43 protein-coding genes are annotated in these 45,616 nt (G+C 68.7%); 34 read left to right on the top strand and 9 right to left on the bottom strand.

Translation table 11 applies throughout. The features are described from left to right. The coding region (locus DZG09_RS16785) for an LPXTG cell wall anchor domain-containing protein (RefSeq protein WP_205529176.1) at positions 1–512 on the top strand (512 nt) is incomplete at its 5' end. Between the two features lie 286 nt (positions 513–798). On the opposite strand, the gene DZG09_RS13660 is transcribed toward DZG09_RS16785, so the two are convergent. Next, positions 799–1,830: a LacI family DNA-binding transcriptional regulator gene (locus DZG09_RS13660; protein ID WP_119698290.1), complete on the bottom strand. Its 1,032-nt coding sequence runs from the start codon at positions 1,828–1,830 to the stop codon at positions 799–801. Positions 1,831–2,008: 178 nt separating this feature from the next. Between DZG09_RS13660 and DZG09_RS13655 the strand changes: the two genes are divergently transcribed. The 9 genes from DZG09_RS13655 (at position 2,009) to DZG09_RS13615 (ending at position 11,456) form a co-directional block, all read left to right on the top strand. Continuing rightward, positions 2,009–3,337: an extracellular solute-binding protein gene (locus tag DZG09_RS13655; protein ID WP_119698289.1), complete on the top strand. Its 1,329-nt coding sequence runs from the start codon at positions 2,009–2,011 to the stop codon at positions 3,335–3,337. Positions 3,338–3,350: 13 nt separating this feature from the next. Further along, entirely contained in the window at positions 3,351–4,277 is a 927-nt protein-coding gene (locus DZG09_RS13650) for a carbohydrate ABC transporter permease (protein WP_420845908.1), read from the top strand. Further along, entirely contained in the window at positions 4,274–5,116 is an 843-nt protein-coding gene (locus DZG09_RS13645) for a carbohydrate ABC transporter permease (RefSeq protein WP_162893320.1), read from the top strand. The genes DZG09_RS13650 and DZG09_RS13645 overlap by 4 nt, the downstream gene beginning before the upstream one ends. Positions 5,117–5,143: 27 nt before the next feature. Next, the gene (locus tag DZG09_RS13640; protein ID WP_119698287.1) at positions 5,144–7,489 is read left to right on the top strand and encodes a glycoside hydrolase family 3 N-terminal domain-containing protein; all 2,346 of its coding nucleotides are present in this window, start codon (positions 5,144–5,146) and stop codon (positions 7,487–7,489) included. Between the two features lie 98 nt (positions 7,490–7,587). Next, a complete protein-coding gene (locus DZG09_RS13635; protein ID WP_119698286.1) occupies positions 7,588–7,977 on the top strand; it encodes a DUF1304 domain-containing protein in 390 nt (129 codons plus the stop codon). A gap of 593 nt (positions 7,978–8,570) precedes the next feature. Then, positions 8,571–10,163 carry an HNH endonuclease signature motif containing protein gene (locus DZG09_RS13630; protein WP_162893319.1) on the top strand — a complete coding sequence of 531 codons (1,593 nt, stop codon included), beginning with the start codon at positions 8,571–8,573 and terminating at the stop codon, positions 10,161–10,163. A gap of 115 nt (positions 10,164–10,278) precedes the next feature. Next, a complete protein-coding gene (locus tag DZG09_RS13625; RefSeq protein ID WP_119698284.1) occupies positions 10,279–10,596 on the top strand; it encodes an ArsR/SmtB family transcription factor in 318 nt (105 codons plus the stop codon). Further along, the gene (locus tag DZG09_RS13620; RefSeq protein WP_119698283.1) at positions 10,593–10,982 is read left to right on the top strand and encodes a VOC family protein; all 390 of its coding nucleotides are present in this window, start codon (positions 10,593–10,595) and stop codon (positions 10,980–10,982) included. Before DZG09_RS13625 ends, DZG09_RS13620 begins: the two co-directional genes overlap by 4 nt. 6 nt (positions 10,983–10,988) lie before the next feature. Further along, positions 10,989–11,456, top strand: a complete 468-nt coding sequence (locus DZG09_RS13615) for a GNAT family N-acetyltransferase (protein ID WP_119698282.1) — start codon at positions 10,989–10,991, stop codon at positions 11,454–11,456. Between the two features lie 29 nt (positions 11,457–11,485). Here DZG09_RS13615 and DZG09_RS13610 read toward each other — a convergent pair whose 3' ends face one another. Beyond that, positions 11,486–11,959, bottom strand: coding sequence for a tRNA (cytidine(34)-2'-O)-methyltransferase (locus DZG09_RS13610; RefSeq protein ID WP_119698323.1), 474 nt, complete (start codon positions 11,957–11,959; stop codon positions 11,486–11,488). Positions 11,960–12,078: 119 nt separating this feature from the next. Between DZG09_RS13610 and DZG09_RS13605 the strand changes: the two genes are divergently transcribed. The 5 genes from DZG09_RS13605 to DZG09_RS13585 all read left to right on the top strand — a co-directional run bounded on the left by DZG09_RS13605 (position 12,079) and on the right by DZG09_RS13585 (position 17,684). Next, positions 12,079–13,083, top strand: a complete 1,005-nt coding sequence (locus tag DZG09_RS13605; protein ID WP_119698281.1) for an ABC transporter substrate-binding protein — start codon at positions 12,079–12,081, stop codon at positions 13,081–13,083. Between the two features lie 6 nt (positions 13,084–13,089). Further along, entirely contained in the window at positions 13,090–14,025 is a 936-nt protein-coding gene (locus DZG09_RS13600) for an ABC transporter permease (RefSeq protein ID WP_119698280.1), read from the top strand. Position 14,026: 1 nt separating this feature from the next. After that, positions 14,027–14,818 (top strand): ABC transporter ATP-binding protein, encoded by a 792-nt coding sequence (locus DZG09_RS13595; protein WP_119698279.1) that lies wholly within the window; start codon positions 14,027–14,029, stop codon positions 14,816–14,818. Positions 14,819–14,956: 138 nt separating this feature from the next. Then, positions 14,957–16,381, top strand: a complete 1,425-nt coding sequence (gene thrC, locus DZG09_RS13590) for a threonine synthase (protein ID WP_119698278.1) — start codon at positions 14,957–14,959, stop codon at positions 16,379–16,381. Positions 16,382–16,520: 139 nt separating this feature from the next. Further along, positions 16,521–17,684: a hypothetical protein gene (locus DZG09_RS13585; protein WP_119698277.1), complete on the top strand. Its 1,164-nt coding sequence runs from the start codon at positions 16,521–16,523 to the stop codon at positions 17,682–17,684. 22 nt (positions 17,685–17,706) lie between these two features. Here DZG09_RS13585 and rsgA read toward each other — a convergent pair whose 3' ends face one another. Together rsgA and aroA are read right to left on the bottom strand one after the other, a co-directional pair. Beyond that, positions 17,707–18,753 carry a ribosome small subunit-dependent GTPase A gene (gene rsgA, locus DZG09_RS13580; protein ID WP_119698276.1) on the bottom strand — a complete coding sequence of 349 codons (1,047 nt, stop codon included), beginning with the start codon at positions 18,751–18,753 and terminating at the stop codon, positions 17,707–17,709. Between the two features lie 16 nt (positions 18,754–18,769). Further along, a complete protein-coding gene (aroA, locus tag DZG09_RS13575; RefSeq protein WP_119698275.1) occupies positions 18,770–20,095 on the bottom strand; it encodes a 3-phosphoshikimate 1-carboxyvinyltransferase in 1,326 nt (441 codons plus the stop codon). A gap of 133 nt (positions 20,096–20,228) precedes the next feature. Between aroA and DZG09_RS13570 the strand changes: the two genes are divergently transcribed. From DZG09_RS13570 to DZG09_RS13540, 7 genes are read left to right on the top strand one after another with little or no spacing between them, the layout of a single operon-like run. Next, positions 20,229–20,852 (top strand): sigma-70 family RNA polymerase sigma factor, encoded by a 624-nt coding sequence (locus DZG09_RS13570; RefSeq protein WP_240424041.1) that lies wholly within the window; start codon positions 20,229–20,231, stop codon positions 20,850–20,852. After that, on the top strand, positions 20,849–21,100 hold the full coding sequence (locus DZG09_RS13565) for a zf-HC2 domain-containing protein (protein ID WP_119698274.1): 252 nt from the start codon (positions 20,849–20,851) through the stop codon (positions 21,098–21,100). The genes DZG09_RS13570 and DZG09_RS13565 overlap by 4 nt, the downstream gene beginning before the upstream one ends. 26 nt (positions 21,101–21,126) lie before the next feature. After that, entirely contained in the window at positions 21,127–21,477 is a 351-nt protein-coding gene (locus tag DZG09_RS13560; protein ID WP_119698273.1) for a TIGR04076 family protein, read from the top strand. Continuing rightward, positions 21,474–22,487, top strand: coding sequence for an LLM class flavin-dependent oxidoreductase (locus DZG09_RS13555; RefSeq protein ID WP_240424040.1), 1,014 nt, complete (start codon positions 21,474–21,476; stop codon positions 22,485–22,487). The genes DZG09_RS13560 and DZG09_RS13555 overlap by 4 nt, the downstream gene beginning before the upstream one ends. A 13-nt stretch (positions 22,488–22,500) precedes the next feature. Next, positions 22,501–23,937, top strand: coding sequence for a Na+/H+ antiporter NhaC family protein (locus tag DZG09_RS13550; protein ID WP_119698272.1), 1,437 nt, complete (start codon positions 22,501–22,503; stop codon positions 23,935–23,937). A 51-nt stretch (positions 23,938–23,988) separates the two neighbouring features. Beyond that, positions 23,989–25,302: a GNAT family N-acetyltransferase gene (locus DZG09_RS13545; RefSeq protein WP_119698271.1), complete on the top strand. Its 1,314-nt coding sequence runs from the start codon at positions 23,989–23,991 to the stop codon at positions 25,300–25,302. Between the two features lie 17 nt (positions 25,303–25,319). Next, positions 25,320–25,748 carry a hypothetical protein gene (locus DZG09_RS13540; protein WP_119698270.1) on the top strand — a complete coding sequence of 143 codons (429 nt, stop codon included), beginning with the start codon at positions 25,320–25,322 and terminating at the stop codon, positions 25,746–25,748. Positions 25,749–25,817: 69 nt separating this feature from the next. Here the strand turns inward: DZG09_RS13540 and DZG09_RS13535 are convergent, their stop codons facing one another. Further along, positions 25,818–29,528 (bottom strand): multifunctional oxoglutarate decarboxylase/oxoglutarate dehydrogenase thiamine pyrophosphate-binding subunit/dihydrolipoyllysine-residue succinyltransferase subunit, encoded by a 3,711-nt coding sequence (locus tag DZG09_RS13535; RefSeq protein ID WP_119698269.1) that lies wholly within the window; start codon positions 29,526–29,528, stop codon positions 25,818–25,820. Between the two features lie 191 nt (positions 29,529–29,719). Between DZG09_RS13535 and DZG09_RS13530 the strand changes: the two genes are divergently transcribed. Further along, on the top strand, positions 29,720–31,045 hold the full coding sequence (locus DZG09_RS13530; protein WP_162893318.1) for a hemolysin family protein: 1,326 nt from the start codon (positions 29,720–29,722) through the stop codon (positions 31,043–31,045). After that, positions 31,042–32,094 (top strand): hemolysin family protein, encoded by a 1,053-nt coding sequence (locus DZG09_RS13525; RefSeq protein WP_119698268.1) that lies wholly within the window; start codon positions 31,042–31,044, stop codon positions 32,092–32,094. The genes DZG09_RS13530 and DZG09_RS13525 overlap by 4 nt, the downstream gene beginning before the upstream one ends. Positions 32,095–32,231: 137 nt before the next feature. Here the strand turns inward: DZG09_RS13525 and DZG09_RS13520 are convergent, their stop codons facing one another. Further along, on the bottom strand, positions 32,232–33,320 hold the full coding sequence (locus tag DZG09_RS13520; protein WP_119698267.1) for an NADH:flavin oxidoreductase/NADH oxidase: 1,089 nt from the start codon (positions 33,318–33,320) through the stop codon (positions 32,232–32,234). Positions 33,321–33,384: 64 nt separating this feature from the next. On the opposite strand from DZG09_RS13520, the gene DZG09_RS13515 reads away from it, so the two are divergent. From DZG09_RS13515 to DZG09_RS13505, 3 genes are all read left to right on the top strand, one after another. Continuing rightward, positions 33,385–34,401 carry an ADP-dependent NAD(P)H-hydrate dehydratase gene (locus DZG09_RS13515; protein ID WP_119698266.1) on the top strand — a complete coding sequence of 339 codons (1,017 nt, stop codon included), beginning with the start codon at positions 33,385–33,387 and terminating at the stop codon, positions 34,399–34,401. Between the two features lie 203 nt (positions 34,402–34,604). Beyond that, complete coding sequence (locus tag DZG09_RS13510) at positions 34,605–35,876, top strand: ATP-binding protein (RefSeq protein WP_119698265.1); 1,272 nt, start codon at positions 34,605–34,607, stop codon at positions 35,874–35,876. Between the two features lie 13 nt (positions 35,877–35,889). After that, positions 35,890–36,195 carry a thiamine-binding protein gene (locus DZG09_RS13505; protein ID WP_119698264.1) on the top strand — a complete coding sequence of 102 codons (306 nt, stop codon included), beginning with the start codon at positions 35,890–35,892 and terminating at the stop codon, positions 36,193–36,195. Between the two features lie 3 nt (positions 36,196–36,198). On the opposite strand, the gene DZG09_RS13500 is transcribed toward DZG09_RS13505, so the two are convergent. Beyond that, entirely contained in the window at positions 36,199–37,059 is an 861-nt protein-coding gene (locus tag DZG09_RS13500) for an Fpg/Nei family DNA glycosylase (protein WP_119698263.1), read from the bottom strand. A gap of 47 nt (positions 37,060–37,106) precedes the next feature. Further along, positions 37,107–38,312 (bottom strand): homoserine O-acetyltransferase MetX, encoded by a 1,206-nt coding sequence (gene metX, locus DZG09_RS13495; RefSeq protein ID WP_119698262.1) that lies wholly within the window; start codon positions 38,310–38,312, stop codon positions 37,107–37,109. Positions 38,313–38,406: 94 nt separating this feature from the next. Here metX and DZG09_RS13490 point away from each other — a divergent pair, with 94 nt between their 5' ends. The 7 genes from DZG09_RS13490 to DZG09_RS13460 all read left to right on the top strand — a co-directional run bounded on the left by DZG09_RS13490 (position 38,407) and on the right by DZG09_RS13460 (position 44,147). Then, positions 38,407–38,991 carry an amino acid deaminase gene (locus DZG09_RS13490; RefSeq protein WP_119698261.1) on the top strand — a complete coding sequence of 195 codons (585 nt, stop codon included), beginning with the start codon at positions 38,407–38,409 and terminating at the stop codon, positions 38,989–38,991. Positions 38,992–39,126: 135 nt separating this feature from the next. Then, positions 39,127–39,822, top strand: coding sequence for an HAD family hydrolase (locus tag DZG09_RS13485; protein WP_119698260.1), 696 nt, complete (start codon positions 39,127–39,129; stop codon positions 39,820–39,822). Between the two features lie 17 nt (positions 39,823–39,839). Continuing rightward, a complete protein-coding gene (gene phnD, locus DZG09_RS13480) occupies positions 39,840–40,835 on the top strand; it encodes a phosphate/phosphite/phosphonate ABC transporter substrate-binding protein (protein ID WP_119698259.1) in 996 nt (331 codons plus the stop codon). A gap of 7 nt (positions 40,836–40,842) precedes the next feature. Continuing rightward, a complete protein-coding gene (gene phnC / locus DZG09_RS13475) occupies positions 40,843–41,670 on the top strand; it encodes a phosphonate ABC transporter ATP-binding protein (RefSeq protein WP_119698258.1) in 828 nt (275 codons plus the stop codon). Continuing rightward, on the top strand, positions 41,667–42,473 hold the full coding sequence (phnE, locus tag DZG09_RS13470) for a phosphonate ABC transporter, permease protein PhnE (RefSeq protein ID WP_119698257.1): 807 nt from the start codon (positions 41,667–41,669) through the stop codon (positions 42,471–42,473). Before phnC ends, phnE (DZG09_RS13470) begins: the two co-directional genes overlap by 4 nt. Next, positions 42,470–43,306, top strand: a complete 837-nt coding sequence (phnE, locus tag DZG09_RS13465) for a phosphonate ABC transporter, permease protein PhnE (protein ID WP_119698256.1) — start codon at positions 42,470–42,472, stop codon at positions 43,304–43,306. The genes phnE (DZG09_RS13470) and phnE (DZG09_RS13465) overlap by 4 nt, the downstream gene beginning before the upstream one ends. Then, a complete protein-coding gene (locus DZG09_RS13460) occupies positions 43,284–44,147 on the top strand; it encodes a MurR/RpiR family transcriptional regulator (protein ID WP_119698255.1) in 864 nt (287 codons plus the stop codon). Before phnE (DZG09_RS13465) ends, DZG09_RS13460 begins: the two co-directional genes overlap by 23 nt. A 65-nt stretch (positions 44,148–44,212) precedes the next feature. Here the strand turns inward: DZG09_RS13460 and DZG09_RS13455 are convergent, their stop codons facing one another. Continuing rightward, positions 44,213–45,568, bottom strand: coding sequence for a bifunctional o-acetylhomoserine/o-acetylserine sulfhydrylase (locus tag DZG09_RS13455; protein ID WP_276116270.1), 1,356 nt, complete (start codon positions 45,566–45,568; stop codon positions 44,213–44,215). Positions 45,569–45,616 lie beyond the last annotated feature (48 nt).

Raw genomic sequence — 45,616 nt, 5'->3', positions numbered from 1 at the left:
GAGCCGATGGGACCGACACGACAGACGGTGTGGATGCGGCCGATGGGATCGACGCCACGGATGGAGCCGATGGGACCGATGGGACCGACGCGACCGACAGCACGGATGCGGTCGACGGTGCGGATGCCACGGATGTCACGGACGGAGCCGATGGGGCCGACGCGACAGACGGTGTGGATGCGGCCGATGGGATCGACGCCACGGATGGAGCCGATGGGACCGATGGGACCGACGCGACCGACAGCACGGATACGACCGACGGCGCGGACGGCACGGATGCGACCAGTGCGACGGACGCATCTGATGCGGCTGCTGACATGACCGATGGCGTCGGTGCCGCCGACGTGACGGGGGCTGGTGGCTCTGCCAATACTGACAGCGTCACCACCAGCGCGGATGATGAGCTCCCGCGCACCGGTGGGGCGGTGCCGTGGGTGCTCGTCGGCGCAGCAGCTCTGCTTCTCGCGGGCGGCGGGATTCTGCTGACGCCGCGCCGACGTCTGCGCGCGTAAGCCGACCGTCGGTCTGCTGCCGGCATCCTGCGGAGCGGGGCTGAGTTCGGATGTGGTCCGGACTCAGCCCCGCTTCTGCGTTCTGTGACCGTCGCGGGACCGAATCGTGTCAGCATCTTCTGTCAAGGGAACACGCTGCGGTCGCCGCCGACCTCATCGCGTACGGCAACAAGGCGTACGCCGAGATGGGGCGGCTGCTGAAGGATCTCGGCTCTGCGCCATCGGCATCACGGATTTCGCCCGAGCTGGATCGTCTACGCGTGCATGAGCTGACCAGTGCGCCAGCTCAAACGGCGGGCGCACTGGTCGACCGGCGCACGACGAGACGCGTCTCGAGCTGGAACGGGTGTGCGAAGCGCTCCGGGTCGTCGGCGAGGGCGAGCACCCGCTCGACGGCCACCTGCCCGATGGAGGCGAGGGGCTGCCGCACGGTCGTGAGGGCGGGCGACGTCCACGAGGCGGCGGCGGTGTCGTCGAACCCCACGACGGACAGGTCGTGGGGGATGGAGAGGCCCAGCCTCTCCGCGGCGCGGAAGACGCCGAGAGCGACGTCGTCCGAGGCCGCGAACACCGCGGTGGGTCGATCGTCGCGATCGAGGATCTCGTGCGCGGCGGCACGCCCTGATTCCGGAGTGAAGCCGGTGCCGGCGAGCAGCGTCTCGTCGATCGACACGTCGGCGGCATGCATGGCGGATCGGAAACCCTGCAGCCGTTCACCTGCTGGCAGCGAGTCCACGGGACCGCGGACGAAGCCGATCCGCCGATGCCCCAGGCCGAGGAGGTGCTCTGCCGCCTGCCAGCCGCCCGTCCAGTTCGTGGACCCGATGGTCACCACGTGCTCGCTGTTCGCGGACGCTGGGTCGATCAGGATCAGGGGAAGCCTGTTCTTCCTGCACCAGCGCACCTGCGCATCGGTGACGGCTCCTGTGACGACGATCAGCCCGCGGTTCCCGCGATTCGCGAGGTCCTGCAGCCAGGCCGTGGCCAGGGGGCGGTCGGAGGGACGCTGCCCGTCGAGGGTCGTGGTGACGAGTTCGGCGCCGGCGCGATTCGCGGCGTGAGCGGCGCCGCTGAGGATGCCGATCGTGTACGGCCCGGTATGCGGGCCGCTGAAGTGGTTGAAGAGGATCGTCACCTTGGGGGTTGCGTGAGAGAGCGCGGCTCGCGGTTTATGGCGGTACGCGAGTTCCTCGACGGCACGAGAAACTTTCGCGCGAGCTTCTTCGCTGATCCCCTGACGTCCGTTGATCGCTTTGGACGCCGTGGAGAGGGAGACACCTGCGGCTGCGGCAACGTCATTCAGCTTCGAAACGGACATGTCGACCTTTCAGACGGGGCCTCGAGAATCCCTGCGCAACACCCCTTGACGTGATGTGCGGTGACATCTAGCGTATACGCACCGTAAGAAAGTATCAGAAACTTTCGTGCTTCGCTGACGCAGTGGAAGCTGAGGCCGGAGCTGCTCGGATCACGCAGCACAGAGGGAGAAGTCATCAATGAAGATCTCACAGACCCAGACCACGCGCGCACGTGTCGTGCGCCGCTCCGCTCTCGGTGCCACGGCGCTCGCCGCCGCACTGAGCCTCGCCGCGTGCGGCGGCGCACAGCCGGGCAGCGGCTCGTCGTCAGGTGATCTGAGCGCCTGGACTCTGACCGGATCCCAGCAGGCCGTGTTCGAGAGCTCGTTCGCCGAATGGAACGAGGCGCACCCCGACACCCCGCTCACGAGCGAGTTCTTCGCCAACGACGCCTACAAGGAGAAGATCCGCACGGCTGTCGGATCCGGCAATGCGCCGACACTGATCTACAACTGGACGGGAGGGACGCTCGCCGACTATGTCGACAACGGCGACGTCGTCGACCTGAGCGGTCAGGTCGACGAGCTCTCCGAGCGTGTCATCCCGTCCATCCTTCAGGCAGGACAGGTCGACGGCGCGCAGTACGCCGTGCCGAACAACAGCACCCAGCCGGTCATCCTCTACTTCAACAAGAAGATCTTCGACGAGGTCGGCGTCGAGCCGCCGACGACATGGGAGGAGACCCTCGACGTCGTCGGCGCCTTCCAGGACGAGGGCATCACACCCTTCGCCGTCGCCGGGCAGAGCCAGTGGCCCTATCTCATGTGGGTGGCCTACCTCACCGACCGCATCGGCGGGCCCGAGGTGTTCCAGGCGATTCAGAGCAACGAGCCCGACGCATGGAGCCACCCCGCCGTGACCGAGGCGCTCGAGAAGATCCAGGAGCTCGTCGACGCCGGTGCCTTCGGGGACTCCTACGGATCAGTCGTCGCCGACGCCAACGCCGACCTGGCGCTGGTGCACACCGATCAGGCCGCCATGATCCTGCAGGGCAGCTGGGTGTACGCCAGCTTCAAGGCCGACGCCCCCGACTGGTTCGCTGAGGGCAACCTCGGCTACACACCGTTCCCGTCCGTCGCCGGAGGAGAAGGCGACCCCGCGAACATCGTGGGCAACCCGGCTAACTTCTGGTCGGTCTCATCGCACGCCTCCGAGGAGGCACAGCAGGCGGCCATCGAATACCTCAACGAGGTGAACCTCAACGAGGCGACTGTCGACAACCTCCTGGACGAGGGCCTGGTCCCGTCCACGACGGGAACCGACGAGAAGATCGCGGCGCATGACGAGTCCGAGTACATGACATACGCGAGCGAGATGGTCCGGGAAGCTCCGAGCTTCCAGCTCTCCTGGGATCAGGCCATCGCCCCCGCCCAGGCGCAGGAGCTCCTGACCCAGCTGTCGCAGATCTTCCAGGGAACCTCGACGCCCGAGCAGTTCGTCGAGGCCATGAACGCGACCATCGAATGATGTTCGCGAGTCGATGATGTCCGCCACCGCACTCATCACCACGCCCGGCGTGCGGCGCCGGGCGTGGAAACTCGCGAACGGCCCCAGCACATGGATGCTCGCCCCGGCGCTCGTCTTCTTCGGGGCCTTCGCGATCGTTCCGCTTCTGGGTGTCGCCGTGCTGTCGCTCACGGAGTGGGACGGCCTCGGGGCGCCGTCGTTCACTGGTTTCGCGAACTGGGCGCATGTCTTCAGTGATCCCGTGACGCTGAACGCCATGTGGCTCACGTTCGCCATGACGGCACTCACCTATCTTCTGCAGGCTCCTGTCTCGATCCTCCTCGGCGTGTTCATGGCCGGGAACGAGAGGTATCGAGCGGTGTTCTCCGTGCTGTACTTCCTTCCGCTGCTGTTCTCCGCCGCAGCGATCGGCATCGCCTTCAAAGCGCTGCTGGATCCGAACTTCGGTCTCTCGAAGGCGTTCGACGCGGCCTGGCTGACCCAGGATTGGCTGGGCGACCCGAACCTCGCCTTCTACGTCGTCATCTTCGTCATCACATGGTCGTTCGTCCCGTTCCACTCGCTGCTGTATCAGGCGGGAGTCCGTCAGATCCCGATGTCGATGTACGAGGCCGCGAAGCTCGACGGGGCGGGGCGCATCCAGACGTTCTTCTCCGTGACGCTGCCGCAGATCAAGTACACAGTCGTCACGAGCTCGACGCTGATGATCGTCGGATCCCTGACCTACTTCGACCTCGTCTTCGTCCTCACGGCGGGCGGCCCGGGCAACGCGACCAGAATCCTCCCGCTCGACATGTATCTGACCGGCTTCCGCAGCTACCAGATGGGCCCCGCCAGCGCGATCGCCCTCATTCTCGTCGTCGTGGGCCTTGTCATCTCCTTGGCGCTGAACAAGTTCAGCGGTGCGGACAAGATGGAAAGCCAGACGGAGGGCGGATGATGTCGAGGTTCGCGCTCAAGAGCGGTGACCGCCCCAACGTGCTCGGCGGCCTCGCCGGGACATTCTGGCTGCTCGTCACGATCGTCCCGATCTACTACATCGTCGTCACCAGCCTGCGCCCGCGCGAGGACTACTACAGCGGGAATCCGCTCTCGATCCCGCTGAACCCGACGCTCGAGGCGTATGGGAGGGTGCTGCAGAACGACTTCCTGCTGTACTTCTTCAACAGCGTCGTCGTCACCGTCGGCACCGTGGCGGTGACGCTCATGATCTCGCTGATGGCGAGCTACGTCATCGTCCGCAATCGCGGTCGCCTGTCCGTGTTCAGCCACCGTCTGTTCCTGCTCGGCATCGCGATTCCGATCCAGGCGACGATCATCCCCGTCTACTACCTGATCGTTCAGATGGGGCTGTACGACAGTCTGCTGGCGCTGATCCTGCCGGGGATCGCGTTCGCGATCCCGATCAGCGTGCTGATCCTGACGAACTTCCTCCGCGACATCCCCTCTTCGATGTACGAGGCGATGACCCTGGACGGCGCCAGTCATTGGCAGATGTTCGTCACCTTGGTGCTGCCGCTGTCCAAGCCTGCCATCGTCACCGTGGGAATCTACGACGCGCTGCAGGTGTGGAACAGCTTCCTGTTCCCGCTGGTGCTCACTCAGAGCTCAGAGGTGCGCGTGCTGCCGATGTCGCTGTGGACCTACCAGGGCGAGTTCGGCGTGGACGTCCCGGCCGTTCTGGCGGCCGTCGTCCTCTCCTGCGTGCCCATTCTCGCCGCATACATCGTCGGACGCCGGCAACTGGTCGCAGGTCTGACCGCCGGTTTCAGCAAATGAGACCTCTCCGATCCCAGAAGGGCGAACATGAACAACTCTGAGAGCACCTGGCGCGACAGCGGGCGGCCCGTGAGCGAGCGCGTCGACGCGCTCATGGCTGAGATGACCGTCGAGGAGAAGGTGAGCCAGCTCGGATCCGCCTGGATCCGTCCGGAGGAGCGCGACCAGAGCGTCGATGGCAACGTCGCTCCCATGGAGGACACTTTCTCCGGCGGGGTGAGCTTCGACGAGGAGATCCAGGGCGGACTGGGGCATATCACGCGCGCCTTCGGATCCGCGCCGAGGGATCCGGCGGAGGGGCGCGCGCGCCTCGCCGACCTGCAGCGTCAGGTGGTCAGCGCGAATCGTCTGGGGATCCCCGCGCTGGCCCATGAGGAATGCCTGACCGGCTTCACCGCTATGGCGGCGACCTGCTACCCGGCGTCGATCGCGTGGGGAGCGAGTTTCGACCCAGAGCTCGTGAGCGAGATGGCTGAGCGCATCGGCCGCGACATGCGGAAGGTCGGCGCGCACCTGGGGCTGTCGCCCGTCCTCGACGTCGTCCGCGACTACCGCTGGGGGCGCGTAGAGGAGACGCTCGGAGAGGATCCGCACCTGGTCGGCGAGCTCGGCACCGCTTACGTCATGGGACTGCAATCGGGCGGTGTGCACGCCACGCTGAAGCACTTCGCCGGATACGCCGCGTCACGCGCGGGCCGCAACCACGCGCCGGTGCCGGTGGGCACGCGCGAGCTGGAGGACGTGATCCTGCCACCGTTCGAGCGCGCCGTCCGCGAGGGCGACGCGCGCTCCGTCATGAACTCCTACGCGGACTTCGACGGCGAGGCGCCCGCGGCCAGCCGCCGTCTCCTCACGGAGATCCTGCGCGACCGCTGGGGCTTCACCGGCACTGTCGTGTCCGACTACTGGGCGGTCAGCTTCCTCGAGACGATGCACAGGATCGCCGAGAGCCAGGACGACGCCGGCGTCATCTCGATCGCCGCTGGGATGGATGTCGAACTGCCCGAGACCAATGCATTCCGGAACCTCGCGCTGGCGGTCGCCGACGGTCGGCTGAGCGCTGACGTCCTCGATACGGCTGTCCGCCGTGTGCTGACGCAGAAAGCCGAGCTCGGCCTCCTCGACGCCGGATGGACCCCTGAGGGACAGTGGACGGGCGACGACGTCGAGCTCGATTCAGCCGAGAACCGCGCTCACGCCCGCCGGATGGCGGAGGAGTCGATCATCCTCCTGAAGAACGACGGCATCCTCCCGCTGCATGGGAGCGGGCGCATCGCAGTCGTCGGACCGTCCGCCTCCCAGCCGCGCACCCATCTCGGCTGCTACTCCTTCACGAACCACGTGTACTCCCGGTTCTACGGCGAGGACGAGCACGGCATCGATATCCCGTCGATCCTCGATTCGCTCCGCGCGGCTCCGGCGCTCGCGGCGGCGGACATCGTCTATGAGCGCGGCGTCGACTTCACCGACGTCGACGAGTCGGGCATCGCGGCGGCGGTCGCGGCAGCTCAGAGCGCAGAGCTCGCCATCGTCACGGTCGGCGACCTGGCCGGACTCTTCGGGCGCGGCACATCGGGAGAGGGTTGCGACGTGGTCGATCTCGGGCTGCCTGGCAGGCAGGCGGACCTCGTCGAGGCCGTCCTCGCGACGGGCACGCCGACGGTTCTCGTGCTCGTCACGGGCCGTCCCTACTCGCTGGGCCGGTTCGCGGACCGCGCGGCCGCGATCGTGCAGGCGTTCATGCCGGGAGAGGAGGGCGGCCCCGCCGTCGCCTCCGTGCTGTCCGGTATCGTGAACCCGTCCGGCAAGCTGCCGGTGCAGATCCCGGATCACGTCGGCGGACAGCCCGGCACGTACCTCACACCCGCGCTCGGCTGGTACTCGGACGGCGTCTCCAACCTGGATCCTCGCCCTCTGTTCCCGTTCGGCTACGGGAACTCGTACACCTCCTTCGAGGTGGGGGACCTCGACATCTCGGACGGCGAGATCGCGAACGACGGCGTCGTCACCGTCTCCGCACGTGTGACGAACACAGGCGAACGCGACGGCGCCGAAGTCGTGCAGCTCTACCTCGACGACAGGGCGGCGCAGGTGGTGCGCCCGCGTCTGTGGCTCGCCGGATTCGCCAAGGTGCGGCTGGCTGTGGGTGAATCGCGGCGCGTGAGCTTCCGGCTCCACGCCGACCGCACGTCGTTCACCGCTGTCGACGGCACGCGCATCGTGGAGCCCGGCGACTTCGGTGTCAGGGTCGGCACGAGCAGTGAGGACCTTCCGCTCGCAGGTTCATTCCGCATCACGGGGCAGGTGCGCCACGTGCCGGAGGGGCGCGTGATGGACACGCCCGTGACGGTGACGGAGGCGGAACTGGTCTGACGTCGGCCGGGGGCGGTGCTTCCCCGGCCGATTCGTGTCAGTATCTCCTGTCAAGGGAACACGCTACGGTGGCCGTCGGCCATGGGAGAGGCAGGATCATGATCATCGCCGGATTCGTCGTCGCGGCTCTCGCTGCGCTTCTGCACGTGTTCATCTTCTATCTCGAGTCCGTCGCATGGGAGAGCCCGCGCGCGATGGCGACGTTCGGCACGGTGGACGCCGAGGCGGCGCGTGCCACGAAGCAGCTTGCGTTCAACCAGGGCTTCTACAACCTGTTCCTCGCTCTTCTGGCGATCGGCGGCGCGATCGTCGCGCTTATCGGCTTCCCCGTGGTCGGTGTGACGCTGACACTGGCCGGCACGGGATCGATGTTCGCCGCTGCGCTCGTGCTGTTCGTCTCGTCGTCAGATCACAGGGGAGCGGCGCTCAAGCAGGGAACCCTGCCGCTGATCGCTGTCGTCGTGCTCTCGATCGGGCTGATCCTGTAGGCATCGCCCGCCGCTCGAACTTGGTCGGCTGGACGCGCGAGGGCGGCGAGCAGTTCCCTGCAGGGAAACGCTGTGCGGTCAGAGTTCCGAGCACTGCGATGTCGTCGATCGAGGTTCAGGACTGCTGCGCGACTGGACGTGGCGAACAGTTTGACGTCTTCCGGCAGGCCGCCGCAGGTCGGGGCGATGCCTGACGTTGAGGGGTGGAACCGCCGCGGTCAAGCCGAGTCCGCATCGCGGGCGTTCCTGGCCGTCGGGGCGATGCCTGACGACGTGCCTGCATGGCGCACGAGGCATGCGAGTCCGTTGTGAGGGCGCCGTCGCGGCCGACTGCGTCGAGGCGTCGGGATGGCGTGTCTCGGTTGCATAACGTTCGTTCGGATGTGTCGGAATGGTGCCGCGATCAGGGCTGGAATGTCGGAGGTCACTGCGATCGTGGGGTCATGACCAACCAGCAGATTCTCGACCCCGCGGCGGCGGCGCCGGGTGCGCCGGTGCCAGGCACGCCGCGCGCGCGGCGGCCGTGGGATCCAACTGCTGGGGAGGCGGAGGTCACGGCGAGTCTGCTGCAGACGCGTCGGCAGATCGATCAGGTGATCGCGCAGATGCAGGCCAGTCGGGCGGTTGTGACTGAGTTGTTGCTGCGTGTGGCGCAGGGGCAGCAGGTTCGCGCGGAGGGTGTCCCTGTCGTGGCAACTCGAGATGGGGAGCCAGTGCTGGAGCCAGATGATGCGGCGGTGCGGGCGATGACGGGGGAGATCGCCGCGATCTCGCGGGAGAGTCGCCGGGCGGTGCAGGCGGATCTGAGTGAGGCATGGAGCGTGGAGCACCAGTTCCCTGCGGTGAAGGAAGCGTTCGGCGCGGGTGAGATCGACGCGGACCGTGTGTCCGTCGTCGTCGCCGAGGGTTCCCGTTTGGCAGGTGATGACCTGCGGGCACAGTTCGAGCGTCTTGTTCTCCCGCATGCGCGGGCCAAGACGGTGTGGGGCACGCGGCAGGCCGCGAAGCGGATCGCGGCGGAGTTGGAGCCGGAGGTGTTGGAGGCCCGGCATGAGAAGGCGCGGCGGAAGCGGGGCGTGTTCGTGCGGGACCTTGATGATGGGATGGCGGAGCTGTGCCTGGTCTCCGACGCGATCGCTGTGCACGGTGCGCATGACCGTGTGACGCGGATGGCGCGCCGTATCGCCGCGGCCCGCAACAGCGACAGCGACACTGACGGCAGTGCGGGTGACAACCGCAGCTCGGACGCCTCCAGCGACACCGCCACCGGCGCCGATGTTTCAGATTTTGCCGCGGTGGACGCGGAGGGGAACCCGATCATCGATGAGCGGTCGTTCGATCAGATCCGTGCCGACATCACTGCGGATCTGCTCCTCACGGGCACCCCGGATGCGCACCATGTCGCGGATCCGACCGGGCGGAACGTCCTCGATGCGGTCGTCGCGAAGGTGCATGTCACCATCCCGGTGGCGACGCTCGCGGGGTTGGAAGGCGAGCCGGCGGATCTGGCCGGGTATGGGCCGGTGGCCGCGAGCTTCGCACGGCGCGCAGCCGCCGGGGCAGGAGCGGGTGCATCGCATTGGGTGCGGTTATTCCACCATCCCGACACGGGTGCGCTGCTGACCGTGGACCGGTACAAGCCGACCGCCGAGCAGCGCCGGTTCTTGGTGGCGCGGGATGAGACGTGTCGGTTCCCGCACTGCACCCGCACCGCGGGTGGTGCCGACATCGACCACACCATCGACTATGCGTTCGGTGGGGACACCGATGTCGGGAACCTCGCGCACGTGTGTCGCCATCACCATGTGCTCAAGCACCAGTCTGCCTGGACCCCGGTGCTGCATCCCGGAGGGGAGGTAACCTGGACGAGTCCTGCCGGGATGGAGTACCTGACCCGGCCGGCACCGGTGGTGCGATTCGTCGATGCCGAAGACGCGCGCCACACCCGACACGAGCACGTCCGACGCGGGGACGTGGGACATGAGGAGCCCGCGGAGCATCAGGGCCGGCCGGAGAGCAAGGGGCCGGCGGAGCATCGGGGTCAGGTGGAGCCTGAGGATGCGCAGGCCCGAGCCCGAGCCCGCCGTGCTTTGGCCGACCTCCGCACCGGCAATAAGGCCAAGGCGAAACAAACCTGGTCCACCCTGGCCGCTTCCAACGCGGCGACCGCAGACGTCCCGTTCTGACCCCGTAGCGAGCACACGCGCACCCGCGCCGCGCACGGAGAGCTTGGTGTGCGGCGCCGACACCGAATCCCGCGTTCTCTTGACACGCAAGTCAACGCTTGCATATGGTGGCCGCATGGCTGATGTGTTCACGGCGCTGGCCGACTCGACTCGCAGGCTCATCCTCGATGAGCTGACCGAGAGGGACGGGCAGACGCTTTTCGAGATCTGTGGGCGCCTCGCCACGAACTACGGTCTCGCCTCCTCGCGTCAGGCGATCACGCAGCACATCGACGTGCTCGAGTCGGCGGGGCTCGTCGAGACCCGGCGCGAGGGCCGCTACAAGTTCCACCATCTCAATACCGAACCGCTGGAACCGATCGTCGGCCGCTGGCCCATCAGGCCGCGCGGCGCGGCTCGGCCCGATCCCGCGGAAGAACAGGAGCAACCATGAGAATCGCAATGACGAGCGTCTTCGTCGACAACCAGGCGAAAGCGCTGAAGTTCTATACCGACACCCTCGGGTTCGTGACGAAGCACGATGCTCCTGTGGGCGAGGATCGCTGGCTGACGGTCACTTCCGCCGACGAACCCGGCGGGACGGAACTGCTGCTCGAGCCCAACGGGCACCCCGCGGTCGCGCCCTTCACGCAGGCTCTCGTCGCCGATGGCATCCCGTTCGCGCAGTTCGCCGTCGACGACATCGAGGCCGAGTGCACCAGGCTCCGCGGCCTCGGCGTGCGCTTCACCCAGGAGCCCACAACGATGGGGCCGGTGACGACCGCCGTCTTCGACGACACGTGCGGAAATCTGATCCAGATCGTCCAGCAGAACGATTGAGCGGGGATGGAACTCTCGCAGACACGGCTGGCGTCATCCTCCGACGCGGAGGCCGCGGCTCGGATGCAGACCGACTTCAACGCCGAGTTCTCCTCGCCGTGTCCTGAACTGCACGAACTGGTTCCCCGCTTCCGTCGCATCATCGATGGGACGGACGGATTCGTCGTGCTGTCGGGCCGACAGCACGATCCCACCGGTTACGCCCTGATCACGCTGCGCCCGACCATCTACTACGACGGTCCGCTCGCCGTGCTCGACGAGCTCTACGTGCGGCCCGCGCTCCGCGATCAGCGCATCGGAACCGCGATCCTGCGCCGCGTGATCGAAGAGGTGCGCGAACGCGGCGGCGGAGAGATCCACATCAACGTCGACGAGCCGGACACCGACACACGGCGCTTCTACGAGCGGCACGGGTTCGTGAACGTCCAGCCCGGCACGGAGGATCGCATGCTCTGCTATCTGCAGGAGCTCTGACGCCCCCGCCGACGGACCCGGTGGGCGCCCTACACGCCTCCCGCGTAGCCGTGTTGGCGCCAGGCTTCGAACACCGCGACAGCGGCCGAGTTCGAGAGGTTCATCGAGCGCACTCCCGGCTGCATCGGGATGCGCAGCTGCCTCGTCACGCGCTCGTCGTTCAGCACGTGGTCGGGCAGGCCCGTCGGCTCCGGCCCGAACAGCAGCGCGTCACCCTTCTCATAGGCGACGTCGGAGAAGGAGTTCGTGGTGTGCCCGGTGAAAGCGTAGATGCGTCCTGAGCCGTGTTCCGCGAGGTGGGCCGCCGCCGCGTCGAAGTCCGGATGGACCACGACGTTCGCGAGATCGTGGTAGTCGAGACCCGCCCTGCGCAGCTGCGCATCGGAGAGATCGAAGCCGAGCGGCTCGATCAGGTGCAGGGTGCTGCCGACGATGGCGGACATCCGGATGGCGTTGCCGGTGTTCGGAGGAATCCGGGGCTCGTAGAAGACGATGTGGAACACGATTCCCACGCTAGCCCGCTTCGAAGCAGGAGGCCGCAGGGCCGGGTGTCGGCGGGAGAGGGGCGGAACCGGGTAGCATTCCAAGGATCGCGTCCCATCGATTGTCTCAAGGAAGTCACATGTCTCAGCTCCGTTCCCGCGGCCTCGCCGTTCTCGGTCTCGGCGCCACGGCGCTGCTCGCGCTCACCGCATGCTCGTCCGACGGGGGAGGGGCCGACGGCTCCGAAACATCCGGCGACGACCAGTTCAAGATCGGCGTCCTGCAGTTCGTGCAGCACGACGCGCTCGACGCGGCAACCGAGGGCTTCAAGGAAGCGATCGCCGATGCCGGCATCGACGCCGAGTACGACGACCAGAACGCGCAGGGCGAGGTCGCCAACACCAACACGATCGCCTCGACGTTCGCCGGCGACGGCGACCTCGACCTGGTGCTCGCCAACGCGACGCCGTCGGCACAGGCTGCCGCACAGCAGATCATCGACATCCCGGTGCTGTTCACCTCGGTCACCGACGCGGTCGAGGCGGGCCTGGTCGACTCGAACGAGGCGCCCGGCTCCAACATCACGGGCACGAGCGACCTGAACCCCGTGGCCGAGCAGCTTGATCTGCTCACCGAGATCGCGCCGGATGCGAAGACCGTCGGCATCGTCTACAGCTCGGGTGAGGTCAACTCCGAGGTGCAGGTGGAGCTCGCGAAGGAAGCAGCCAGCGAGCTCGGCCTCACGATCGAGGAGGCCACGGTCTCGAACTCGGCAGAGGTGCAGCAGGCCGCGCAGTCGCTCGAGGGCGTCGACGCGTTCTACGTGCCGACCGACAACACGGTCGTGTCGGGCATCGCCGCGCTGATCCAGGTCGCCGAGCAGAGCCAGATCCCGGTCATCAGCGGCGACTCCGGCCCTGTCGAGGGCGGCGCGATCGCGACCCTCGGGATCGACTACTCCAAGCTCGGCTACCAGACGGGAGAGATGGCTGTCCGCATACTGCAGGACGGCGATGACCCGGCAGAGATGCCGGTCGAGACGTCGAACGACGTCGAGCTGATCATCAACCCGGCCGCCGCGGAGCGGATGGGCGTGGAACTGCCGGCCTCGGTCGTCGACCGCGCCGACCAGACCATCGAGTAGTCGCGCATGATCGGAGCGGTCGAGCTCGGCCTCATCTACGGGGTCATGGCACTGGGCGTCTACCTGACGTTCCGCGTGCTGCAGTTCCCCGACCTCACGGTCGACGGCAGTTTCACAACGGGCGCCGCAGTCGCCGCGGCGATGATCACGGGCGGGCAGGACCCCATCCTGGCGACCCTCGCGGCAGGCGGAGCCGGCCTGGTCGCCGGTGCGATCACCGGTGTGCTGCACACCAAGGGGCGCATCGACGGTCTGCTGGCGGGAATCCTCACCATGATCGCGCTGTGGTCGGTGAACCTGCGCATCATGGGCGGCGCCAACGTGCCGCTGCTGCGCGAAGAGACGCTGATGACGCCGCTGCACGATGCACAGCTGCTCGGGCGCACCTGGATGGGCGTGCTCATCTTCGTCGGCGCGGTCTTCATCCTGAAGCTCATCGTCGACTGGTTCCTCTCGACCGATCTCGGGCTGGCGATCCAGGCCACGGGCAACAACAAGCAGATGATCGGCAGCCTCGGTGCGAACACCGACGGCACGACGATCCTCACGCTGGCGCTCTCCAACGGCCTCGTCGGGCTGTGTGGGGCGCTCGTCGCCCAGTACCAGGGCTTCGCCGACATCAGCATGGGCATCGGCCTGATCCTGGTCGGCCTGGCGTCGGTGATCCTCGGCCAGGCGGTGCTCGGCCAGCGATTCATCTTCATGGCGAGTCTCGCCGTCGTCGTCGGCGCAGTGCTCTACCGGATCATCATCTTCGCCGCGTTGCACGTGGGCCTGAACCCCAACGACATGAAGTTCATCACGGCGGCCCTCGTCGTGCTGGCGCTGCTGCTGCCGCGCTGGGGCTTCCTGAAGCGCGTGCCGTCTTGGCGCGATCTGTTCGGCGGCCGGACGCGTGCGCCGCAGGCCGACCCCGCAGCCCCCGAGAAGGCGGGGGTCTGACATGCTCACAATCGATCGTCTCAGCAAGACCTTCTTCCCCGGATCGGTGAACGAACGCCGCGCGCTGAACGACGTCAGCCTGCGGCTCGACGAGGGCGACTTCGTCACCGTGATCGGCTCGAACGGCGCGGGCAAGTCGACGCTGCTCAACGCGGTCGCCGGGCGGATCGCGGCGGATTCCGGTGACATCGAGATCGACGGCACGCGCGTCAACCGCTTGAGGGAGCACCGGCGGGCGCGATACGTCGGCAGGGTGTTCCAGGATCCGATGGCCGGAACCGCGCCAGACCTCACCATCGAGCAGAACCTGTCGCTCGCACTCAAGCGGGGCGCGCGCCGAGGGCTCGGCCGCGGTGTGACGAAGCACCGGCGTGAGCGCTTCGTCGAGGAGCTGCGTTCGCTCGAACTCGGCCTCGAGAATCGGCTCAAGGCGAAGGTGGGGCTGCTCTCCGGCGGTCAGCGTCAGGCGCTGTCGCTGCTGATGGCGGGGTTCACACATCCGCGCATCCTGCTGCTCGACGAGCACACCGCCGCCCTCGACCCGCAGCGCGCCGAGCTGGTGACCTCGCTCACCGGCCGCATCGTAGAACAGGGCGGGCTGACCACGCTGATGGTCACGCACAACATGCAGCAGGCGCTCGCGCTCGGCAACCGCCTCATCATGATGCACGAGGGGCGGATCGTGTTCACGGCCGGCGAAGCCGCCAAGCGCGAGCTCACAGTGGAGCAGCTGCTCGCCGAGTTCGGCAGGATCAAGGGCGCGACCTTCGACGATCGCGCGATGCTCGGCTAGACGTGTCGACGCGGCAGGTGCAGGGCGGCGTGCAGCGCCGTGTGCTCACGATGCGCCCGGTGCGAAGCGGAGCGAGACCCTGAGAGAATGGACGGGTGCGCAGGCGCACGCAGTCCCCAGACACCCGAGGAGCATCCCGTGCAGTACATCTCCACCCGTGGCGGCATGGAACCGACCGACTTCTGCGAGACGCTTCTCGAAGGGCTCGCCCCCGACGGCGGCCTCGCGGTGCCGACGCAGCTGCCCCGCATCGACGCGGAGCAGCTGGAGGTCTGGCGCGGGCTCGACTACGCGGAGCTGGCGACCGAAGTGCTCGGCCTGTTCGCGACCGACATCCCGCGCGATGACCTCGCCGAGATGTGCGGGCGGGCCTACGGGCCGCAGAACTTCCCCGACGGCATCGCGCCGCTGCGCGACATCGACGGCGGTCTCACGCTCGTCGGGCTGAGCGAAGGCCCGACGCTGGCCTTCAAGGACATGGCGATGCAGTTCCTCGGCGAGGTCGTCGAGTACGCACTGGAGCGGCGGGGAACGACCCTGAACATCCTGGGCGCGACGTCGGGCGACACCGGATCGGCGGCGGAGCACGCGTTCCGCGGCAAGGACCGCATCACGGTCTTCATGCTCTCGCCGCAGGGCCGGATGAGCGCCTTCCAGCGGGCGCAGATGTACTCGCTGACCGATGAGAACATCCACAACATCGCCATCGGCGGCGTCTTCGACGACGCGCAGAACCTCGTCAAGGCGCTCGCGGGCGACCTCGAGTTCAAGCGCGCGCAGAACCTCGGGGCGGTCAACTCGATCAACCTGGCTCGCATCACCTCGCAGGTCGTCTACTACGTGTGGGCATGGCTGCGTGCGAGCGATTCCGCCGACGTCGACGCCAGGGAGGCGTTCGAGGTCTCCGTGACCGTGCCATCGGGGAACTTCGGGAACATCCTCGCCGGCTACTTCGCGAAGGGGATGGGCGTGCCGATCCGGCGCCTCGTACTCGCCGCGAACGAGAACAACGTGCTCGACGAGTTCTTCCGCACCGGGGTGTATCGGCCGAGGTCGGCCGAGCAGACGCTCGCGACATCGAGCCCGTCGATGGACATCTCGAAGGCGTCGAACCTCGAGCGCTTCCTGTTCGACCTGCTCGACCGCGACGCTGAGCGCATGAAGGCCGCGTGGCGCGAGCTCGACGAGACGGGCGCGCTCGACCTGACAGCCGAGCTGCCGCGGCTGAAGGGCGAGTTCGGCTTCTTCAGCGGGACCTCGACTCACGCCGACCGGCTCGCGACGATCCGCGCGGTGCACGAGGCGACGGGTGAGATCGTCGACCCGCACACGGCGGACGGCGTGAAGGTCGCGCGCGAATACGTCGAGGACGGCGTGCCGATGCTCGTGCTGGAGACCGCGAAGCCGGAGAAGTTCCAGGAGACGATCACCGAGGCGATCGGCGTCGAGCTGCCGTTGTCCGATGAGCTCCGCGCCATGCTCTCCGCTGAGCAGACCGTTGTCGAAATGCCGGGCGACGAGCAGGCGCTGCGTGCCTATATCGAGGGCAACGCGGCGCACTGACGCCGCGCACCGCGTCCGGATCCTGGTGCCTCCGGGCGCCCGGATGGCCGACATCTCGCCAGAACGACGGGTACTCCCGTATCCTGGGACAAGGGATGGCCGGAAGCGGCGCCATCCGGAACCTGCTGGGGAACTTCGAATGACCAGAACCGAGTCGTCGGCATCCGGCGCAGAGAAGTCGAGCGCGCCGCCAGCCGGTGCACCGCAGCCGTTGGCGCCTCCGCTGCACGCACCCGCCGCGGGTGCGGCTGCGGCGAAGCTGCCCGCCGCGCAGTCCGTCCGCACCGACGGATCGGCGGCAGGGCATGGCATCCGGTCGGCTGCCGGTGTGTTCGCCGGGGCGGTCGCCGTAGCGCTCGTGGCGAACCTGGCCGTCGACGCGGTCGGTGCCTACCACAATCCGAACTTCGAGCCCACGGCCTCCGAGGTCGATCCCGCCGACAGCATGAGCGCGGCGCCGGGGGAGTACGGCACGGCCACGGCCGAGGACAACTTCCTGCTGAATTTCGCCGACGGCATCAAGCACGCGCCTGAGCAGGAATCCGGAGGCGGCTCAGGGACGATCTCGCCCGGCGTCAACTCTGAGAAGGGGTCAGGCGGGAGCGCCGACGGCTCGACTGGAGGCGATGACGCACCGGGGAACGCCAGCTCGTCGAACGATGACGGGGCCTCGGGCACCGGAGGTTCGGGGGCATCTGGCAGCGGTGGATCGGGCACGGGCGGCTCTGGGTCGAGTGGCAACGGTGGTGACTCATCCGGCGGTGGAAACGGCGGCTCGGGTTCGGGCGACGGCGGCGGTTCGGGTGACGGCGGCTCCGGCGACGGTGGAAACGGCGGCGGTTCGGGTGACGGCGGCAACGGCGGTGGCGGTTCCGGAGACGGTGGCTCCGGAGACGGTGGGTCGGGCGATGGTGGTTCTGGTGACGGCGGCGGGTCGGGCGATGGCGGCGACGACTCGGACGGGAGCGGCGACGACACTCCGACCCAGCCGGACCCGCCGACGAAACCGGATCCGCCCGTGGCGGTGCCGGCCGACATTCAGATACTTGATGTTGACGGCGCTGTCCTCGCGCTCCTTGCGCCGGTCACTGTTGAAGCCAAGGGCGAGCCTGGCTCCACGGCTAGCGTGACGATCGGAAGCAAATCCCTCGGGAGCATGACGTTCGGGAGCGATGGTCGGGGCAAGGCCTCCAGCAGAACGAATCTGCTGAATCTCAACCTATCGAACTCGACCGTCACCGTCCGGTACAGCGACGGCACAGAGGGCTCATCGGCATGGTGTCAGGTCCGCAACTGTCCGTGACTTGCAGCTCGGCAGCCGCGCTCTACCAGTCCTGGCGCCCCTCGAAGGTGGCGAGCAGACGCTGCAGCGAGTCCAGGCGTGCGGCGGGGAGCGTTCCGGCTTCCACCGCCTCGTTGAGCGCGCAGTCTGGCGCATCCGGCAGGTGTGAGCAGCCGCGCGGGCATTCCTCGGCGACGGCGGCGAGGTCGGGGTACGCGCGCAGGATGTTCTCCGTGTCGACGTGCCCCAGCCCGAACGACCGCACCCCGGGGGTGTCGATCACCCATCCGGATCCGGCATCGGAGCGATAGCGCAGCGACACGGTGGACGACGACGTGTGCCGCCCGCGTCCGGTCACCTCGTTCACGTGCCCCGTCGCGCGGTCGGCGCCGGGCACGAGGGCGTTCACAAGCGTGGACTTGCCGACGCCGGAGTGCCCGACGAACACCGTGGTGCGTCCGACGAGGGAAGCCCCGATCTCGTCGACCGGCGGTTCGTCCTGGGACGAGAGGAACACACGCAGATCGGCCAGTCCGGAGAAGTGCTCGAGGAAGCTGGACGGGTCGGCCAGGTCGGTCTTCGTGATCACCATCAGCGGCCGCAGTCCCGCATCGAGTGCCGCGATCAGGTAGCGGTCGACCAGGCGAGGGCGGGGCTCGGGATCGGCCGCGGCGACCACGAGCAGCATCTGGTCGGCGTTGGCGACGATGACTCGTTCGACCTGGTCGGTGTCGTCAGCGCTGCGCCGCAGCAGCGACGTGCGATCCTCGATGCCGACGATGCGGCACAGCGTGCCGGCGTCGCCGGTGAGATCGCCGACGACGCGCGCGCTGTCGCCCGTGACGATCGGCGTCTTGCGCAGTTCGCGGGCTCTGGTCGCGATCACCTCGCGCTCATCACCGCGGCCTTCGCGGACGAGCACCGTGTAGCGCCCGCGGTCGACGCCGAGCACGCGCGCGATCTGCGCGCTCTCGTGCGCGGGTCGCCGCTTGGTGCGCGGACGGTTCGCCTTCGGGTTCGGCCGCACCCGCACATCGGACTCGTCGTAGCCCTCGTCGTCGTCCTCGTCGACGTCGCCGAACCAGCTCACCTGCGCCGCCTCCCGCTCACACGCCGGCCAGCATCCGTGACCACAGCTGCGTGAACTGCGGAAGGGTCTTCGCCGTGGCGCCGATCTCGTCGATGACGACGCCCGGCACGCGCAGACCGACGAGGGCGCCGGTCGTCGCGATGCGATGGTCGTGGAACGCCCCCCACATGCCGCCGTGCAGCGGGCCGGGGAAGATTCGGATGCCGTCGGCCAGCTCCTCCGCCTGGCCGCCGAGTGCCGCCACGTTGTGCGCGAGCGCCGCGATCCGGTCGGTCTCGTGGCCTCGGATGTGGCCGATGCCGTGGAATGTCGACGGTTCGTCGGCGAACATCGCGACGCCGACGAGCGTCGGAGTCAGCTCGCTGACGGCCGAGAGATCGAGATCGACGCCGTTGATCGTCGATCCGCCCGTGACCGTCAGCGCGCCGCCGCGCCGGCTCGTGCGCGCTCCGAACCGCTGCAGAATCTCGGTCAGGTGCGCGCCGGGCTGGGTCGAGTGCGGTGGCCAGTCCGTGATCGTCACGCTGCCGCCCGTCAGCACGGCGGCTGCCAGGAACGGCGCGGCATTCGACAGATCGGGTTCGACGCGCACGTCCTTGGCGCGGGGGTGCACCGGCGGCACGATCCACTCGCCCGGCGATGGCTTCTCGACGTGCACGCCTCGACGGGCGAGCGTCTCGACGGTCATCTCGATGTGCGGGATGCTCGGCAGTCGATCTCCGGTGTGCCGCAGATGCAGGCCGACGTCGAATCGGGGAGCGGCCAGCAGCAGGCCTGAGACGAACTGGCTCGACGTCGACGCGTCGATCTCGAGCTCGCCGCCGCGGATCTGCCCGTGGCCCATCACCGTGAACGGCAGCGACCAGCTGCCGCCGTCGTCGATGTCGACCCTGAGGTCGCGCAGCGCCTTGATCATCTCGCCCATCGGCCGATGCAGGGCCGTCTCGTGGGCCGTCACGAGCACCTCGCCGGTTGCGAGCCCCGCCAGCGGCGCGACGAAGCGCATCACCGTGCCCGCCTGGCCGCAGTCGACGGTGCCACCGGTCAGCGGCGTCGGCGTCACGACCAGATCGTCGCCGAACTCGCTCTCGCCTTCGACGGCCTCGATGCCGACGCCGAGCGCTCGCAGCGACTCGATCATCCGGTCGGAATCCTGAGACGGCAGCGGCCCGGAGATCCGGCTCGGCCCCTCGGCGAGCGCGGCCAGCACCAGCTCGCGGTTGGTCAGCGACTTCGACCCGGGAATGGTCAGCGTGGCCTCGACGGCGTCGTCGGCTCCCGGCGCGGTGAACGCACCCCTGGGCGGGGCGGTGCCGTCGGGGGAATATGCATTCGCGCTCATCGGTTCCACCTTAGTAAAGACCGCACGACTCCATCGATAGCAACCGGGGGAGAAGACGGTCGGAGAGGATCGGATGCTGACGGCAACGGCACCCCCACTCGTCTCGGAGTCGCGCGCCCTACACTGGGGCGGGATGGATGAGCACCAGACAGCGCCACCTGCGGAGAGCGCCGCAACCGCAGCGATTGCGCGTGCGCAGTTCGAGGAGCAGGCGCTGCCCTTCATGGACCAGCTGTACGGCGCGGCGATGCGCATGGCGCGCAACCCCGCCGACGCCGCCGACCTCGTGCAGGAGACCTTCGTGAAGGCCTTCTCCTCGTGGGCCTCGTTCAGGCAGGGCACGAATCTGAAGGCGTGGCTGTACCGCATTCTCACGAACACGTACATCAACACGTACCGCAAGAAGCAGCGCGAGCCGTATCAGGGCACGATCGACGAGCTGGAGGACTGGCAGCTCGGCGGCGCGGAGTCGACCACCGCGCGCAGCAGCCGCTCCGCGGAGGCCGAAGCAATCGACCGGATGCCCGCCTCGGCCGTCAAGGACGCACTGCAGTCGCTTCCGGATGACTTCCGGATGGCGGTCTACCTCGCAGACGTCGAGGGTTTCGCGTACCAGGAGATCGCCGACATCATGAAGACACCGATCGGAACCGTGATGAGCCGACTGCATAGGGGCAGGCGGCTGCTGCGGGACCAGCTGAAGGACTATGCGGCCGAGCGAGGAATCCAGGCCGCCACGACAGGAGCGAAGAAATGACCGACTGCGGTTGTGACAGGGCGCGGGCGGACCTCGAGGAGTATCTGCGCAACGAGATCTGCAAGACCGAGCAGAGCGACATCCGAGAGCACATCGACGGATGCGAGGGCTGCCAGAGCGAGGCGCTCGTCGCCCGCACGCTCACAGACGCTGTGCAGCGCGCGTGCAAGGAAGCGGCGCCGGAAGACGTGCGGCGAAAGGTGCTCGCGAGCATCAGAGCAGCCCAGGCGGCCCATATCCATAGCTGAACCCGCCGCGCGCGTAGGCTGGAGCGATGGCGGCACAGAACATCGGCAGCGCTCCGGATGAGGCGGGCGGCCCCGACATGTCGCTCTACGACATCAGGGTGGTCGTCGACCGGATCGAGGGGCGATCGGTGTGCGGAATGGCGCAGGGCGACAGCTTCGAGGTCACCGAATCGTCGCGTCTGACGACCCGTGGTCACTTCTGCCTGTACGCGCTGCAGGCCGTGCTGCCGCTGGTGCCGGCCAAGCAGCGCGTGCTCCCCGAGGGCGACTGGCTCGAGCGGGATCAGTTCGTGGCATGCCCCGACCCCGATGAACGGCTCATCATGCGGATCGAGCGCGGACGGCTGCGCGAGATGCGCTCCGAGGATCTCACGTGATCCGCAAACCGGTTGAGATCGGCATCGGGCTGCAATCGGACAAGGCACCGGGCAGATACGGCGAGTTGGCTGCGCTCGCTGAGAGAGCCGGCATCGACGTGGTCAGCGTGTTCAGCGACCTGCTCTTCCAGCCTCCCGTCGCGGCACTGCTGGAGATCGCGCGCGCGACGAGCACGGTGAGGCTCGGCGCCGCATGCTGGAACCCGTTCACGCTGCACCCCTACGAGATCGCCGGGCAGTTCGCCGCCATCGACGCCGAAAGCGGTGGGCGCGCGTATCTCGGTCTGGCGAAGGGCACGTGGCTCGACGCGATCGGTGTGGCGCAGGATCGCCCCGTCGCCCGCCTGCGCGAGGCAGCGGGGCACATCCGGGCCCTGATGCGCGGAGACGGCGCGGGCTTCGAGAGCGAGTTCTATCCGCTGCAGCCCGGCGTGCGCCTGCGCTATCCGCTCGTGCGGGAGACCGCGCCGCTTCTGATCGGTGCCTGGGGCCCGATGGGCGTCGGGCTGGCAGGCCGCATCGCCGACGAGCACAAGGTCGGCGGGGCGGCGAACCCCGACCTCGTCGCCGTGATGCGGGAGCGTCTCGATGCGGGGGCACGCGGGGCCGGAAGGTCGGGCGACGATGTGCGACTCGTGTTCGGCGCGGTGACCGTCGTCGACGAGGACGGGCAGGCGGCCAGGACGGCGGCACGGCGCGAGGTCGCGATGTACCTCGACGCGATCGGCGCGCTCGACCCGACGGTCGAGATCCCGGATGACCTGGCCGTGCGCGTGCGGGAGCTGGTCGCATCCGGAGCCCACGAGGCCGCCGGCGCGCTCATCCCCGACGAACTGCTCGACCGCTTCGCCTTCTCCGGAACGCCCGAGCAGGTCGCAGCGCACGCACAGGCGCTCATCGACGCCGGTGTCGATCGAGTAGAGTTCGGCACACCGCAGGGGCTGCATGACGGCGCCGTCGGCATCGCTCTGATCGGTGAGCGAGTCCTGCCCCTGCTCTCCCGCCCCTGACCGAGGAATGCCCATGGCCGCGAAGATCGACTCCCAGACCACCGAGTACACCGCGAGGGAGCAGCTTGCCCTCCGCGGCGGGTGGGGCGTCGCGCTCGTGCCGCTGGCCGTGTTCGTCGGCGTCGCCGTATGGTACTTCGCAGGGCTGCAGACCTTCGACTTCCTCGCACTCACGGCCGGCGCGCTGATCGGGCTGCTGGTCGGATCGCTGTTCGCCCGATCGCAGGAGTCGTACTGGAACGCCGTCTTCCGCGGGGTGGGAAGCTCATCGTCGGTGACGATCGTGACGATCCTCGCCGTCGTCGGCATGTACGCGCAGCTGATCAAGACGACCGGGCTCGCCGAGGGCATGGTGTGGGTGGCGACATCACTGGGGGTGAGCGGGGCGGTCTTTCTGCCGTTCACCTTCGTCGTCACGTGCCTGGTCGCGCTGTCCACGGGGTCGTCCATCGGCACGATGTTCACGATCTTCCCGGTGCTGTACACGGCAGGCGTCGCGCTGGGCGCACCGGAGGCGCTGCTGGCCGGTGCGATCGTGTCCGGCGCGATCTTCGGCGATCACCTCGCACCCATCAGCGACACGACGATCATCTCCGCATCAAGCCAGCGCTTCCGCGTCTCGGGCGCCGCGGCCGACATCGCGGGTGTGGTGCGCGCGCGTGCGCGATACGCGCTCACCGCGGCCGCGGTCGCACTCGTGGTCTTCGTCATGGCGGGGCTGGTCTCAGGTGCGGACGACGCGCCGGAGGCGGCTGGTGACCCGACCGGCCTGCTGATGCTGATTCCTGTGGCCGTCATGCTGATCGTCGCGATCGCGATGCGCAGCATGTTCGTGGCCATCACAGCAGGCCTCGTGGTCGGCACGATCACGGCGCTCGCCGCGGGGCTGCTCGAGCCGGCATCGATCCTCGGCCTCGACGGCGAGGGCAACGCGGCGGGCTTCCTCGTCGGCGGGCTCGCGGCGATCCTGCCGACGATCGCCCTCGTGCTGGCCGTGTTCGGCATCATGGGGGTGCTGATCTCCTCGGGCGTGATCGAACGCACCACCCGCGCGCTGGCTGGCAGTCGGCTCGCGGCGACACCTGCCGGTGCCGAGACGGTCATCGCACTCGGCACCAGCCTCGTCACCGTCGCCTACGGCGGGGTGAACAGTGCGGCGATGGCGACCTTCGGACCCATCGTCGACCGGATCGGTGCGGCCGTTGGCCTTCACCCGTACCGCAGGGCGAACATCATGGACTGCTTCGCGATGGGGCTCAGCTGCGTCGTGCCGCTGCTGAGCGCCTTCGTGTTCATCGCCGCGACGCTCACCGAGCTGCCGCCCGCCGCGATCTTCGTCGGCTGCGTCTACCCGCTGGCGCTCACGGTCGTCATGATCGTGGCGATCGCCACCGGATGGGGTCGCAGGTTCGAGGCGCCGTCGGGCGAGCAGATGCGGCGCAGGATGTGAGGAAGGGCTCGGCGCCCGCAAAAGAGGCGAGTGGGACCGTAGGCTGAGAGCATGAGCAGCATCGATGCCCGTCAGGTCCGTGTCGACACCACCTCGTCCGAGCGGCTCGCCGAGAGCGGACTGATCTACCGCGCCGTCCCGCTCGACGGCGACGAATTCTCCGACTACTACCGCGCGGTCGCGCGCGGCTTCCTCGGCGCCGAACCCGGTGAGAAGGAGATCGAGGCGGGGCGCGAGAAGAAGTCGCAGCGCACCGAGCGGCTGATCGGCGTGTACGACGCGGCCGCGTCGGACGGATACCCCGTCGGCACCGTCGGCTCGTGGGCGACGCCGCTGACCGTGCCGGGCGGTGAGATCGACATGTGGGCGATCAGCGACGTCACGGTGGCGGGCACCCATCGCCGCCGCGGCATCGCGCGGGCGATGCTGGAGGGCGAGCTGCGCGCGGCGTCGGAAGCCGGAATCGCCATCGCCGGTCTCACCGTCTCAGAGGGAACGATCTACGGCCGCTACGGCTTCGGCCCGGCCGTGCCGGCCGCCACCGTGTCCGTCGACACGATCCGCGCTGGGTGGGGGAGCCTCGTGCCGCAGGCCGTGGTGAGCTACGCGCCGCGCACGGAGATCGCCTCAGCATTCGCCGAAGCGGCTGGTCGCACCCGCCGCGACGGCAGGATTCCGGGCTGGCCCGGCCGCTGGCAGCAGTTCGCCGGTGTGCACCCCAGCATCTCCGACGGTGAGAAGGAGCGCGGCGTCGTCGCCAGGGACGCGGACGGTCGCGTCGTGGGCGCGATGTCGTATCGCCTGATCGAGGACGCAGCGGACTTCACCAGGCACACGCTCAAGATCGGCCACGTCGAGGCCGCGACGGCCGACGCCTACGCCGCGCTGTGGCGGTTTGCGCTGAGCCACGACCTGGTCACGACCGTGACAGCCGATCTGCAGCCGATCGACGGTGCGCTGCCATGGCTCGTCGCCGATCCGCACGCGATCACCCAGCACGCAAGCGATCTCGTCTGGCTGCGCATCCTCGACCTGCCTCGGGCGCTGGAGGGGCGCACCTACGCAGGCGAGGGCTCGACGCATGCGGTCAACGCCTCAGGCGTGCTGCGGGTGCACGATCCGCTCGGCTTCGCCGACGGCACGTGGCGGGTCGAGGTCGAGGCAGGCACGGCGCGCGTGTTCCCGAGCGAGATGGATCCGGATGTCGAGCTCGGCGTCGCCGAGCTGTCTGCGGTCTATCTGGGCGGCGCGTCCCTGCAGGTGCTCGCCGAAGCCGGTCGCGTCTCGGGCGAGCAGCCGGCGTTGGCGAGGATCGACGCCGCCCTGCGCCCAGCCCGAGCCCCGCACCACAGCTTCATCTTCTGAGACAGAGGAGAACCGAGATGAACAGGATCTTTCTGTACGGACTGACCGTGGCAGGTGTCGTCGCGCTCGCGTCATGTGCCACCGAGACTTCGCCGGCGGGTTCCCCGTCGGATGACGCCGCCGAGGAGCCCGAGGTCACGCTGGTGCTCAGCGAGAACACGAACGGCGCCGGATTCGAGGCGATCGTGAGCGGAACGCTCGGCGTGAATGAGCAGAACTGCGTCACGCTCGACGACCGCATCCTCGTGGTCCCTGCGGGTTCGAGCATCGACGGGGACGGAGGCCTGGAGATCCCCGGCTATGACTCGGAGACCATCGGCGGTGAGGTGCAGTACGGCGGTGGGCAGGAGGAGATCCCATGGGAGGATGCCTCCGCAGAGCTTCAGGAGTGTTCTCCGGGCGGCGCGGAAACCGTCTTGGTCACCGCAGTCAGCCCGCAGATGTAGTCGGACGCCGCGCGACGAAACGGCGGCCCCGGATGTCCATCCGAGGCCGCCGTTCTTCTGTGCTGCTGATCAGGCCAGTGCGCGGCTGAGCAGCTCGGCGTGCTCGATGGCGTGCACCTTCGACGAGCCGGTCGCAGGAGATGCAGCCGCGGCGCGGGAGACGACGCTCACGCCGTCGGTGGTGCCGAGGTTGCGGCTGAGGGCGAGTGCGATGTACGGCCACGCGCCCTGGTTCTCCGGCTCATCCTGCACCCACACCAACTCGGCGTTCGGGTACTGCTGCAGCACGGCCTTGAGCTCCTGCTTCGGTGCCGGGTAGAGCTGCTCGAGTCTGACCAGAGCGATCTCCGGGTTCGGGTTCTTGTCGAGTTCGGCACGCAGATCCCAATGGATCTTGCCCGAGTGCATCAGAACCTTCTTCACCGCCGACTTGTCGGCGCCGCTGTCGTCGTCGAGCACCGGCTGGAAGGCGCCCTGGGTGAAATCGGAGATGCCGCTGGTCGCATCCCGCAGGCGCAGCATCGCCTTCGGAGTGAATACCACGAGAGGCCGGCGCGGGCGGGCGTAGGCCTGACGGCGCAGGAGGTGGAAGTACGACGCAGGCGTCGAAGGTCGTGCGACAGTCATGTTGTCCTGTGCGCACAGCTGCAGGAATCGCTCGATGCGCGCCGACGAATGGTCGGGCCCCTGTCCCTCGTAGCCGTGGGGGAGCGCCAGCACGACGCTGGAGTGCTGGCCCCACTTCTGCTCGGCGGCCGAGACGTACTCATCGATCACCGACTGCGCGCCGTTGACGAAGTCGCCGAACTGCGCCTCCCACATCACGAGTGCGTTCTCGTCCTCGACCGAGTATCCGTACTCATAGGCGAGCGCGGCGTACTCGCTGAGCAGCGAGTCGTAGACGAAGAAACGACCCTGACCCTCGGAGAGGTTGCTCAGCGGGAGCCATTCCTTGCCGTTCGCACGGTCGTGGAAGACGGCGTGGCGCTGGGTGAAGGTGCCGCGGCGCGAATCCTGGCCGGCGAGGCGCACCGGGGTGCCCTCGAGCAGGAGCGAGCCGAAGGCGAGCAGCTCGCCGAACGCCCAGTCGATCTTGCCGCTGCGGCTCATCTCCACGCGTTTGTCGATCAGCTGCTGCAGCTTCCGGTGCACCGTGAAGCCCTCGGGCTTGTTCGCATGCGCGTCGCCGATCTGCTCGAGCACGGCAGCCGGAACGCCCGTGATCTCCGGAACGCCTTCGACCTCCGCGGCCGGCATCTGCGGCGCGACCACGGGCGTCGATCCGGTCTCCGCCTCGTGCGTCTCCGCGAAGGCGACCTCGAGGCGACGCTGGAAGTCGGCCTTGGCCTCCTCGTACTCCTGCTCGGTGATGTCGCCGCGACCGATGAGCGCATCCGTGTACAGACTGCGGGTCGACCGCTTCGCCTCGATGAGGCGCGTCATCAGCGGTTGCGTCATCGCCGGGTCGTCGCCTTCGTTGTGACCGCGACGGCGGTAGCAGACCAGATCGAGCACGATGTCGCGGTGGAACCTCTGGCGATACTCCACGGCCATCTCGGCGGCCCTCACGACGGCCTCGGGGTCGTCGCCGTTCACGTGAAGCACGGGGGCGTGGACCGACTTGGCGACGTCGGTCGCGTACGTCGAGCTGCGCGAATCGTTCGGCAGGGTGGTGAAACCGACCTGGTTGTTCACGATGATGTGAACCGTGCCACCGGTGCGGTAGCCGCGCAGCAGCGACATCTGCAGCGTCTCGAACACGACGCCCTGTCCGGCGAAGGCCGCATCGCCGTGCACCAGGATCGGGAGCCATTTGAACGAACCGGGGGCGTCGCGATCCTGTTTGGCGCGCACGATCCCCTCGAGCACGCCGTTGACGGTCTCGAGGTGCGACGGGTTGGCAGCGAGATGCAGCGCGAGCTCCTTGCCGCTGTGCGCGTGGAAGGTTCCCTCGGTGCCGAGGTGGTACTTCACGTCACCCGAACCGCGCTTGTTGCCGGGCAGCGCGCCTTCGAACTCGCTGAACACATCGGCGTAGCTCTTGCCCGCGATGTTCGTCAGCACGTTGAGGCGGCCACGGTGGGCCATACCGATCGCGGCGCCGACGAGACCGGCATCGGCGGCACCGTCGAGCACACGATCGAGCAGCGGGATCAGCGACTCCCCGCCTTCGAGCGAGAACCGCTTCTGTCCGACATACTTCGTCTGCAGGAAGGTCTCGAACGCCTCGGCCTCGTTCAGCTTGCTGAGGATGCGCAGCTGGTCGTCGTGGTCGGCCTTCTCATAGCCTCGCTCGACCTTCTCCTGGAACCACTCGCGCTGCTCGTAGTCGGAGATGTGCATGTACTCGTAGCCGATCGTGCGGCAGTACGAATCGCGCAGCACGCCGAGGATGTCGCGCAGCTTCGCCTGGCGCTTGCCGGTGAAGCCGTTGGTGATGAACTCGCGCTCGAGATCCCAGAAGCTGAGGCCGTGCGACTCGATCTCGAGGTCGTGGTGCTCGCGCTGCACGTAGGCCAGCGGGTCGATGTCGGCCATCAGATGGCCGCGCACGCGGTAGGCGTTGATCAGTTCCTGCACGCGCGAGGTCTTGTCGACGCGCTGCGAGAGGTCGACCGAGACGTCGGCGTTCCAGCGGATCGGCGCGTACGGGATGCGCAGCGCCGCGAAGATGTCCTCGTAGAACCCGTTCTTGCCCGTCAGCAGCTCGTGCACGATCTTGAGGAACTCACCAGAGCCAGCGCCCTGGATCACACGGTGGTCGTAGGTGCTGGTCAGCGTGATCGTCTTGCCGATCGCCAACTCGTTCAGCGTGCGGGGGTTCGAGCCGGCGAACTCTGCCGGATAGTCGAGGGCGCCGGCGCCGATGATGCAGCCCTGGCCCTTCATCAGCCGCGGCACGGAGTGCACCGTGCCGATGCCGCCGGGGTTGGTCAGCGAAACGGTGGTGTTCGCGAAGTCCGACGCGCCGAGCTTGTTGGCGCGGGCGCGGCCGACCAGATCCTCATAGGCCTCGAGGTACTCGTTGAACGAGAGCGTCTCGGCCTTCTTGATGCTCGGCACCATCAGCGCACGCGTGCCGTCGGGCCTGGGCAGGTCGATCGCGATGCCCAGGTTGATGTGCGCGGGGGCGACAACACTGGGCTTGCCGTCGACCTCGGCGTAGAACACGTTCTGGCTGGGGAACGCCTTCAGCGCCTGGATCAGGGCCCACCCGATGACGTGGGTGAAGCTGACCTTGCCGCCGCGGCTGCGGGCCATGTGGTTGTTGATGACGATGCGGTTGTCGATCATCAGCTTCGCCGGGATCGTTCGCACGCTCGTCGCCGTCGGGACGGTCAGCGACTCGTCCATGTTGCGCGCGAGTGCCTTCGTCATGCCCTTCAGCGCGGTGACGGTGTCTTCACCGGCTTCGACCGGCTCGGTCTCGGCCTTCTTGCGCGGTGCCTCTGACGGGATGGGAGTCGCGGCCGCCGGCTTGTTCGTGGTCTTCGCGACGGGCTTGTTCCCTATGACCGGAATCGGCGCAGTCGGCGGGCTCGATGTGGCGGCGGCCGATCGCACTGCCTGATCCTGTGCCTGCGGAGCGGCGGCATCCGTCGCGTTCCCGCCTGTGGCCGCCGGTGGCTGGTAGGCCTCGAGAATCGGCCACCATTCCTTGTCGACGGCGTTCTTGTCTACCCGGTACTGCTGGTAGAGCTCGTCAACGAGCCATTGGTTGGCTCCGAACTCCCCCTCGCCCGTCCCCTGGCTCGTCACGGCTGGATCGCCCACTTTCATCGCTGAGAAGCCTGCGCAGTTTGGTCGCGCATCCGGTGTTCCAGCCTAGCCCACATCCTGGAGCACTCCGCGGCGACAGGCAGACGCTTCCGAGCTGCTGCCGCTATAGTTGTCGATACGATGGACGACCCTCCGAGTATCGCGCCCCGCCCCTCCGATTCCACGCAGACCCCTTCAGGGGGTGATCCGGCGTGACCGATTGGATTCTGATCGGGGTGGGGCTCCTGCTGACCGTAGGGACAGGCCTGTTCGTCGGCAGTGAGTTCGCCTTGGTGAATCTCGACCGGGCAGAACTGGAGGCGCGCCAGGCTCGGGGCGAATCGCGACTCGGCCTGACCATCCGGGCTCTGCGCAGAACGTCGACGCATCTGTCCAGCGCACAGCTCGGCATCACGCTGACGACCCTGCTGACCGGGTACACGCTCGAGCCGGCGTTCTCACGGATGCTCGCGCCGCTGTTCGATCTGCTCGGCGTGCCGGATGAGGTGGCGGTGCCGATCGCCACGGTGATCGCGATGACGATCGCCACGATCCTGTCGATGATCATCGGCGAGCTCGTGCCCAAGAACATGGCGCTCGCCGTCCCGCTGGTCACGGCGAAGATCGTCGCGCCGTTCCAGCTGGCCTTCAGCGCAGTGTTCCGGCCCATCGTCGCTCTGCTGAACGGCAGCGCCAACGCGGTGCTGCGTGCGATCGGCATCGAACCGCAGGAAGAGCTCTCCGGGGCGCGCTCGGCAGAGGAGCTGTCCAGCCTCGTGCGCCGCTCGGCCTTGGCGGGCATGCTCGAGGAGGATACGGCGACGCTGCTCGACCGCAGCCTCACCTTCGCACGCCTGAGCGCGTCGGACGTGATGACGCCGCGTCCGCGCATGCACGCGCTCGCCGCGGACGATTCGGCCCAGGACGTGATCGATCTCGCCGTGCGCACGGGGCACAGCCGCTTCCCGCTGTACGGCGAATCGCTCGACGACATCTCCAGCATCGTGCACCTCAAGGCCGCGATCAGCGTGCCGCGCGGGAAGCGGTCCGACGTGCCGGCCGGTGCGCTGGGGTCGGAGCCGCTGCGCGTGCCGGAGACCGTGAGGCTCGATCAGCTGATCGCCGAGCTGCGCTCGCGCGGGTATCAGATGGCGATCGTCGTCGACGAGTACGGTGGAACGGCAGGTGTGGTCACGCTGGAGGATCTCGTCGAGGAGATCGTCGGCGAAGTGTCGGACGAGCACGACAGACGCCTCGCCGGCGTGGTCAGCCACAGCGGGTCACTGACCTTCCCCGCCGAGCTGCGGCCCGATGAGCTGTTCGACCGGGCGGGCGTCGCCGTGCCGCCGAGCGAGGACTATGACACGGTCGGAGGGTTCATCATGAGCGCGCTCGAGCGGGTGCCGCGCGTCGGAGACACGGTGCCCACCGAGCGCGGCCGCCTGACGGTCGAACGGATGGACGGTCGCCGCGTCGACAGGGTGAGGTTCACTCCCCAGCCCGTCCGGGAACCGGTCGACGGGGGTGATCCGTCGTGAGCGATTGGGCGGGAATCTTCTGGCTGTTCGTCCTGCTGATCGGGAACGCCTTCTTCGTCGGCGCCGAGTTCGCCGTGATCTCGGCGCGTCGGTCGCAGATCGAGCCTCGAGCGGAGAAGGGCAATCGCGCGGCGAAGACGGCGCTGTATGCCATGGAGCACGCCACGTTGATGCTGGCGACCTCGCAGCTGGGCATCACGATCTGCTCGCTGCTGATCCTGAACGTCTCCGAGCCGTCGATCCACCATCTGCTCGAGGTGCCGCTGGGGCTGACGGGAATGCCGGATGCCGCGGTCGGAACCGTGGGATTCGTGATCGCGCTGCTGATCGTGACGTATCTGCACGTCGTGTTCGGCGAGATGGTCGCGAAGAACATCGCCTTCTCCGTGCCGGATCGTGCCGTGCTGATCCTCGCGCCGCCGCTGGTGTGGGTGTCGAAGGTCTTCCATCCGGTGATCTGGGTGCTCAACGGCATCGCCAACGGCGCGCTGCGGCTGTTCCGCATCGAACCGAAGTCCGAGGCGAACTCGACGTTCACGCTCGACGAGGTGGCGACGATCGTCGACGCGTCGCGGCGCGAGGGCGTGCTGAAGGATACCGCGGGCACCGTATCGGCGGTTGTGGAGTTCACCGACAAGCACGCCGGCGACATCGCGGTGCCGCTCGACAAGCTCGTCACTCTGCCGGAGACGACGACCCCTGCAGCGATCGAGCGTGCCGTGGCGAAGCACGGCTACTCCCGGTACGCCATCGTCAACGGCGACGGCGTACCCCGAGGATACGTGCACCTCAAGGACGTGCTCCGAGCCGCGGAGGGCGGCCGCGAGAACGAGCATGCGGACGCGCAGGTGCCAGCCAAGCGCATTCACCACATGGTGCCGGTGCAGGAGTCGACCGACCTCGAGGACGCCCTCGCGGTGATGCGTCGCACCGGTCGCCACCTCGCCCGCGTGCGCAACGCGCAGGGTGAGACCACGGGCGTGCTGTTCCTGGAGGATGTTATCGAGGAGCTCGTCGGCGAAGTCCACGACGCCACCCGCCGCCGCTAGGCACGCGGCTGGCGGCGTTGTCGTCAGTCGCCGGTCATTCGGCCCGACTCCTTCCTCCGCCTTGCCATCCACGCGCCTATCGGCGGCGGGGACCCGCCGGTGGGTGCGCCTGGCTGCGTTGTCAGGCTGTGCGCTCGTCAGACCGCGCGGTGGGCTCGGAGGTACTGGGCGGGCCAGAGGCGCTCAGGGGGCTCGGCGAGTTCTGTGGCCGCACGGAGGGCGAAGTGGGGGTCGCGGAGCCACTCTCGGGCGGCGAGCACGACGTCGGCTGAGCCTGAGGAGATGACCTCCTCCGCCTGGGCCCCGGTCGTGATGATTCCGACGGCGCCCGTCGGCGCCCCGGATATCTCGCGCACGCGCGCGGCGAAGACCACCTGGTAGCCGGGGTGCGCGTCGATCTGCTGGTGTGCGACCAGCCCGCTCGACGACACATCGAAGAAGTCCGCTCCCGCGTCGACCGCCCAGGCGGCGACCTGAGCGATGTCGTCGACCTCGAGCCCGCCTGGCGCGGAGTCTGTCGCCGAGAAGCGCACCAGGATCGGGTAGGCCTCGCCCACCTCGGCGCGCACCTCGCTGATGACGCGCAGCACAAGTCGCGCGCGGTTCTCGAGAGATCCGCCGTGCTCGTCGGTGCGCTCATTCGACAGCGGCGAGAGGAACTCGTGCAGCAGGTATCCGTGCGCCGCGTGCAGCTCGACGGCATCGAAGCCTGCCTCGACCGCGCGGCGGGCGGCGGCGGCGAAGGCCGCGGCGATCTCGTCGATGCGTTCGCGGCTCAGCTCATCCGGGGCCGCGAACCCCTCGTACGCGATCGGAGACGGCGCCTCGGAGACCCAGCCGCCCTCGTCCGGCGCCACCGATCCGCGGCCCGAGGCCGCCTGCTCGGCGAACGGCCACCAGGTCGACGCCTTGCGCCCGGCATGCGCGAGCTGGATCGCCGCCTTCGAACCTCGTGCATGGATAGAATCCACGATCGGCCGCCACGCGTCGCGCTGCTCGTCGTTCCAGATGCCGGCGTCGCGCGGTGAGATGCGTCCCTCGGGGACCACGGCGGAGGCCTCAGCGATCACGAGGCCAGCGCCGCCGGAGGCGAACTGCGCCAGGTGCACGTGGTGCCAGTCGTTCACGACCCCGTCGACGGCGCTGTACTGGCACATCGGCGACACCCAGAGGCGGTTGCGGAACGTCTGCTCGCGCAGCGAGATCGGGGAGAACAACTGGGACATGGATGCCTTTCCTCTGGGCTCGGCGTGCGGTGTCGGCTGACTGCGGCGGGCGTAGTCTGGCGGCATGCCAGCCGGATTCGCCGCGAACGGCGCTGACCGCACCGAGTGGGGCGCCGCGGATGTCGCGAGCACCCTTCAACTGCCAACTATGGGCGATCACAAGTATTCCCGAGGTGTGGTGTCGCTGCGGACCGGTTCGCGTCCGTACCCCGGCGCGGCCGTGCTCTCGGTCGAGGGGGCATGGCGCGCGGGCGTCGGCATGGTGACGTGGCAGGGCGACCCCGCGGTGGCGCAGCTCGTGCTGCAGCGCAGGCCGGAGACGGTGGTGAATCGGATGGGCCGGATCGACGCCGCCGTGATCGGCTCGGGGGTCGATGGCCGGAACCGCGATGAGCGTATCACCGGGGCGTTCCGGGCGCTGCTGCGCTCCGCCGTGCCTACCGTGCTCGATGCGGGTGCGCTCGATCTCGTCACGGACGTGCGCGGGCCCGTGATCGTGACGCCGCACGAGGCGGAGCTGGCCGAGGTGAGGATTCCGCTCGGACTGGGGATCGACGACATCGACGGCGACCCGCTCGACCGTCGTCTGAAGGCGGGGTTCGCTGAGCGGCTGCTCGTGGTGCGCGAGACGGCCGTCGCGCTCGGCGGTGTCGTGCTGCTCAAAGGCGCGGAGACGCTCATCGCGACGCCCGGCGGATGGTGGACCGTGGTGAGAGCGGGAACGCCGTGGCTGGCGACGGCGGGAACCGGTGACGTGCTGGCGGGCGCGACGGGCGCTCTGCTGGCCGGTGCGGCGGCCAGGCGCCGACGGTCACCGGACGCGGAGCGGGAATCGCCCGCTGACGAGGAACAGGGTGCTGCACGGGACCCAGCGGTGCTCGACGTCGAGGAGCTCGGTCCGATCGCGGCGACGGCGGCATGGCTGCACGGCATCGCGGGCCGCATCGCAGCGGGCCAGCTCACTCCGGGCACGTCCGCCGCCGGGCAGGTCGACCCATTCGGGCATGCCATCACCGCGCTCGACGTCGCCGCCCACCTCCCCGCCGCCCACACTCACGCGCTCGCCATGACGCAGTCCTGAGCCCGCGCGCTGCGAGCTGGGCAGTGCGTGAATTGATCCGAATCGGAAGAAACCCGGTTGTTTCGTCGATCGGCGCAGGTCCGGGCGCGGGCCCAGACGGTTACGCTCGGTGCACGTCCCCGATCCGGGGCCCGCGAACGGCACGACCCCTGCCGGCACCCGATCCGCTCCATCCGGAGCAGCCGAGCCGCCAGGAGGCAGAGATGAGCCGTACCCGAATACGCGAGTTCCATGACGACGACCTCGACGCGATCGTGCGTCTGTGGGAAGAAGCGGCGCGCGAGGAGTCGCCCGTCTACGCGCTCAGCGAGGTGATCGCCTCGTGCCAGCGCGACCACGCCGTCGTCGCCGTCCGCGACGACGAGATCGTCGGGGCGGCGGTCGGTCGGGCCGCGCACGCGCAGGGCTGGATCGTGTTCTTCGGCGTGACGGAGCACGAGCGCGACGACAGGGTCGAGGCGGGGCTGCTCGACGCGCTCGAGCGCCGGATGGCTCCGCTCGGTCTCGGCAAGCTGTCGATCCTGGTGCCGGAGCGCGCGGGAAGCCTCGACGGTCTCACGGCGAACGGCTTCGAGGCCCGCACGCAGCTGCGCTACCTCGAGCGGCAGATGCCGGTGCAGCGCAGGGAGCTCGACCTGCTCAAGGACGTCGGCGGCCGGATCCTGCCTCGTCACCTCTGGGATGCCGTCAGCGGCATGCAGCGGGAGAAGGACCTGCTGCAGGAGCGTCTCGTGCTGCCGCTGTCCCGCCCCGACCTCGCGGATGAGTACGGTGTGGTGCCGCCGAGGGCTGTGATGCTGTTCGGGCCGCCGGGCACCGGCAAGACGACCTTCGCCAAGGCCGTCGCCTCGCGGCTGGACTGGCCGTTCGTCGAGCTGTTCCCCTCGCGCCTGTCCGGCGAGCCCGGCGGTCTGGCCGCGGCGCTGCGCGAGACGTTCCGGACGATCGGGGAGCTGGAGCATGCGGTCGTGTTCATCGACGAGGTCGAGGAGATCGCCGCCCGCCGTGGGGGAGAGCCGCCGTCGCCGATGCAGGGCGTGACGAACGAACTGCTCAAGCTGGTCGCCGAGTTCCGCGAGCGCGAGGGACGCCTGCTCGTGTGCGCGACGAACTTCGTGCGCGCGCTCGACGCTGCCTTCCTGCGGCACGGCAGGTTCGACTACGTCATCCCGATCGGCCTCCCGGATGGCGCGGCCAGGCGAGCGATCTGGCGGCGGTACGTGCCGAGGCACGTCGCGGACGGACTCGACTTCGACGCGCTCGTGGCCGCGAGCGACGGACTCACCCCGGCGGACATCGAGTACGCGGCGCGGCGCGCCTCGCAGGAGGCACTGGCCCGCGCTGTGAACGGGGGCAGAGACAGCCCGATGGTCACGGCGGACTACCTGACGGCGCTGCGGGCGACCAGGGCGACCGTCTCGGAGGAGACGGTGCGCGAGTTCGGCGACGACGTGGAGGCCATCGCTCGACTGTGAGTAGGCTCTATGCATGCTCGTCGCCTTCTCCGTCGCACCGTCCGGCACCGGCAGGGAGGACGGCTCCGTGCACGACGCGGTCGCCGCCGCCGTGAAGGTGGTGCGCGACTCCGGGCTCCCGAACCGCACGAGCAGCATGTTCACGGAGATCGAGGGTCCGGACTGGGACACCGTGATGGACGTCGTCAAGCGCGCAACCGAGGCCGTCGAACCATTCGGGTCGCGCATCTCCCTCGTGCTGAAGGCCGACATCCGGCCCGGCCGCTCCGGCGAGATCGACGGCAAGATCGAACGTCTGGAACGGGCGATCGAAGGCTGAACGCTACTTCAACAGGCGCGACCGCCTGCGATCTGCGAGCACCTTGTCGCCGGTCTGGCATGTGGGGCAGTACTCCATGGACCGGTCGGCGAAGAAGACGCTGCGAACGACGTCGCCGCATACGGGGCACGACTCGCCTCGGCGACCGTGCACGCGCATGCCGCGGCGCTTGGCGTCCTTGAGATCGGCGGGAGGACGGCCGGACGCCGCGGAGACGGCATCGCGCAGCGTCTCTCGGATCGCTTCATACAGGCGAGCGACGTCGGCCTCGGACAGCGACGCTGCCGGCGCATAGGGCGACATCCTCGCGACGTGCAGGATCTCGTCGGAGTAGGCGTTGCCGATGCCTGCGATCGTGGACTGGTCGCGCAGGAGTCCTTTGATCTGCGTGCGCCTGTCTTCCAGCAGCTCCGCGAGCGCGTCGAGCGTGAAATCGTCGGAGAGCGGATCTGTGCCGAGCCTGGCGATGCCCGGAACGTCGGATGGCGCGCGTACGGCGTAGACGGCGAGGGCCTTCCTGGTGCCGGCCTCGGTGAGGTCGAATCCGCTGCCGTCGTCGAAGCCGACGCGCAGCGCGATGGGGGAGCGGCCCGGCTTCAGCGCGGTCTGCGGCAGTGCGTCGTACCAGCGCAGCCACCCCGCCTTGGCGAGGTGGAAGACGAGTCGGATCTCGGCGGTGGCGATGTCGACGAACTTGCCGTGCCGCAGCACCTCCGTCACCTCGGCACCCTGCAGATCACCGATCGGTGGGGCGAAGGTGCGCAGCGCGGCGAACGACGCCATGGTGACCCGTGTGAAGCGCAGCCCCGTGAGCGAGTCGTCGAGGAAGTCGACGAGCCCCTGGACCTCGGGCATCTCCGGCATGGTGCCATCCTGCCAGCAGCCACCGACATCCGCACCAGGGTGCGTCTCTACGCCTCCAGCAGCCTGCGCAGGTGATGGGCGATGTTCGTCGTCTCGATCAGGAAGCCGTCGTGGCCGAAATCGCTCGTGAGCACGACGGCTTCGTCGCCGTCGAGCGTGTTCCGGATGCCGCGGGCGATGCGGTGCTGCCCGCTGATCGGGAAGAGCCGGTCGCTGTCGACGCCGAGCACGAGAGTCCTGGCCGTCACCTGCGCCAGGGCGCTCTCGACGCCGCCGCGGTCGCGGCCGACGTCGTGCGAGTCCATCGCCTGCACGAGCCGTACGTAGCTGTTCGCATCGAAGCGGCGGGTGAACTTGTTGCCGTGGAAGTCGAGGTAGCTCTCCACGGCGAATCGCCCGCCGTGGCCGAGCGGGCTCACGCTCGACTGCCACGAACGCTGGAACCGCTGGTTGAGCTCCGTCGGGCTGCGGTAGTTCAGCAGCGCCATGCGCCGTGCTAGCGCGAGCCCCCGGTGCGGGCCCTCGCCGTCGGGGGCGTCGTAGTACTCGCCGCCGCGGAAGCGCGGGTCCATCTCGATGGCCTGCAGCTGCACCGAGTCGAGCGCGATCTGGTCTGCTGTGTTCAACGGGGGAGCGGAGATCACCGCGAGCCGCTCGACGCGCTCCGGCAGGCTCGCGCCCCACTCGAGCGCCTGCATGCCTCCCATCGACCCGCCGATCACAGCGGCCCACGCCTCGACGCCCAGATGATCGGCCAGCCGCTGCTGCGCGTCGACCTGGTCGCGCACCGTCACGTAGGGGAAGCGGGAGGCCCACGGATCGCCGTCCGGATGCACGCTCGCCGGCCCCGTCGAGCCCTGGCAGCCGCCGAGCATGTACGGGGCGATGACGAACCACGTGTCGGTGTCGATCGCCTTGCCGGCCCCGACGATGTCGTTCCACCACCCCGCGGTCGGGTGCCCCGGACCCGCGTCGCCCGCCACGTGGCCGTCGCCCGTGAGTGCATGCAGGATGAGGACCGCATTGTCGGCGCGTTCGTTCGGCTCGCCCCACGTCTCGTAGGCGATCCGGAATCCGGGCAGCGACTCTCCGCCCTCGAGCCAGAGCTCCCCGAACGATGCGAACTGGCGATCTCCTGCCGGATCGCCGTCGCGCCACGCGCCGGTCGCGGGCGGGCGGCCCACCATCGACCGCGCGTCCTGCTCCGTGACGAGCTCGCTCGGCACGGTGTCTTCGGAGATCTGCCAGTCCATCGCGCCCATTCTGCCGTGTTTGCCGCCGGTGTGCGCGGGTGTTACGGGCATGGGGCATCCGGATCTTCCCGCGAAGCGGGAATAGCATGGACGCATGGCGATCGGATCCCTCCTCGGCATCGCCCTGCGCGGCATCCGCCGCGACGCCGCAGATGGGCGGCTGTCCGCGTGGGGTCGCTCGACGGTCGTCGACGAGAACGTCGCCGCCGCGGTCATCGACAGGGAGCTGTTCGACCTGCTGCACGCCGAGGCGCGGATCGACGCGGAGTTCCCCGTCGGCAATGCGGGCCTGGTGCACGTATACGGCTACTTCTTCTCGGAGGTCGTCACCCCCTACGGGTACAAGCGCGATCGCTGGACCGACGGAGTTCTCGCCGCGCGCCTGGGGATGGCGGAGGACGCCTTCCTGCTGCGGGACGACGCTGCCGCGACCCCGTTGGAGCGGGTGACGGCGGCGGCGCTGCCGCTCGTGACGAGCCCTCCGGAGCAGGTCGACGTCATCGACCAGTCCGTCGACGGCGTTCCGACGCGCGCCGTCGTGACCGCACCGGGCGTCCTGGCATACGCCGTCGACGGCTCCCTGGTGACGGTGTTCCCCGTTGCGGACGCCGCAGCGTTCGCGGCCGGTGTCCGCGCGGAGCCGCCGCGGCTGCGCTGGAACGCGGTCGCCCCGCACTGAGCGCGGGCCCCGCGCCCTCATCTCTGCGCGCCATCGGTATCCCCGCCGTCCACACGATGTTCATCTCTTCGTGACCAAAGCGTTCATGAATGGCGCATATCGTGGACGAAGCGTTCATAAAGAAAGGGAACCCCTGTGACATCGACTCTCGTCTTCGACTTCGACGGCACCGTCGCGGTCGGAACCGGCCCCGTCATCGCCTATGCGGAAGAGATCGCGAGGCACGCGGGAGAGGGCTTCCTCGACAGGGTTCAGGCGACGCTCGAGGCGTTCGAGCGCGGTGAGGAGCGCGGCTACCGCGACGGCTACGACGTCGTCGCCCGTTCCGCGGCGGATGCAGGCGTCGACGCCGCTGAGGTGCAGGCGGCCTACGCATCGAGCCGTGCGGTGCTCGGCACGGACCGTGCTCAGGTCGACGTCGCTCCCGGCCTTCCCGCGCTGCTCGCGCAGCTCCCCGACTCGACGAGGGTGGTCCTCGCGACCAACGCCCCGGAGCTCGGTGTGGAGCGCGTGCTCGAGGCCTGGGGCGTGCGCGAGCGGTTCGACGAGCTGCGCTACGACCTCGGCAAGCCGGACGGCCTCGTTCCCGTCATCGAGGAGTTCATCGCGCACGGCCCCGTGCTGTCGATCGGCGACATGGTCGAGAACGACCTCGCCCCCGCCGCCGCGCTTGGCGCCGACACGGCGCTCGTGGGCGCGACGGCTGCCGCATCAGGTGCATCCGCAACGATGCGCGCCGCGACGCTCGCAGAGCTCGCCCCCCAGATCATCGCGTGGGCCCGCAGCGCCGACGCGTCGACCCCCGTGTCGCCCGACACGGTTCGCTCCTGAGAAAGGTGACATCTCCCATGCGCAAGACCCTCATCGCGTCGGGTGCCGTCGCGGCCCTCGCCATCGGACTCGCAGGATGTGCGAGCGCTGACGAGCCCGCGGCCGGCGAATGGCCGGAGTCCATCACGATCTCGCTCGTGCCATCCGTCGAGGGCGAGGACCTCGCCCAGGCGCTCGACCCGCTCACCAGCTATCTCTCCGACAACCTCGACATCGAGGTCGAGGGCGTCGTCGCCAACAACTACGCCGCAACGGTCGAGGCCCTCGGCGCCGACCAGGCGCAGGTCATCATCACCGACGCGGGCTCGCTCTACAACGCCACGCAGCAGTACGACGCTGAGCTGATCCTGCGCGATGTGCGCTTCGGCGCGACGTCGTACGCAGCCGTCGCCTACACGAACGACCCCGACACGTACTGCGAGGACGAACCCGTCACCGCGACCTATGACGCCAGCGGCATCGAGCTGTCGTACTGCAACGGCCTCGAGGAGGCGGGAGCGTCGGCGACGGGGCAGGGCCCGATGGGCGTCGACGCACTGGCCAACGCCGAAGGCGCAGCGGTGGCGCTGCAGGCGGCGACGAGCCCTGCCGGGTACCAGTACCCCGTCGTCGCGATGCGCGAACTCGGCATCGACACCGACGCCGACATCGAGCAGATCCCCGTGGAGGGGAACAACAACGCCGTGCTCGCCGTCGCGAACGGCGACGCCGAAGTCGGCTTCGCCTACTGGGACGCCCGCACCACCGTCGCCGAGGAGATGCCCGACATCGCGGACAAGGCCGTGGCCTTCGCCTACAGCGACATGATTCCGAACGGCGGCGTCGCGGCATCGAGTGCGCTCCCCGAGGATCTGACCGCAGAGCTGACGACGCTGCTCGACGAGTACGCGGACTCGTCGGACGAGGCGGCGACTGTCATGTTCGACCTGGTCGGCCTGTCGGACTGGAGCGCGGACACGGCAGAGGACGAGATCACCCGCTACGGCGAGATCCTCGAGCAGTTCGCGAACTGACCCAGGTATGAGCACTCCCGCAGAACGGGCGGAGGCCGGTGTCGCACCGGCCTCCGCCTCGTGGCCGATCCGCCTCGACGGAGCATCCGTCACCTATCCCAACGGCACGACGGCGCTGAGGAACGTCTCGCTCACGATCTCGCCGGGTGAGATGGTCTCGGTGGTCGGGTTGTCAGGGTCGGGAAAATCGACCCTGATCCGCACGATCAACGGGCTCGTCCCCGTCACGAGCGGCACCGTCGAGGTCGGTCCGCACACCGTCTCCGGCCTGTCGGGTCGTCGCCTGCGCGAACTGCGCGGGCACGTCGGCATGATCTTCCAGGGCTTCAACCTCGCCGAGCGCGTCGACGTGTACCGCAACACCCTCGTCGGTCGCTTCGCGAGCTCGTCGTGGCTGCGTTCGCTGTTCGGCATCGCGTCGGCCGAGGACCGCGAGATCGCACTGCGCTCTCTCGAGGCCGTCGGCATGCTCGACAAGGTCTGGACGAGGGCGGGATCGCTCTCGGGTGGGCAGAAGCAGCGCGTCGCGATCGCGCGCGCACTGTCGCAGAAGCCTCGCGTGATGCTCGCCGACGAGCCCGTCGCGAGCCTGGACCCGCCGACGGCGCACGCCGTGATGGCGGAGCTGGAGCGGATCGGCGTCGAGCGCGGGCTCACGGTGCTGGTGAACCTGCACCTGATGGACCTCGCCCGCGACTACACCACGCGCATGATCGGCCTGCGCGCCGGCGAACTGGTGTACGACGGATCGGCCGCGAACGCGACCGATGCCGACTTCGAGCAGATCTACGGGCGCCGGATCCAGCCGCAGGACAGGCTGGGAGCCGAATCGTGACGACGACCGCCGCGTCCACGGTTCCGCCGCGGCCGCGGACCTGGCCGAAGCGGCTGGTCTGGGCCGTCGTCTTCGTCGTGTTCACGGTGCTCACCTGCCTGCCGGCGATCGGCGGGGTGGAGCTCGACTTCGCGGCGATCGCTCGCAACTGGCGCAACGGTGCGGACAAGCTGCTCCAGCTTCTCCAGCCTGACTGGGCGTTCTTCCCGCGCACGCTGCAGCCCATGCTCGAGACGCTGCAGATGGCGCTCGTCGGTGCCGCCTCCGCTGCTCTCGTCTCCGTGCCGCTGACATTGTGGGCGGCGCGGCCGACGAACCCCGATGCAGTCACGCGCGGCATCGTGCGCACGGTCGTCAACGTCATCCGGTCCGTTCCCGACCTCGTGTACGCGACGATCCTGGTCGCCCTCGTCGGCGTGGGGGCGCTGCCTGGCCTTATCACGCTGTTCCTGTTCGACATCGGCATCATCGTCAAGCTGGTCTCGGAGGCGATCGACTCGTCCGAGCATCCCTATCTGGAGGCGGGGCGCGCCGCGGGGTCGACGCAGGGTCGGCTCAACCGCACGCTGGCACTGCCGCAGAACCTGCCGCTGTTCGCGAACCAGTGGCTGTATGTGCTCGAGCTGAACGTGCGCATCTCGGCGATCCTCGGCATCGTCGGCGCGGGTGGAATCGGCCGTCTGCTCGACGAGCGCTTCGGCTTCTACGCCTATGACGACGTGTCCATCATCATCCTGGAGATCCTCGTCGTCGTGCTCATCATCGAGGTCTGTTCGAACCTGCTGCGGAGGAGGATCGCATGACCGGTGTGACATCCGGGCGCACCGCGGCGCTGCCGAAGCCGCCGTCGCGTGCGGTGCAGACGATCTGGGCCGTCTCCGTCGGCGCGATCATCATCGTCGCGACGGCGACGATGGGCATCGACTGGAGCAAGCTGCTCGGCCTGCCAGCGGCATCCGCCGAGTACGGCGCGCTGATGTTCGCCGCGCCCGACTGGAGCAGCCTCACCCGCGCCCTGTTCGAGATGTGGCGCTCGATCTCGATGGCGTGGCTCGGCGCGCTGCTGTGCGTCGTGGTCTCTATCCCGCTCGGCATGCTGGCCGCTCGCGGTGTGGGCCCCGCGTGGCTGCGCACGATCCTGCGCGGCGCGTTCGCCGTGATCCGTGCGGTTCCCGAGGTCATCATCGCACTGGTGCTGCTCACCATCACCGGGCTGACGCCGTTCACGGGCGCGCTCGCGCTGGGCATCGCGGGCATCGGCACACAGGGGAAATGGGTGTACGAGACGATCGAGTCGCTGTCCGAGGGTGCGACGGAGGCCGTGCGCGCCGCGGGCGGCGGTCGCGTCGCCGTGCTGCGCTGGGCGCTCTGGCCGGCCGCGCTGCCGTCGCTGATGTCGTTCGCGCTGTACCGCTTCGAGATCAACATCCGCACCTCGGCGGTGCTGGGGCTCGTCGGCGCCGGCGGCATCGGAAGCATGCTGTCCAACTACACGAACTATCGTGAGTGGTCCACCGTCGGAATGCTGCTCATCGTCGTCATCGCGGCCACGATGCTCATCGACGCCGTCTCGGGGGCTCTGCGCCGCCGCATCATGGAAGGACCTGGCACACGTGGCTTGGGAAGGATCCGCTGACGCACCGCCGACCGCGAGGATCGTCGCGCTGGCTCCGTCGATGCACTCGGGAGAGCGACGCGTCGCCGCCGCCGTCGCAGAAGATCTCGCCGGCACGGTCGAGCGCACGGCGCAGGAGGTCGCCGAGGCGGTCGGGGTGGGCCGAGCGACAGTGATCCGCGCGGCACAGACGCTCGGCTACGACGGTTTCCCGCAGCTGCGGGTCGCCGTCGCGGGAGAGCTCGCGCTGAGCGCCTCGTCCGGCGAACTCACGGCAGACGGCACGCTGCTCGGGTCGCTTCGCGCCTCGTTCGACCGCTTCGCGAGCCGCATCGGCCACACGATCGCCGGCCTGACCGAGGAATCACTCGAGACGTTCGTGCGCGCCCTCGACTCGGCCGGTCGCGTGCTCGTGGTCGCGAACGGGCTGTCGTCGCCGCTCGCCCTCGATCTCGTGCTGCGCCTGAGCTCGGCCGGTCGACCGGCCGAGCTGCTGTTCGACCCGCTGGCACAGCGAATCGCGGCGCGTCAGCTCGGCGAGGGGTCCGTGTGCCTGGTGGTGTCGGGATCGGGCGCGAACGAGGAGACCATCGCCGTCGCGCGCGCCGCGGCCGGGAGCGGGGCCAGCGTTCTCGCGATGACCTCGTTCGCGAGCTCGCCGATCACCGAGGTGGCCGACGCCGCACTGATCGTGCCGCCCGTGAACGACTCGTTCCGCGACGAGCTGCTGCACACCAGCAGGGCGGCGCTGATGCTCGTCACGGAGGCGCTCGTCGACGCCGTGACTACGCGCCGCGGCGACCGCGGCCGCGACGCGCGCGCCGCTGTGCTCGCCGAGCTCGGTGCCGCCATCCGCGAATAGCCCGGCTGCGCGACGATGAAGAGGTCGCCGCCCGGATCATCCGGACGGCGACCTCTTGGTGCGGGTCAGGGCCGTGCGGCCTCGGCGGCGGCGAACGCCTGCTCGAGGTCGGCGGTGAGGTCGTCGATGTGCTCCAGACCGACGGAGAGCCGCACCAGGCCCGGCGTGACGCCTGCGGTGAGGCGCTCCTCCGGTGTGAGCTGCGAGTGCGTCGTCGATGCGGGGTGGATCACCAGCGAGCGCACGTCGCCGATGTTGGCGAGGTGGCTGAACAGCTGCAGCGAGTCGACGAACGCGCGACCGGCGTCTACGCCGCCGGCCAATTCGAACGACAGCACGGCGCCCGAACCCTTCGGAGCGTACTTCTCGGCGTTGGCGTGCCACGGCGACGACGGCAGGCTGCCGTAGTACACCGTCGCGACGTCATCGCGCGCTTCGAGCCAGCTCGCGATCGCCTTCGCGTTCTCGACGTGGCGCTCCACGCGCAGCGACAGCGTCTCGAGGCCCTGGATGAGCTGCCACGCGTTGTTCGGCGCGACGGCGGCACCCAGGTCGCGCAGCAGCTGCACGCGGGCCTTCGTGATGTAGGCGACGGCGTCGCCGAGCACACCGGTGTAGCTGACGCCGTTGTACGACTCGTCCGGCTCGGTCAGGCCGGGGAAGCGGTCGGCGTGCTTCGACCACTCGAAGCTGCCGCCGTCGACGATCGCACCGGCGATCACGGTGCCGTGGCCCGAGAGGAACTTCGTCGCGGAGTGCACGACGATGTCGGCGCCGTGCTGCAGCGGCTGGATGAGGTACGGCGTTCCGATGGTGTTGTCGACGATGAGGGGCAGGCCCGCCTCGTGCGCGATGTCGGCGACGGCCTCGATGTCGAGCACGTTGATGCGCGGGTTGCCGATGGTCTCGCCGAAGAGCAGCTTGGTGTTGGGCCGGATGGCGGCGCGCCACTCGTCGAGGTCGTCCTGGTTCTCGACGAAGGTCACCTCGATGCCGAGCTTGGCGAGCGTGAACTTGAACAGGTTGTAGGTGCCGCCGTAGATGGAGCTCGACGAGACGATGTGGTCGCCCACCTGTGCGATGTTGAGCACGGCGAAGGTCTCGGCCGCCTGGCCGCTGGCGACCAGGAGCGCACCGGAACCGCCCTCGAGCGCGGCGATGCGCTCCTCGGCGACCTGCTGGGTCGGGTTCATGATGCGGGTGTAGATGTTGCCCGTCTCCGCCAGGGAGAACAGGCTCTCCGCGTGGTTCGCATCCCGGAACACGTAGGACGTCGTCTGGTACAGCGGCGTCGCGCGCGCCCCGGTCGTGGGGTCGGGCTGAGCGCCGGCGTGGATCTGCTGCGTCTCGAACTTCCAGTTCATGGTCTGTTGGCTCCTTCGTCGAACGGGCGGGCGCCAGCGGTTCTCGTCCTCCGGCAGGTGGTGCTTCGACGCTACGTGCGCCGACACACACCGGCAACGCTACTG

This window comes from Microbacterium halotolerans (assembly GCF_003569805.1).
GTDB classification, from domain to species: Bacteria; Actinomycetota; Actinomycetes; order Actinomycetales; family Microbacteriaceae; genus Microbacterium; species Microbacterium halotolerans.
The sequence above is the reverse complement of the archived record's forward strand: the minus strand, read 5'-3'. Positions and strand labels throughout refer to the sequence as shown.

Bases quoted from the DNA above. Each gene is read 5' to 3' on its own strand.
- DZG09_RS13660 (WP_119698290.1), bottom strand. From the start codon at position 1,830: ATGTCCGTTTCGAAGCTGAATGACGTTGCCGCAGCCGCAGGTGTCTCC.
- DZG09_RS13655 (WP_119698289.1), top strand. From the start codon at position 2,009: ATGAAGATCTCACAGACCCAGACCACGCGCGCACGTGTCGTGCGCCGC.
- DZG09_RS13650 (WP_420845908.1), top strand. From the start codon at position 3,351: ATGATGTCCGCCACCGCACTCATCACCACGCCCGGCGTGCGGCGCCGG.
- DZG09_RS13645 (WP_162893320.1), top strand. From the start codon at position 4,274: ATGATGTCGAGGTTCGCGCTCAAGAGCGGTGACCGCCCCAACGTGCTC.
- DZG09_RS13640 (WP_119698287.1), top strand. From the start codon at position 5,144: ATGAACAACTCTGAGAGCACCTGGCGCGACAGCGGGCGGCCCGTGAGC.
- DZG09_RS13635 (WP_119698286.1), top strand. From the start codon at position 7,588: ATGATCATCGCCGGATTCGTCGTCGCGGCTCTCGCTGCGCTTCTGCAC.
- DZG09_RS13625 (WP_119698284.1), top strand. From the start codon at position 10,279: ATGGCTGATGTGTTCACGGCGCTGGCCGACTCGACTCGCAGGCTCATC.
- DZG09_RS13620 (WP_119698283.1), top strand. From the start codon at position 10,593: ATGAGAATCGCAATGACGAGCGTCTTCGTCGACAACCAGGCGAAAGCG.
- DZG09_RS13615 (WP_119698282.1), top strand. From the start codon at position 10,989: ATGGAACTCTCGCAGACACGGCTGGCGTCATCCTCCGACGCGGAGGCC.
- DZG09_RS13605 (WP_119698281.1), top strand. From the start codon at position 12,079: ATGTCTCAGCTCCGTTCCCGCGGCCTCGCCGTTCTCGGTCTCGGCGCC.
- DZG09_RS13600 (WP_119698280.1), top strand. From the start codon at position 13,090: ATGATCGGAGCGGTCGAGCTCGGCCTCATCTACGGGGTCATGGCACTG.
- DZG09_RS13595 (WP_119698279.1), top strand. From the start codon at position 14,027: ATGCTCACAATCGATCGTCTCAGCAAGACCTTCTTCCCCGGATCGGTG.
- DZG09_RS13585 (WP_119698277.1), top strand. From the start codon at position 16,521: ATGACCAGAACCGAGTCGTCGGCATCCGGCGCAGAGAAGTCGAGCGCG.
- aroA (WP_119698275.1), bottom strand. From the start codon at position 20,095: ATGAGCGCGAATGCATATTCCCCCGACGGCACCGCCCCGCCCAGGGGT.
- DZG09_RS13570 (WP_240424041.1), top strand. From the start codon at position 20,229: ATGGATGAGCACCAGACAGCGCCACCTGCGGAGAGCGCCGCAACCGCA.
- DZG09_RS13565 (WP_119698274.1), top strand. From the start codon at position 20,849: ATGACCGACTGCGGTTGTGACAGGGCGCGGGCGGACCTCGAGGAGTAT.
- DZG09_RS13560 (WP_119698273.1), top strand. From the start codon at position 21,127: ATGGCGGCACAGAACATCGGCAGCGCTCCGGATGAGGCGGGCGGCCCC.
- DZG09_RS13550 (WP_119698272.1), top strand. From the start codon at position 22,501: ATGGCCGCGAAGATCGACTCCCAGACCACCGAGTACACCGCGAGGGAG.
- DZG09_RS13545 (WP_119698271.1), top strand. From the start codon at position 23,989: ATGAGCAGCATCGATGCCCGTCAGGTCCGTGTCGACACCACCTCGTCC.
- DZG09_RS13540 (WP_119698270.1), top strand. From the start codon at position 25,320: ATGAACAGGATCTTTCTGTACGGACTGACCGTGGCAGGTGTCGTCGCG.
- DZG09_RS13535 (WP_119698269.1), bottom strand. From the start codon at position 29,528: ATGAAAGTGGGCGATCCAGCCGTGACGAGCCAGGGGACGGGCGAGGGG.
- DZG09_RS13520 (WP_119698267.1), bottom strand. From the start codon at position 33,320: ATGTCCCAGTTGTTCTCCCCGATCTCGCTGCGCGAGCAGACGTTCCGC.
- DZG09_RS13515 (WP_119698266.1), top strand. From the start codon at position 33,385: ATGCCAGCCGGATTCGCCGCGAACGGCGCTGACCGCACCGAGTGGGGC.
- DZG09_RS13510 (WP_119698265.1), top strand. From the start codon at position 34,605: ATGAGCCGTACCCGAATACGCGAGTTCCATGACGACGACCTCGACGCG.
- DZG09_RS13505 (WP_119698264.1), top strand. From the start codon at position 35,890: ATGCTCGTCGCCTTCTCCGTCGCACCGTCCGGCACCGGCAGGGAGGAC.
- DZG09_RS13500 (WP_119698263.1), bottom strand. From the start codon at position 37,059: ATGCCGGAGATGCCCGAGGTCCAGGGGCTCGTCGACTTCCTCGACGAC.
- metX (WP_119698262.1), bottom strand. From the start codon at position 38,312: ATGGACTGGCAGATCTCCGAAGACACCGTGCCGAGCGAGCTCGTCACG.
- DZG09_RS13490 (WP_119698261.1), top strand. From the start codon at position 38,407: ATGGCGATCGGATCCCTCCTCGGCATCGCCCTGCGCGGCATCCGCCGC.
- phnD (WP_119698259.1), top strand. From the start codon at position 39,840: ATGCGCAAGACCCTCATCGCGTCGGGTGCCGTCGCGGCCCTCGCCATC.
- phnC (WP_119698258.1), top strand. From the start codon at position 40,843: ATGAGCACTCCCGCAGAACGGGCGGAGGCCGGTGTCGCACCGGCCTCC.
- phnE (WP_119698256.1), top strand. From the start codon at position 42,470: ATGACCGGTGTGACATCCGGGCGCACCGCGGCGCTGCCGAAGCCGCCG.